We start from the raw sequence: 57,671 nt of genomic DNA, 5'->3' as shown, positions 1-57,671 counted from the left end.
GGTGCCTTTATTGACGCGTTTATCGAGGATTTCGAGGAAGTACGGCGCACTTTTCAGCACGGTGTACTTCTCTTTGACTTCTTCCGGGATACGGGCGATGGCTTTGTCGAGGATCTCTGGCTCATCAATCATCATCACTTTCAGGAACTGCGTGGCCGGGTCCATCTTCTCCGCTTCGCAGAACACCAGCGGGATGGTGGCAACGAAGGATTCATGCACCGTGTAGTAGCTGATGTCGCGGTTGGCGGTGTAGAGCGTGTTGCGATCGAGCGCGTGGAAGTGTGAGCCCACCTCGCGGGAGAGTTGTTCCAGATAGCGGTAATCGTCATAGCTCAGCGCCGTTTGCGCCACGGTGCTACCGTCGGCCGCTTTCTGCACCAGCGCGCCGTTGTAGGTAATGCAGTAATCACCCGGTTCATTCATGTGCAGTTCTTTCAGGTAGTTATGAACACCTGCGTACGGACGACCGGTGCACAGCACCACGTTCACGCCCTTGGTACGGGCTGCGGCAATCGCGCTTTTAACGGCGGGAGAGATGGTGTGGTCCGGCAGCAGCAGGGTGCCGTCCATATCGATTGCAATGAGTTTGATAGCCATGGGATCCCCGGTTGGAATGAGTCTTTCCTCATGCTAACGCGATTCCGCTCAAAAAACAGTAAAGAAAAGGGGGATGGGGTTCAGAGGAGGATTCCTCTTTTGCAGGCAAAGAAAAGCCCGGTGGCGCTGGCGCTTAACGGGCTTATGGCCTTTGTAGCCCCGGTAAGCGTAGCGCCACCGGGGAATTAAGGCTTAGATGTCGATATTCGCCGCTTTCAGGGCGTTCTCTTCAATAAAGGCACGACGTGGTTCAACCGCATCGCCCATCAGGGTGGTGAACAGCTGATCCGCAGCAATGGCGTCTTTCACGGTCACGCGCAGCATGCGGCGGCTTTCCGGATCCATGGTGGTTTCCCACAGCTGATCCGGGTTCATTTCGCCCAGACCTTTATAACGCTGAATGGAGAGGCCACGACGGGACTCTTTCACCAGCCACTCCAGCGCCTGCTCGAAGCTGGCAACCGGCTGACGGCGTTCGCCACGCTCGATGAAGGCATCGTCTTCGATCAGGCCGCGCAGCTTCTCGCCGAGCGTACAGATACGACGGTACTCCGCACCGGTCACAAACTCGTGATCCAGCGGGTAGTCGGTATCCACACCGTGGGTGCGCACGCGGATCACCGGCTCGAACTGCTGCAGCTCGGTGTTCTCGTTGATATCGAACTTCCACTGGCTGCCGTGCTGCTCGTTCTCGTTCAGATCGGTCACCAGGGTGTTCACCCAACGGGTCACGGCCTGCTCGTTACCGAGATCGGCTTCGGACAGCGTCGGCTGATAGACCAGCGCTTTCAGCAGCGTGCGCGGGAAGCGACGCTCCATGCGGCCAATCATCTTCTGGGTCGCGTTGTACTCAGACACCAGACGCTCCAGCGGTTCACCCGCCAGCGCCGGGGCGCTTGAGTTGGCGTGCAGGGTCGCGCCATCCAGGGCGATAGCGATCTGATACTGATCCATCGCTTCGTCGTCTTTGATGTACTGCTCCTGCTTGCCTTTCTTCACTTTGTACAGCGGCGGCTGGGCGATGTAGACGTGGCCACGCTCAACGATTTCCGGCATCTGACGGTAGAAGAAGGTCAACAGCAGCGTACGGATGTGCGAGCCGTCGACGTCCGCATCGGTCATGATGATGATGCTGTGATAGCGCAGCTTGTCCGGGTTGTACTCGTCACGGCCAATGCCGCAGCCCAGAGCGGTGATCAGCGTCGCCACTTCCTGAGAAGAGAGCATCTTGTCGAAGCGCGCTTTCTCAACGTTAAGGATTTTACCCTTCAGCGGCAGGATCGCCTGGTTCTTACGGTTACGGCCCTGCTTCGCAGAACCGCCCGCGGAGTCCCCTTCCACGAGGTACAGTTCGGACAGCGCCGGGTCTCGTTCCTGGCAGTCTGCCAGTTTGCCCGGCAGGCCTGCTAAGTCCAGCGCGCCTTTACGACGGGTCATTTCACGGGCTTTACGCGCCGCTTCACGGGCACGCGCCGCATCGATAATTTTGCCAACGACAATTTTGGCGTCGGACGGGTTTTCCAGCAGGTATTCGCTCAGCAGTTCGTTCATCTGCTGCTCAACCGCCGATTTCACCTCTGAGGAGACCAGCTTGTCTTTGGTCTGAGAGGAGAACTTCGGATCCGGCACTTTTACCGAGACCACAGCGATCAGGCCTTCACGGGCATCGTCACCGGTGGCGCTGACTTTCGCTTTTTTGCTGTAGCCTTCTTTGTCCATGTAGGCGTTCAGGGTACGGGTCATCGCCGTACGGAAGCCCACCAGGTGCGTACCGCCGTCGCGCTGCGGAATGTTGTTGGTGAAGCAGTAGATGTTTTCCTGGAAACCGTCGTTCCACTGCAGCGCCACTTCCACGCCGATACCGTCTTTCTCGGTGGAGAAATAGAAGATGTTCGGGTGAATGGGCGTTTTGTTCTTGTTCAGGTACTCAACGAACGCCTTGATACCACCTTCGTAATGGAAGTGGTCTTCTTTGCCGTCGCGCTTGTCGCGCAGGCGGATAGAGACGCCGGAGTTCAGGAATGACAGCTCGCGCAGACGCTTGGCCAGAATGTCATATTCAAACTCGGTGACGTTGGTGAAGGTTTCGAGGCTTGGCCAGAAACGGACCTGAGTCCCGGTCACGTCGGTTTCACCGGTAACCGCCAGCGGAGCCTGAGGTACGCCGTGGACGTAGGTTTGCTGATGCACTTTGCCTTCGCGGCGGATCAGAAGCTCGAGCTTCTGCGACAGGGCGTTAACCACAGAGACGCCCACGCCGTGCAGGCCGCCGGACACTTTATAGGAGTTATCATCGAACTTACCGCCTGCGTGCAGGACGGTCATGATCACTTCCGCCGCAGAGACGCCCTCTTCCGGGTGAATACCGGTCGGGATGCCACGGCCATCATCGGTAACGGAGACGGAGTTGTCGGCGTGGATGGTCACCACGATATCTTTACAGTGACCCGCGAGCGCTTCGTCGATAGCGTTATCTACCACCTCAAATACCATGTGGTGCAGACCGGTGCCGTCATCCGTGTCGCCGATATACATACCCGGGCGCTTACGCACCGCATCCAGCCCTTTCAGGACTTTGATACTGGAGGAGTCATAAGAATTCGACATCAACGTTTCTCGCTCATTTATTCTTGGGTTAATCCGTTATTTTACCCTTTTCCACGTTAAACATCTTCGAATTTTCGTCCGACATGTCCATTACGTGTTCAGCGCTAATCGCGCTGACGAAAACCTGCGACTGTGTGGCTTTTAAGCGGCTGGCAAGCAGTCCGCGCCGCGCGTCGTCAAGTTCCGAGGCAAAATCATCAATCAGATACAGACAGCGTCGCCCGCTTTCACGGGTTAAGTACTCGCCCTGCGCCAGGCGCAGCGCGCACATCAGGAGCTTGAGCTGCCCGCGTGATAAGGTGTCCTCTACCGGCGCACCGTCGGCACGAATGCGGAAATCCGCCTTGTGCGGGCCGTGCGCGGTGTAGGTCAGCATGCGATCGCGCTCGAAGCTTCGCTCCAGCACCTCGGCATAATCCGTCTCTTTCTCCCAGCCGCGCTGGAAGGAGAAGCTCAGGGAGAACTCGGGCAAAAACTGCTGGCAGGTATCCGCCATGTCTTCCGCGATCCCGGTGCTGTACTCCGCACGCCAGCGGCTGATCTGCTCCGCCAGCGGGATAAGTTCTTTGTCCCACGCCCGCAGTTGGGCGTAGCGGGTCACCTGGCGCAGTGCGGCATTGCGCTGTTTCAGCAGCCGCTTGAGGTTGCTCCAGGCGGTGAAGAAGCCCGCTTCGTTATGGAAGCATCCCCAGTCGAGGAAGGCTCTTCTGTATTTGGGGCCGCCGTTGAGTAAAGTAAACCCCTCGGGAGTGATTAGCTGCATCGGCATCAGCAGCGCCAGCTCCGCCACTTTGTGGCCATCGGTGCCGTCGATGCGCACCTTGCTGTCGCCATGCTTGTCTTTGGTCAGCCCGATGGCCGTCTCGTGCTCTTCGCCGTGCAATCGACCATGAAGCACGAACGCTTCCTGCTCGTGGCGAATAACCCGACCAATCTGCAAACTGCGAAACGCCCGGCCATGGCCGAGCGTATAGATGGCTTCCAGCACGCTGGTCTTGCCGCTGCCGTTGGCGCCAACCAGAAAATTAAAGCCGGGGGATAAAGCAAGATCCGCGCTTTCGATATTGCGAAAGTCGCGGATCAACAGGCGGGTGAGCGACATTACAGTCTCATTGGCATGACAACATAAGCCGCGCTTTGGCTGGCCGCATCTTCAATTTGTACGCTCGACACGGAGTCGGTCAGCAGAATACGCACGTTCTCGCACTTCAGCGCGTTCAGCACATCCAGCACGTAACTGACGTTAAAGCCGATTTCCATTTCGGTGCCCGCAGCGTAGGTGACATCCAGGATCTCTTCGGCCTCTTCCTGCTCCGGGTTGTTCGCCGTGATTTTCAGCTGGTTTTCGCTCACGTACAGACGCACGCCGCGGAACTTCTCGTTAGAGAGGATCGCCGCACGGGCAAACGCCTGCTTGAGGATATCGCAGCCCGCTTCCAGCGTTTTGTCCGGGTTCTTCGGCAATACGCGGCGATAATCCGGGAAGCGGCCGTCCACCAGTTTAGAGGTAAAGATGAAATCACCGACGTGGGCGCGGATGTTGTTGCTGCCAATCTGCACGCGCAGCGGGGTTTCGCCGCCGTCGAGCATACGCATCAGCTCAATCACGCCTTTACGCGGTACGATCACCGAATGGTTCGGCAGCGTCACGCCAACCGGCATGGAGCAGACCGCCAGGCGGTGGCCGTCGGTGGCCACAGTACGCAGCTCTTCCCCTTCGGTTTCGAACAGCATGCCGTTTAAGTAGTAACGAACGTCCTGATGCGCCATGGAGAACTGAGTGGCTTCAATCAGGCGTTTCATGGTGGCCTGCGGCAGGGTGAATTCGACTTCACTCTGCCAGTCGTCCAGGTTCGGGAAATCAGCAGCAGGCAGCGTGGAGAGCGAGAAACGGCTGCGGCCGGAGCGCACCAGCATGCGGTCGCCTTCCAGCTGCACGGCAATTTCTGCCCCTTCAGGCAGGCCACGGCAGATATCAAAGAACTTACGCGCCGGAACGGTGGTTGCGCCCGCTTCGTGAGGCTGGGAAAGCGTCACGCGTGCGACCATCTCCATCTCGAGGTCGGTGCCGGTCAGCGACAGCGTGCCGTCTGCCACCTGCAGCAGCAGGTTACCGAGGATAGGCAGCGTCGGGCGGCCGCCTAAGGGGCCACTCACCTGTTGCAGCGGTTTTAATAAGTGTTCACGTTCAACGGTAAATTTCATAGCATCACGATGATAATGTTCTGATTAAATTGGAGAAGTCTTCTTTTATGTCGTGGCTTTCTTCACGCAGCTGCTCAATCTTACGGCAGGCGTGCAGCACGGTGGTGTGGTCACGGCCACCAAACGCATCGCCGATCTCCGGCAGACTGTGGTTGGTTAATTCCTTTGCCAGCGCCATCGCCATCTGACGCGGTCTCGCTACCGAGCGGGAACGGCGTTTCGACAGCAAATCTGCCACTTTAATTTTGTAGTACTCCGCCACCGTCTTCTGAATATTGTCGATGGTGACCAATTTTTCCTGCAGCGCCAGCAGATCGCGCAGCGCTTCACGCACGAAATCGATGGTGATCGCCCGTCCGGTGAAGTTGGCGTTAGCGATGACGCGGTTCAGCGCGCCTTCCAGCTCACGAACGTTGGAACGCAGACGCTTGGCGATAAAGAACGCCACCTCGCCCGGCAGACGAATGTCGTTCTCGTCCGCTTTTTTCATCAGGATCGCCACGCGGGTTTCCAGCTCCGGCGGCTCGATCGCCACGGTCAGACCCCAGCCGAAGCGGGATTTGAGACGATCTTCAACGCCGTTGATCTCTTTAGGATAACGATCCGAGGTCAAAATGATCTGCTGATTGCCTTCCAGCAGCGCATTGAAGGTGTGGAAAAACTCTTCCTGGGATCGTTCCTTATTAGCAAAGAACTGAATGTCATCGATCAGCAGCGCATCAACGGAACGGTAGTAGCGTTTAAACTCTTCGATCGCGTTGTTTTGCAGGGCTTTTACCATGTCCTGAACGAAGCGCTCGGAGTGCATATACACCACTTTGGCATTAGGCTTGCGCGCCATGATGCCGTTACCCACCGCGTGCAGCAGGTGCGTTTTACCCAGACCGGTACCGCCATAAAGGAACAGCGGGTTATAGGCACCGCCCGGGTTATCCGCTACCTGACGGGCAGCCGCGCGGGCCAGCTGGTTCGATTTACCTTCGACGAAGTTATCAAAGGTGTGTTTGACGTTAACGTTAGAGCGGTAGGTCGGCTCTGCCGGTGCCGGGACGTTATCCCAGCCAGCCCGCGGCGCAGGCGCGACGCGCGGCATATGAACCTGCGCGGTTTGCGCGGGTGCAGCGGCGACGTTAACGGTCTCTTTGAGGGTTTGGGTGACCGGTTTAGTGCCCACTTCAAAACGCAGCTGTGGGGCATCGGCACCGCAAAATTCGTTTAGCAGTCCATTGATGTTATTGAGGTATTTGTCCCTGACCCAATCGAGCACAAAACGGTTTGGCGCATACAAAGCCAGCGTGTTATCGCTCAGTTCCGCCTGCAACGGGCGGATCCACATACTGAATTCTGTGGCTGGTAACTCATCCTGCAATCGGGCAAGACACTGCTGCCAAAGCGAAAGTGACACGGCGGACTCCACTCGAACATAAAAAGAAAGCTATTGAATAGTCGTGATTGTAGACACACGTCGAAAGAACCCGGCGTTAAGGGGGACGTGCGAACCGCTATCTGCGGTTTTTTTACCTGCTCTGGATCCTGGGATCGCGATCAGGACCGCGGATCATAGCCTAAACTGCGCCAGAGATCTTCTGTTTCTCACAGTTTCTTCCCGATTTATCCACAGGAGGATCCGAAACCGGGTAAGTGTAAACGATCCTGGCGAAGCGACCCCGCGATTTAGGCCGCATATTGGAAAAATTAATGAGTAACGACAATTTTTTGCTTAAATGATCTAACGAAGATCCTGGACGATCCTTGCGATTTACCCTGGAGCCCGTATAATTCCCCACCCGGCGCGTGGGACTCGATTTCCTGCGTCTGACGCAGCTCAATTTGCACGCTAAAAACGTGCGGAAAGACGCGGGAAATAAGGAAAGAGAATTGACTCCGGAGTGTACAATTATTACAATCCGGCCTCTTTAATCACCCATGGCTTCGGCGTCCATCGTTCGTTATTCGTTCGGACTCCATAAAAAGTCATTGAATTTATTCAAGTTTAGGTAGAAATCGCCATGAAACGCACTTTTCAACCGTCTGTACTGAAGCGCAACCGTTCTCACGGCTTCCGTGCTCGTATGGCTACTAAAAATGGTCGTCAGGTTCTGGCACGTCGTCGTGCTAAAGGCCGTTCACGTCTGACCGTTTCCAAGTAATTAAGCTAACCCCTGAGTGGTTAAGCTAGCATTTCCCAGGGAGTTACGTTTGTTAACTCCCACTCATTTCACTTTCGTCTTCCAGCAGCCACAACGGGCTGGCACGCCGCAAATCACCATCCTCGGCCGCCAAAATTCGCTGGGGCATCCCCGTATCGGTCTCACTGTCGCCAAGAAAAACGTTAAGCGTGCGCATGAACGCAACCGGATTAAACGTCTGACGCGTGAAAGCTTCCGTTTACGTCAACATGAACTGCCTTCAATGGATTTCGTGGTGGTGGCTAAAAAAGGGGTTGCCGACCTCGATAACCGTGCTCTCTCGGAAGCGTTGGAAAAATTATGGCGCCGCCACTGTCGCCTGGCTCACGGGTCCTGATCGGCCTTATCCGGGTCTATCAACGCCTGATTAGTCCGCTACTCGGGCCACACTGCCGTTTCAGACCGACCTGTTCGCAATACGGAATTGAGGCATTGCGCAGGTTTGGAGTGATAAAAGGCAGTTGGTTGACGGTGAAACGCGTATTAAAATGCCACCCTTTACACCCAGGTGGAGACGATCCCGTCCCTCCAGGACCTTTTGATACCAGAGAACACTAACGATGGATTCGCAACGCAATCTTCTTATCATCGCTTTGTTGTTCGTGTCTTTCATGATCTTCCAGGCTTGGGAGCAGGACAAAAATCCTCAACCTCAGCAGCAGGTCACGCAGACAACGACCACCGCAGCGGGTAGCGCCGCCGACCAGGGCGTACCGGCCAGTGGCCAGGGTAAACTGATTACGGTTAAGACCGATGTGCTTGAGCTGACTATCAACACCCGTGGTGGTGATGTTGAGCAGGCGCAGCTGGTGACTTACCCGAAAGAGCTCGGTTCTAACGAGCCGTTCCAGTTACTGGAAACCACGCCGCAGTTTATCTACCAGGCACAGAGCGGCCTGACCGGTCGTGATGGCCCGGATAACCCGGCTAACGGCGCTCGTCCGCTGTATAACGTCGATAAAGATGCGTTTGTGCTGGCCGATGGCCAGAACGAAATCGCGATCCCGATGACTTACACTGATGCGGCCGGCAACACCTTCACCAAAACCTTCACCCTGAAACGCGGTGAATATGCGGTGAACGTGGGCTATAGCGTGCAGAACACCGGTGCGAAACCGCTGGAGCTCTCCACCTTCGGTCAGCTGAAGCAGTCCATCAATCTGCCGTCTCACCGTGACACCGGAAGCAGCAACTTCGCGCTGCACACCTTCCGTGGCGCGGCGTACTCCACGCCAGATACCAAGTACGAGAAATACAAATTCGACACCATCGCCGATAACGAAAACCTGAACGTCAGCTCGAAAGGCGGCTGGGTGGCGATGCTGCAACAGTATTTCGCGACCGCATGGGTACCGAATAACGCGGGTTCCAATAATTTCTACACTGCGAACCTCGGTAACGGTATTGCCGCGATCGGCTATAAGTCTGAGCCGGTTCTGGTTCAGCCGGGTCAAACCGGTAGCCTGGCCAGCACCCTGTGGGTCGGCCCGGAAATCCAGGACAAGATGGCTGCCGTGGCACCGCACCTGGATCTGACCGTAGACTACGGTTGGTTGTGGTTCATCTCTCAGCCGCTGTTCAAACTGCTGAAGTGGATCCACAGCTTCCTGGGTAACTGGGGCTTCTCCATCATCGTTATCACCTTCATCGTTCGTGGCATCATGTACCCGCTGACCAAAGCGCAGTACACCTCCATGGCGAAGATGCGTATGCTGCAGCCGAAGATTGCGGCGATGCGTGAGCGTCTGGGCGATGACAAACAGCGTCAGAGCCAGGAGATGATGGCCCTGTATAAAGCCGAGAAAGTGAACCCACTGGGTGGCTGCTTCCCGCTGCTGATCCAGATGCCAATCTTCCTTGCGCTGTACTACATGCTGATGGGCTCCGTTGAGCTGCGCCATGCGCCGTTCGCTCTGTGGATCCATGACCTGTCCGCACAGGACCCGTACTACATCCTGCCGATCCTGATGGGCGTGACGATGTTCTTCATCCAGAAGATGTCACCAACCACCGTGACCGACCCGATGCAGCAGAAGATCATGACCTTTATGCCGGTCATCTTCACCGTGTTTTTCCTGTGGTTCCCGTCAGGTCTGGTGCTGTACTATATCGTCAGCAACCTGGTGACCATCCTTCAGCAGCAGCTGATCTACCGTGGTCTGGAAAAACGTGGCCTGCATAGCCGCGAGAAGAAAAATTCCTGATCCTCAGTAGGCCGGGTAAGCGAAGCGCCACCCGGCATAAAGAACAGTGATGACAGGGCGGTCTATTGACCGCCTTTTTTATTGCATTAAGAAGAGACAAACCATGAGCCATAACGACACTATCGTCGCCCAGGCAACCCCACCGGGACGCGGTGGTGTGGGTATTCTGCGTATCTCCGGCCTGAAGGCACGCGAAGTAGCAGAAGTGGTGCTGGGCAAACTGCCAAAGCCACGTTACGCCGACTATCTGCCTTTCAAGGATAACGACGGTACGGCGCTGGATCAGGGTATCGCGCTGTGGTTCCCGGGCCCGAACTCCTTCACCGGTGAAGACGTGCTCGAACTGCAGGGCCACGGCGGGCCGGTGATCCTCGACCTGCTGCTGAAACGCATTCTGACCCTGCCGGGCGTGCGCATCGCCAAACCGGGCGAGTTCTCCGAGCGGGCGTTTCTTAACGACAAGCTGGATCTGGCCCAGGCTGAAGCGATTGCCGATCTGATCGACGCCAGCTCCGAGCAGGCCGCGCGCTCCGCGCTGAACTCGCTGCAAGGGGCGTTCTCCGCTCGCGTAAACCATCTTGTGGAAGCACTCACTCACCTACGGATCTACGTGGAAGCGGCCATTGATTTCCCGGATGAGGAGATCGACTTCCTCTCCGACGGCAAAATCGAAGCCCAGCTTAACGACGTGATGGCCGATCTCGACGCGGTGCGCGCCGAGGCGCGTCAGGGCAGCCTGCTGCGTGAAGGAATGAAGGTGGTGATTGCCGGACGTCCGAACGCCGGGAAATCGAGCCTGCTGAATGCCCTGGCGGGGCGTGAAGCGGCGATTGTGACCGACATAGCCGGCACTACCCGCGACGTGCTGCGGGAACATATTCATATCGACGGTATGCCGCTGCATATCATCGACACCGCGGGACTGCGTGATGCCAGCGACGAAGTGGAGCGTATCGGTATCGAGCGCGCCTGGCAGGAGATCGAGCAGGCCGACCGGGTGCTGTTTATGGTGGACGGTACCACCACCGCCGCTGTCGACCCGGCAGAGATCTGGCCGGACTTTATCGCCCGCCTGCCGGCAAAACTGCCGATCACCGTGGTGCGTAACAAAGCGGACGTGACCGGTGAAACGCTGGGCCTCAGCGATGTGAACGGTCACTCACTCATTCGCCTGTCGGCGCGTACCGGCGAGGGCGTGGATGAGCTGCGCAACCATCTGAAGCAGAGCATGGGCTTCGATACCAGCATGGAGGGCGGCTTCCTCGCCCGTCGTCGCCATCTGCAGGCGCTGGAAGAGGCGGCACAGCATCTGGATCAGGGCAAAGCCCAGCTGCTCGGCGCCTGGGCCGGAGAGCTGCTGGCGGAAGAGCTGCGCCTGGCCCAGCAGGCGTTAAGCGAAATCACCGGGGAGTTTACCTCGGATGATTTGCTGGGGCGGATCTTCTCCAGCTTCTGTATCGGAAAATAAGTCCGTTTCAGCCCTCTGTTAAAAAGCCGCATAACGTTCATGTTATTGCGGCTTTTTTCTTTTCTGTATTACCCGAATAAACACCAAATATATCAGCTATATTCTCTGTGATTACAATCACAATTAATATCTCTGCAGATAGACAAATATTCTCATTCGAATAGTGTAGTAGCGTGTCTAATGAGGATAAATCAATGACGATTATCTTAAATACATACATCACTTCTAAGTGGTTCAATATTGACAATAAAATTGTCAATCACCATCCGTAATCTCCCTTCGCCTCATTTTCTCTATGCAACCTGAATAGACTAACACTCTATTTATCCGGTATGCCTGAAATCATTGCGCTTGTAAAACCGCAATAGCGCCTCTGCACGTCTGTGTTGGTGAGAATTATTCCCGCGACTGCGTGGCGTTATATCGGGCTCAGGCTTGCCGCTATTTATGGTTATTTAAAATAACCACCAGCACCGCTGCGATAAAAACAGGAATTATATAATGGAAAACTTCAAACATTTACCAGAGCCATTTCGCATCAGAGTTATTGAGCCGGTTAAACGTACCACAAGGGAGCATCGCGAAAACGCTATTATTAAATCAGGCATGAACCCGTTCCTGCTGGATAGCGAAGACGTGTTTATTGATTTACTGACCGACAGCGGCACCGGTGCGGTCACCCAAAATATGCAGGCCGCCATGCTGCGCGGTGACGAAGCCTATAGCGGAAGCCGCAGCTACTATGCGCTGTCCAACGCCGTGAATGAGATTTTCGGCTATCAATATACCATCCCAACCCATCAGGGACGCGGCGCGGAGCAGATCTATATTCCTGTCTTAATCAAAAAACGCGAGCAGGAAAAGGGTTTAGACCGCTCGAAGATGGTCGCCTTCTCAAACTACTTCTTTGATACCACCCAGGGCCACAGCCAGATAAACGGCTGCACCGTGCGCAACGTCTATATCAAGGAAGCCTTTGATACCGGCGTCCGTTACGATTTTAAAGGTAACTTTGACCTGCAGGGTCTGGAAAACGGCATCGAGGAAGTGGGTGCGAGCAATGTGCCTTATATTGTCGCGACCATCACCAGCAACTCCGCCGGTGGGCAGCCGGTGTCACTGGCGAACCTGAAGGCAATGTATGCAATTGCCAGAAAATACGATATCCCGGTGGTCATGGATTCCGCACGCTTCGCTGAAAACGCGTACTTCATTCAAAAACGTGAGGCGGAATATAAAGACTGGACCATCGCCGAGATTACCCGCGAAACCTACAAGTATGCGGATATGCTGGCCATGTCGGCGAAAAAAGATGCCATGGTGCCGATGGGTGGGCTGCTGTGCATCAAGAATGACGACTACTTCGACGTCTATACCGAGTGCAGAACCTTATGCGTCGTTCAGGAAGGCTTCCCAACCTACGGCGGTCTTGAAGGGGGCGCCATGGAGCGTCTGGCTGTCGGCCTGCATGACGGTATGGGCCAGGACTGGCTGGCATACCGCATTAATCAGGTGCAATACCTGGTCGACGGTCTGGAAGCCATCGGCGTGGTTTGCCAGCAGGCGGGCGGCCATGCTGCCTTTGTGGATGCGGGCAAGCTGTTGCCGCATATTCCGGCAGAGCAGTTCCCGGCGCAGGCGCTGGCCTGTGAGCTCTATAAAGTCGCAGGTATTCGCGCAGTTGAAATCGGTTCGTTCCTGTTAGGCCGCGATCCGAAAACCGGCAAACAGTTACCCTGCCCGGCAGAGTTGCTGCGTTTAACCATTCCGCGCGCAACCTACACGCAATCCCATATGGATTTCATCGTCGAAGCCTTTAAGCACGTTAAAGAAAATGCGATGAATATTAAGGGATTAACCTTTACCTACGAACCGAAAGTATTACGCCACTTCACTGCAAAACTCAAAGAAGTTTAACGTCTCTCCCCGGGTGGCTAAATAACTTTAGCCACCCGCAAAAAACGATTAACAACGTCAAGCTTGCCACATTGATGGGGGCACCATGGAACAGACTTTAGAGTTAGAGACTAAACACTCCTCGGTGTGGGGTGTCATGGTTATAGCAGGTACGGTTATTGGCGGGGGGATGTTTGCTTTACCCGTGGATTTGGCAGGGGCGTGGTTTTTTTGGGGCGCGTTTATTTTAATTATTGCCTGGTTTTCGATGCTTCACTCCGGGCTGTTATTACTGGAAGCAAATTTAAATTATCCTGTCGGCTCAAGTTTTAATACGGTCACCAAAGATCTGATTGGCAATAAGTGGAATATAGTTAGCGGGTTAACGGTTGCATTTGTTCTTTATATCCTGACGTATGCCTATATCTCCGCCAACGGCGCAATAATCAGCGAAACCATCGCCATGAATCAGGGGACTCACGTCAATCCCCGCATTGTGGGTGTCAGTACAGCGCTGTTTGTCGCCGCCGTATTGTGGTTTAGCTCATTAGCCGCCAGCAGAATTACCTCGCTGTTTTTAGGCATTAAGATCATCGCCTTTATCGTTGTATTTGGCTCTTTTTTCTTCCAGGTTGACTACTCGATATTAAGAGATATCAACGTCACCTCAGCCAGCAACAACTCCTACTTCCCCTATATCTTTATGGCCCTGCCCGTCTGTCTGGCATCCTTTGGTTTTCATGGCAACATTCCCAGTCTCATCATCTGCTATGGCAAGCGGAAAGATAAGCTGATCAAAAGCCTGGTGTTTGGCTCGCTGCTGGCGCTATTTATCTACCTGTTCTGGCTGTACTGCACGATGGGGAATATTACCCGCGACAGCTTCAACGAGATCATCTCGTCAGGGGGCAACGTCGATTCACTGGTGAAATCCTTCCTCGGCACCCGTCAGCACGGGGTTATCGAATTTTGCTTACTGGTTTTCTCCAATTTAGCGGTGGCCAGCTCCTTCTTTGGCGTCACATTGGGGTTATTCGACTATCTTGCCGACCTCTTTAAGCTCGACAATTCCCCGTCAGGTCGTCTGAAAACAGTCATGCTGACCTTCCTGCCCCCTACGATTTTGTACCTGATCTTCCCGAACGGGTTTATCTACGGTATTGGCGGCGCAGGGTTATGTGCGACCATCTGGGCGGTGATTATCCCAGCGGTTCTGGCGTTGAAAGCGCGAAAGAAGTTCCCGAATAAGATGTTTACCGTCTGGGGCGGGATGATGATCCCCTCGCTGGTGATCCTGTTCGGGGTCGCGGTCATTGTTTGCTGGTTCGGCAATGTCTTTAATTTCCTGCCGCGCTTTGGTTGAGCCCGCCCCTTTTCTGAGGTGATTTCCTGCAAGGAAATCACCTTTGTCCAAATGGCAACTCGCTAATAACGCTCTCTCCCCCTATTCTTCTTGCCTGCATTTATGGGGGTTTTATGGCTCGTTTTCTGTTTTGTAGTTTTGCGCTGGTGCTGCTTTATCCATCAGGCATTGATATGTATCTGGTGGGGCTGCCGCACATCGCCCGGGATCTGGGCGCCAGCGAAGCGCAGCTGCATATCGCGTTTTCAGCCTACCTTGCGGGGATGGCGTCATCGATGGTGTTTGCCGGAAAGATTGCCGACAAAGCCGGGCGACAGCCCATCGCCATTACCGGTGCCGTGATTTTCGCCCTCGCCTCGGTGCTCTGTTCAATGGCGCAGGAGAGCACGCTGTTCCTGTCCGGGCGCTTTATCCAGGGCATCGGCGCGGGCGGTTGCTACGTGGTGGCCTTTGCGATTTTGCGCGATACCTTAAGCACCCAGCGCCGCGCCAAAGTGCTCTCCATGATGAACGGCATCACCTGCATTATCCCGGTGCTGGCGCCGGTGGTGGGCTACCTGATCATGCTGCAATTTCCGTGGCAGAGCCTGTTCTGGACGATGGCGGCAATGGGGATGCTGGTCTTTATCCTGTCGATCGCGGTGCTGAAAGAGACCCATCCCGGGGCACAAAACCGGGGCCATGCCGCGTCGGTGCCGCCGGAAGAGAAGCTGCTCAACCGCTTCTTCATCAGCCGGTTGCTGATCACCACCCTGAGCGTGGCGGTGATCCTGACCTATGTAAACGTTTCCCCGGTGTTATTAATGGAAATCATGGGTTTTGATCGCGGGGAATATTCCACGGTGATGGCGTTAACCGCCCTGGTCAGCATGGCCGTATCCTTCTCGACGCCGTTTGCGCTGAATATCTTCAGCCAGCGCACGCTGATGCTCACCTCTCAGGTGCTGTTCCTGGCGGCAGGCATGCTTCTGGCGACCGCCAGCTCATCAGCCCTGATGCTGGCAGGTATCACCCTGATTTGCGCCGGGTTCTCGGTGGGCTTTGGCGTGGCGATGAGCCAGGCGTTAGGCCCGTTTGCGCTGCGCGCGGGCGTGGCCAGTTCGGTGCTGGGCATCACTCAGGTTTGCGGCTCATCGCTGTGGATTTGGCTGGCAGCAATAATTGGGCTGAATGCATTGAATATGCTGATCGGGGTTCTGATTGGCTGTAGCATGCTCTGCATCATCCTACTTATGGTCATTCGGCCCGCAGCGCAACATGAAGAAGCCCCTCAGCAATCTCGATCTTAACCTGTTGTTGTGCCTGCAGCTTTTGCTGCAGGAGCGCAGCGTCACCAAAGCCGCGAAACGGATGAACGTCACGCCGTCCGCGGTGAGTAAATCGCTGGCGAAGCTGCGCGACTGGTTCGACGATCCGCTGTTTGTGAAGACCCCGCTGGGGCTGCTGCCAACCCCGCTGACGGTGAGTCTGGAGCAGGATCTGGCCGACTGGATGCAGATTGGCAATCAGATCCTCGATAAATTCCACCATGACTCCCCCGGCGGCCTGACCTTTGAGCTGGCGGCAGAAACGCCGCTGATGCTGATCCGCTTTAACGCCCTGCTGGAGCAGGTGAATCAGCGTTATCCCCAGGCGACCGTGAAGATGCGCCACTGGGATTACGATTCGCTGGACGCTATTACCCGCGGAGAGGTCGACCTCGGTTTTACCGGGCGTGAAACGCACCCCCGCTCACGCGAATTGCTGAAGCTGATGCCGTGGTTTCTTGATTACGAAATTCTGTTCAGCGACCGTCCGTGCGTCTATCTGCGCGAGGATCACCCGGCCCTCCAGGAAGAGTGGAACCTGGAGACGTTCCTGCGCTATCCGCATATCAGCATTTTCTGGGAGCGTAGCGACACCTGGGCGCTGGATGAGGTGCTGAGAGAGATGGGGCGGACGCGTAATATCGCCATGAGCTTGCCCGGATTCGAGCAGTCGATGTTTATGGCGGCGCAGCCGGGCCATAACTACATTGCGACGGCACCGCACTACTGCCATCACTATAATCAGCTTCACCAGCGTAAGCTGGTTACCCTGCCGATCCCCATTGATGAAGCGCAGGCGCAAAAGCTCACCGTGCCTTTTACCCTGATCTGGCATAAGCGTAACAGCCACAACCCCAAAACCCTCTGGCTGAGAGAAACCATTAAGGCGCTGTATGGTTCGCCGTTGCGCTAAATGTCTGGTTTTTGGCTAAGAAAATGTAAAGTTCCGCCGCAAAACTTCCATTACCCCCATTTAGCCATTAAAACAGTAAGCAAGTTAAGCGATAATCATGTAACCGTTTAACCTGACGACTAACCATTATCATGGAGTGAAAAATGGCTACGCATTTTGCAAGAGGGACGCTGACCGAGGGATGGGTGGTTTCGACCAGGCTCTCGCCATCCTGCCACAACGAAGCGCGAAAGCTTCCTGAACATCGTCGAATACGTTTTTTGGCCTCCCGGGCGCTGCTCGCGGAGCTGATGTTTATGCTGTACGGCACCAGCGAGCTGCCGGAAGTGATTACCGAACCTGAGGGTCGCCCGGTGTTTGCCGATCCAGAGCTTCCCCGTTTTTCCATTGCCTATGCCGGCAATATCGTGGGCCTGGTGCTGACCACCGAGGGCGACTGCGGTCTGGATATGGAGCTGCAGCGAACCATTCGCAGCCTGGATGGTACCCACGCGCATGACACCTACCCGCTGTCCAGCAACGAGAACTTATGGGTGCGTAATCAGAACGACCCCAATGAAGCCAGAGCGCAGCTGATTACCCTGCGCCAGTGCATCCGTAAGCTGTCAGGCGAGGCCAACGACTGCGCCAGCCTGCTGCAACTGTTACCGGGCTCCGGTCGTCTGCGGGCCTCCAGAGCCGCGCAGGTCGAAGCCTTAAGCGACGCCGAAGACGTGCTGATCTGGTCGATTGCCGTCACCCCGGCCATTGAAAGACTAAAAATCTGGGAGTTCGACGGGCGCCTTGGATGGCAAAGCCTGCCGGACGTTCCCGCCCGCGCCAACGAACCGGCGGCTCGCCTGATGCGGCTGACCAGTCTACCGGCGGAAAAAGCGATTATCCTCACCTGACCCTTCAGCAGGGCCATCATGATGAAGAAGGAGTAGTGATGTCTGATACGTTGAATGTTGTTACGTTACTGGGAAGCCTGCGCAAGGGTTCATTTAACGGGATGGTTGCCCGCACCCTACCGAAGCTGGCACCCGAGGGGATGGAAATTACCGCCCTGCCGTCGATCGGTGATATTCCGCTGTACGACGCGGATGTGCAGCAGGAAGAGGGATTCCCGGCTGCGGTAGAAACGCTGGCAGAGCAGATCCGCCAGGCAGACGGCGTGGTGATTGTCACCCCGGAATATAACTATTCCGTGCCGGGAGGCTTAAAGAACGCCATTGACTGGCTCTCTCGCCTGCCGGAACAGCCGCTGGCGGGTAAACCGGTGCTGATCCAGACCAGCTCAATGGGGGCGATCGGCGGCGCGCGTTGCCAGTATCACCTGCGTCAGATCCTGGTGTTCCTGGATGCGATGGTGATGAACAAGCCGGAATTTATGGGGGGCGTGATTCAGAACAAGGTCGACCCACAGACGGGTGAAGTTGTTGACCAGAGCACGCTGGATCATCTGAGCGGCCAGCTGAGCGCATTCGGGAAGTATATTCAGCGGGTTAAAGCGTAAGGCACATTAAAAACGGCAACCCCTCGGGTTGCCGTTTTGCTTTTATCAGGCATCAATAAACGCAATCTTCAGAATGAACAGCAGCGCAACGACCATCACGCACGGGCTGATCTCACGCCAGCGTCCGGTACCCGCTTTCATCACACAGTAAGAGATAAAGCCCAGCGCAATCCCTTCGGTAATGGAGAAGCTGAACGGCATCATTACCGCGGTAATAAAGGCCGGAACCGCTTCGGTCAGGTCATCCCACTTCACGCGCGCCAGGCTGGAGGTCATCAGCACGCCCACGTAGATCAGCGCACCGGCGGCAGCGTATGGCGGCACCATACCGGCCAGCGGAGAGAGGAAGATCACCAGCAGGAACAGCAGACCGACAACCACCGCGGTCAGACCGGTACGGCCACCGACCGAAACCCCGGAAGAAGATTCGATGTAGGCGGTTACAGAGGATGTACCGATAAAGGAGCCGGTCACGGAGGAGATACTGTCCACGAACAGCGCCTGCTTCATGCGCGGGAATTTGCCTTTTTCATCCGCCAGACCGGCTTTGTCGGTCACGCCAATCAGCGTACCGGAGGAGTCAAACAGGTTCACCAGCATGAAGGAGAAGATCACTCCAGCCAGACCCAGGTTCAGCGAGCCCGCCAGATCGACATGGCCAATCACCGTGGTGACGCTCGGCGGCGCGGAGACGATGCCGTTATAGTGCACGTCGCCCAGCATCCAGCCCAGCAGGGTGGTGACGATGATCGACACCAGCACCGCCGCGTGGATATTACGCGAGGCCAGAATAGCGATGATGAAGAAGCCCAGCACCCCCAGCAGCACGCTGTGGGAGGTCAGTTTACCGATGCTGACCAGCGTTTCCGGGTTCGCCACGATCACACCGGCGTTTTTCAGTCCCATCATGCCGATGAACAGGCCGATACCGCTGGTGATGCCCACGCGCAGGCTGACCGGGATATTGGCAATCATCCAGTAACGCACGCGGAAAATGGTCAGGATCAGCAGACCGACGGCGCCCCAGAAGATAGCCCCCATGCCCACCTGCCACGGCAGGCCCATCGCCTGAACCACGACGAAGGCGAAGAAGGCGTTCAGACCCATCGCCGGTGCCAGCGCAACCGGCAGGTTAGCGAAAAGCCCCATCAGGATGCTGCCGAAGGCGGCGATAAGACAGGTAGTCACGAAGACGGCGCTGGTATCCATGCCAGCAACGCCCAGAATTTGTGGGTTCACGAAAACGATATAGACCATCGTCAGGAAGGTAGTGAAACCGGCGATCACTTCGGTGCGTGCCGTCGTGCCGTGTTCGCGCAGTTTAAACACGCGCTCAAGCAAACCCGCGCCAGAAGACTGGGTAGTGTGTTGTTGACTCATCATCTATTTCCGAACAAGGAGGGAAAATCCGTCGCTATCCTATACCAAAATGCGACAATAAGGGCGGTTGAGAGGCACTTTTTTTCATTGAATTTGCTTATACGGCAACGATTGCGTCTCAACGTTATGTGGTACGTAAACGTTAAACTTGTTAAAAAAAGGGAAATGCATGTCTCAGATTGAAGCGGTATTTTTCGACTGCGACGGTACGCTGGTCGACAGTGAGGTCATCTGTTCCCGGGCGTATGTCACCATGTTCCAGGAATTTGGTATCACGCTCGATCTTGAAGAGACGTTCAAACGCTTTAAGGGCGTGAAGCTCTACGAGATCATCGACATCATCAACGCTGAACACGGCGTTAGCCTCGCGAAAGCGGATCTGGAGCCTGTTTACCGCGCCGAGGTCGCACGCCTTTTCGACTCCGAACTGGAAGTCATCGCAGGTGCGAACACCCTGCTGGATGCCATGGCGGTGCCGATGTGCGTGGTCTCTAACGGCCCGGTCAGCAAAATGCAGCACTCCCTTGGCAAACTGCAGATGCTGCACCATTTCCCGGAAAAACTGTTCAGCGGTTACGATATCCAGCGCTGGAAGCCGGATCCGGCGATGATGTTCCATGCGGCGAAAGCGATGAACGTCAACGTGGAGAACTGCATCCTGGTGGATGACTCCAGCGCAGGCGCGCAGGCGGGGATCGCCGCAGGCATGGAGGTATTCTACTTCTGTGCCGATCCGCACAACCCGCCGCTCGACCATCCAAAGGTCACTGTCTTCACCGAGCTGGCGCAGCTGCCGGAACTGTGGAAAGCGCGCGGCTGGAATATCACCCGCTAAAAAAACAAAGCCGGATAGCGTTAGCGCTTATCCGGCCTGTGAATGATGTCAGCCCGGTTAGCGCAGCGCCGCCGGGCATGTTAAAGCAAGTTACTCTTTCGGATCTTTACCCGCGAGCATTTTATCCAGTTCATCCCCGCCGACGTGACGGAAATCCTGCCCCTTCACGAAGTAGAAGATGTATTCGCAGATGTTCTGGCAACGGTCACCGATACGCTCGATAGAGCGAGCGCAGAACAGCGCGGTCAGTACGCTTGGAATGGTACGCGTGTCTTCCATCATGTAGGTCATCAGCTGACGCACAATGCCTTCATATTCCTGGTCGACTTTCTTGTCTTCGCGGTAAATACGCACCGCTTCATCCAGATCCATACGCGCAAAGGCATCCAGCACGTCATGCAGCATCTGCACGGTGTGGCGGCCCAGCGACTCCAGGCTCACCAGCAGCGGCTGGTGCTGCTGGGAGAATTTTTCCAGCGCAGTACGGCAGATTTTGTCCGCCACGTCGCCAATACGTTCCAGCTCGGCGATGGTTTTGATGATCGCCATAACCAGACGCAGGTCGCTCGCCGTTGGCTGACGCTTGGCGATAATGCGCACGCAGGCCTCATCGATAGCGACTTCCATCATGTTGACGTTTTTGTCGCCTTCCACCACGCGCTTCGCCAGCTCGCTGTCCTGGTTGTGCATCGCGGTGATCGCGTCAGAGAGCTGCTGCTCTACCATACCGCCCATGGTCATCACCTGGGTGCGGATACTTTCCAGCTCGGCGTTAAACTGGCCGGAAATGTGTTTATTAAGATTGAGATTATCCATTGCGCACTCCTGAATCAGCCGTAGCGTCCGGTGATGTAGTCTTCTGTTTGTTTCTTCGCAGGCTTGGTGAACAGGTCGTCCGTTTTACTGAACTCAATCAACTCGCCCAGGTACATAAATGCAGTGTGGTCGGAACAACGGGCAGCCTGCTGCATGTTGTGCGTCACGATCACCACGGTGTAATCCGCTTTCAGCTCGGTGATCAGCTCTTCGATACGCCCGGTGGAGATCGGGTCCAGCGCTGAGCACGGCTCATCCAGCAGCAACACTTCAGGACGGATAGCGATACCGCGCGCAATGCACAGACGCTGCTGCTGACCACCGGAGAGAGAGTACCCGCTCTGGTGAAGTTTATCTTTGGTTTCGTTCCATAATGCGGCCTTGGTCAACGCCCACTGCACGCGCTCATCCATATCGGCGCGGGAGAGCTTCTCAAACAGGCGCACACCAAAAGCGATGTTGTCATAAATGGACATCGGGAACGGCGTCGGTTTCTGGAACACCATACCCACTTTCGCGCGCAGTAGGGCGATATCCTGGGTATTGGTAAGAATATTGTCGCCATCCAGCAGGATTTCGCCTTCGGCGCGCTGCTCCGGATAGAGCGAATACATTTTGTTAAAGGTACGCAGCAGCGTGGACTTACCGCAGCCAGACGGACCGATAAACGCCGTTACCTGGTTTTTGGCAATATCCAGATTGATGTTCTTCAGGGCATGGAACTTACCGTAGTAAAAGTTCAGATCACGAACCGAAAGAATACCCGGGGCAGTATCAACCATACTCATTGACTCATTTCCTCATCCGGCGCCGCAGAGTGCCACGCCGTCAATAATTAACCGTGTTTCTTCTTCGCGAAAATAACGCGCGCCAGAATGTTCAGTAACAGTACGCACAGGGTAATAATCAGTACCCCGGCCCAGGCCAGTGACTGCCATTCGGCAAACGGGCTCATCGCAAATTTAAAGATCGTCACCGGCAGGTTGGCGATCGGCTGCATCATGTCCGTGCTCCAGAACTGGTTGGAGAGCGCGGTGAAGAGCAGCGGGGCCGTTTCACCGGCGATACGGGCAACGGCCAGCAGCACGCCTGTCAGGATCCCCGAGACGGAGGCTTTCAGGGTGATGGCAGAAATCATCTTCCACTTTGGCGTGCCCAGCGCGTAGGCCGCTTCACGCAGGCTGTCCGGCACCAGTTTCAGCATGTTCTCGGTGGTACGGATGACGATAGGCACCTGCAGCAGCGCCAGCGCAATCACGCCCGCCCAGCCGGAGAAGTGTTCCATCTGCGCCACTACGATGGTGTAAACGAACAGGCCGACCACAATCGATGGGGCAGAGAGCAGGATGTCGTTGATGAAACGAATCACCTCCGCAATCCAGGATTTACGGCCGTACTCCGCCAGATAAATCCCCGCCATGATGCCAAGCGGCGTGCCGAAGACGGTCGCCCAGAGGATCAGCAGGCCGCTGCCCGCCAGGGCGTTAGCCAGACCGCCACCCGCCGTATTCGGCGGCGGCGTCATCTCGGTGAACAGCGCCAGGGACATACCGTCGATACCGCGCGTCACCGTGGAGAACAAAATCCAGATCAGCCAGAACAGACCAAATGCCATGGTCGCCATGGAGAGCGTCAGGGCGAGGCGGTTTTTCATGCGGCGTTTTGCCTGCATTTTGCGGCGGGATTCCGCCAGCGCCACGGTATTTTGCATTTCGAGCGTAGCCATCAGCGTGCCCCCTCATTTTTCGCCAGGCGCATGATCATCACTTTAGAGATCGCCAGAACGATGAAGGTGATAACAAACAGAATCAAGCCCAGCTCCATCAGCGCAGCAACGTGCAGGCCGGATTCTGCTTCGGCGAATTCGTTAGCCAGCGCCGAGGTGATGCTGTTACCCGGCATATAGAGCGAGGCGCTGTCGAGCTGGTAGGTATTACCGATGATAAAGGTCACCGCCATGGTTTCACCCAGCGCACGACCCAGACCCAGCATAATGCCGCCGATCACCCCATTTTTGGTGAACGGCAGGACGATACGCCAGATAACTTCCCAGGTGGTGCAGCCGATACCGTAGGCCGACTCTTTCATCATCACCGGGGTCTGTTCAAAGACATCGCGCATAACCGCCGCAATGTACGGAATAATCATGATGGCGAGGATCACGCCTGCCGCCAGGATGCCGATACCGAAAGCCGGACCGGAGAACAGGGCGCCCACGAACGGGATAGCGGAAAGGACGTTGCCCACCGGCTCCTGGAAGTAGGTCGCAAACAGCGGGGCAAAAATAAACAGGCCCCACATGCCGTAAACGATACTTGGGATCGCCGCCAGCAGCTCAATGGCGATACCGAGCGGACGCTTCAGCCAGTTCGGCGCCAGTTCGGTCAGGAACAGGGCGATACCGAAGCTCACCGGCACTGCAATCAGCAGGGCGATAAACGAGGTAACCAGCGTGCCGTAGATCGGTACCAGCGCACCGTAGATATCGTTCGGCGCATCCCACTCTTTGGTCCACAGGAAGGAGAAACCAAATTTCTGGATGCTCGGCCAGGAGGAGAAAATCAGGGACACGATAATGCCGCCCAGCAGCAATAGCACAATCAGCGCAGCCAGTTTTACCAGCGCGCTGAAAATCATGTCACCTTTTTTACCCGGAGGGTTAAATGCAGGCTTGGTTGCAGCCATAAATTACTCTTCTGTTTGAGACGTCTTACGAATATGCCCGGTGGCGCTGGCGCTTACCGGGCCTACAGTCGGAACCGTAGGGCGGGTTAGCGTTAGCGCCACCCGCCATCTTCGTCAAAAATATCCTGTTAGTACAGCGCTTTACCGCTGCTGTCTTTCACGTTGGTTTTCCATGCAGCACGAATCTGCTCAACCACGCTGTCCGGCAGGCTGGCGTAGTCCAGGTCATTAGCCTGTTTGCCGCCGTTTTTGTATGCCCAGTCGAAGAACTTCAGCACTTCAGCGCCCTGCTCTGGCTTCTTCTGATCTTTGTGGACCAGGATGAAGGTGGTAGAGGTGATTGGCCATGCGTCTTCGCCTTTCTGGTTCGTCAGATCCTGAGCGAAAGATTTGCTCCAGTCAGCGCCTTTGGCAGCGTTAGCAAAGTTCTCTTCGGTCGGGCTGACAGGTTTGCCGTCGGCAGAAACCAGTTTGGTGTAGGCCAGGTTGTTCTGCTTGGCGTAAGCGTATTCTACGTAGCCGATTGAGCCAGGCAGACGCTGTACGAACGCGGCGATACCGTCGTTACCTTTACCGCCCAGACCGGTCGGCCAGTTAACGGTAGAGCCAGAACCGACTTTGGATTTCCACTCTTCGTTCACTTTCGCCAGGTAGCTGGTGAAGACGAAGGAGGTACCGGAGCCGTCAGCACGACGAACCACAGCGATGTTCTGCGAAGGCAGTTTCACGCCCGGGTTCAGTTTAGTGATGGCTTCGTCATCCCATTTTTTGATTTTGCCGAGGTAGATATCACCCAGGGTTTTGCCATCGAGCACCAGCTCGCCGGACTTCAGGCCAGGGATATTCACCGCCAGCACAACACCACCGATAACGGTCGGGAACTGGAACAGGCCTTCCTGCGTCAGTTTTTCATCAGACAGCGGAGCGTCAGATGCGCCGAAATCAACGGTATTTGCGGTAATTTGTTTAACGCCACCGGAGGAGCCGATACCCTGGTAGTTCACCTTGTTACCAGTCTCTTTCTGGTAGGTATCAGCCCATTTGGCATACACCGGCGCAGGGAAGGTTGCACCAGCGCCAGTCAGGCTTGCCTCTGCAAACACAGAGAACGCGCTCATCGATAAGGTCGCGGCGACAACAGTTGCGACAGTGGTACGCATAACTTTCATAATGTCTCCTGCAAGATTTTCGTAAATCGTTGTTTAGTGGCTACGATGAGCAAAATAGGACAAAGAGGTGACAGATAAATGTACGAATTATGACAGTTTTATGACAGCGAGAATTTCGCTTTGGGAATATTAAAATAACTCTTTAATATCAGCATCTTGAGCATCATTATGACATTAAGATTTCAGAAAAACTTTCTTTCTGTGACACTGAAAAAGTTAGCTGAAGATGACAGTTTGTCATTAAAAAAGGCGGGATAAAGCGGATAAAAAAGCTCCACCCGAAGGTGGAGCCTGAAGGGATTACTCTACGGTCACGGACTTCGCCAGGTTACGCGGCTGGTCGACGTCGGTGCCTTTGATCAGCGCGACGTGGTAGGCCAGCAGCTGCAGCGGAACGGTATAGAAGATTGGCGCAATCACCTCTTCCACATGCGGCATCTCGATGATGTGCATGTTGTCGCTGCTGGTAAAGCCGGCATCGCTATCGGCGAAGACATACAGCACACCGCCACGGGCACGCACTTCTTCGATGTTGGACTTCAGTTTTTCCAGCAGTTCGTTATTCGGTGCCACAACAATAACCGGCATATCCGCGTCGATCAGCGCCAGCGGGCCGTGCTTCAGCTCGCCTGCCGCATAGGCTTCTGCGTGGATATAGGAGATCTCTTTGAGCTTCAGCGCGCCTTCCAGGGCAATCGGATACTGATCGCCACGTCCGAGGAACAGAGCGTGATGCTTGTCGGAGAAATCTTCCGCCAGGGCTTCAATGCGCTTATCCTGGGAGAGCATCTGCTCAATACGGCTTGGCAGCGCCTGCAGACCATGAACGATGTCATGCTCAATCGCCGCATCCTGGCCTTTCAGACGGGCCAGTTTCGCCACCAGCATCAGCAGTACCGTCAGCTGGGTGGTGAACGCTTTGGTGGAGGCCACGCCGATTTCGGTGCCGGCTTTGGTCATCAGCGCCAGGTCGGATTCACGCACCAGCGAGGAGCCCGGCACGTTACAGATTGCCAGCGAGCCCAGATAACCCAGCTCTTTAGACAGACGCAGCGCCGCCAGGGTATCAGCTGTTTCGCCGGACTGAGACAGGGTGATCATCAGGCTGTTACGACGCACGGCCGATTTGCGATAGCGGAATTCAGAGGCGATCTCCACATCACAGGGTACGCCAGCCAGGGCTTCGAACCAGTAGCGGGAAACCATACCGGAGTTGTAGGAGGTGCCGCAGGCCACGATCTGAATGTGCTCAACGTTTGCCAGCATTTCGTTGGCGTTAGCGCCCAGCTCGCTCAGATCCACTTCACCGTGGCTGATGCGCCCGGTCAGGGTGTTTTTGATGGCGTTCGGCTGTTCGTAAATCTCTTTCTGCATGTAGTGACGGTAAGCGCCTTTGTCGCCCGCGTCGTACTGCAGGTTGGATTCGATATCCTGACGTTTTACCGGCGCGCCAGATTTATCAAAGATTTTAACGTCGCGACGGGTCACTTCCGCAATATCGCCCTCTTCCATGAAGATAAAGCGACGGGTCACCGGCAGCAGCGCCAGCTGATCGGAAGCGATAAAGTTCTCACCCATCCCCAGACCAATCACCATAGGGCTGCCAGAGCGGGCTGCCAGCAGGGTGGACGGATCGCGGCTGTCCATGATCACGGTGCCGTAGGCGCCGCGCAGCTGTGGGATGGCGCGCAGTACGGCTTCACGCAGCGTACCGCCCTGCTCCAGCTCCCAGTGAACCAGGTGGGCGATCACTTCGGTGTCGGTTTCAGAGACGAAGGTATAACCACGCTCGGTAAGCGCTTCGCGCAGCGGTTCGTGGTTTTCGATGATGCCGTTATGCACCACCACAATGTGTTCAGAGACGTGCGGGTGCGCGTTGCCTTCCGAAGGTTCACCGTGGGTCGCCCAGCGGGTATGGGCAATGCCTGTACCACCGTGCAGCGGGTTCTCTTCTGCGGCCTGCGCCAGCATGTTTACTTTACCGAGACGACGCAGACGGGTCATATTCCCTTCGGCATCCACCACTGCCAGACCGGCAGAGTCATAGCCACGGTATTCCAGACGACGTAACCCTTCGAGAAGGATTTCAGCAATATCACGCTGCGCGACTGCGCCAACAATTCCACACATAGTTAGATTTCCTGATTTTGGCATTATGCCATGCGTTGTCGCTGACCTGTTTTGCCCGTTTTACGGGCGCCCCGAGCCTTGTAGAGAGTGGGGTTATATTTTTAGTTACTGCCTTTGGGCGGGGGATTATGTTATCCCCTCAACCCTGTCTGCCTGATGCAGCTACGCCTTATCAGGCCTACAAAAATCTTACTTCTTCACCGGACGTTTCCAGCCCTGCTTGTGCACCTGCGGCACACGGCTGATCACCAGTTCGTTATCCGCCACATTGCGGGTGACGGTGGTCCCGGCGGCAATGGTGACCCCTTTACCGATGGTCACTGGCGCCACCAGCTGGGAATCTGAACCCACAAACACGTCGTCACCGATGATGGTTTTAAACTTGTTTGCGCCATCGTAGTTACAGGTGATGGTGCCCGCGCCAATATTAACGTTGTCGCCGATCTCCGCATCGCCCAGATAGGTCAGGTGCCCGGCTTTGGAGCCTTTGCCCAGACGCGCTTTTTTCATTTCAACGAAGTTGCCGACGTGTGCGCCTTCCAGCAGCTCAGCGCCCGGACGCAGACGGGCAAAAGGCCCAATGGTGCAGGCGGCTTCCAGATGGGCATCTTCCACCACGCTGTACGGGCTGATTTCGCAGTCATCGCCAATCACGCTGTTTTTGATCACGCAACCGGTACCGATTTTGACGCGGCTACCCAGCGTTACGTTGCCTTCCAGAATAACGTTAGTATCGATTTCGACGTCGCGCCCGTGGTTAAGCACCCCACGCAGATCGAAACGCGACGGATCGCGCAGCATAACCCCAGCCAGCAGCAGTTTTTCAGCCTGCTCGGACTGGTAAATACGTTCAAGACGGGAAAGCTGGAGGCGGTTATTCACGCCGTCCGTTTCGCTGATGCGCGCCGGATGAACGGCAACGATCTCACGCCCTTCCTGATACGCCATCGCGATGATATCGGTGATGTAGAACTCGCCCTGGGCGTTGTTATTGTTCAACTGCGACAGCCAGCGCTTCATGTCTGCGCCGTTGGCGATCAGAATACCGGTGTTAATTTCCTGGATTTCACGCTGCGCATCGGTGGCATCTTTATGCTCGACAATGCCCGTCACTTTGCCGTTTTCACGCGTGATACGGCCATACCCGGACGGATCGTCCAGCTTGACGGTCAGCAGGCCAATGCCGCCCTGCGGCTTCGCGGCACGCAGGCGAACCAGCGTCTCGACGGAGATCAGCGGCACGTCGCCGTAGAGCATCAGAATGTCTTCGTCGTCGGAGAAGAACGGGGCGGCCTGCTGCATGGCGTGGCCGGTACCCAGCTGTTCAGCCTGCAGCACCCAGTTGAGCTTGTCATCACGCAGCGTCTGCTTCAGCAGATCACCGCCGTGGCCGTAAACCAGATGCACCTGGCTCGCGCCCATTTCATTAGCGGCATCAATAACATGCTGCACCATCGCTTTCCCTGCCAGGGTGTGCAGCACTTTAGGAAGATCGGAATACATGCGGGTGCCTTTGCCTGCGGCAAGAATGACCACGCTCATTGCAGTGTTCAACATACACGTCCTGACTGTAATTTGAGTGAAAAGTAAAACCCTTTGGCGTTGAAAATTCTACATATTTTGCGCCATAAAATGGAGTGGCGGTAAAGCGCGCAATGTCGCCTGCTTCGGGCGTTATAAAGGTTCTTTTTACCGCAAATTAAGGGGCTTTGCCTGTGAAATATAGCCTCCTTTAGCGAAGTCTCCAGCCCTCACAGCATGTTAGTGATTTTTTCGCTGCAGAAATAAAGCCTTCCGTAACCAAAACGCTGTTTTAATTATCTGAATGTGTGACGCGTAAAAAAGAAACACCGTTTTATTCTGTTGATAATAGCGCTCAATTATTACTCAGGAGAATAAGATGAAGTCTACAATACCTCTGGCCCTGATGATGTGTAGCGCCTTTTCCGCGATGGCAACGGAACAACCGCATGTCTGGAAAGCCATTGCCTTTGGGCAATCAACGGATCTGAATTTTTCCTCGAACGTCCTGCCCGAAAAAATCGGCACTAACGATGTCACCATCGACGGGAAAAAGCTTTCCGTGCAGGAGAGCGCCGATCTGGCAAAAGCCATTACCCTGGAAAGTCGGGGCGGCAAAATCGCCAACTCCCACGACGGATTAACCTTTTTCTATACCGAGTTACCTGCGAGCGAGAATTTCGTGTTGCAGGCCAACATTCGGGTCGACCAGTTTGGACCGGAGAACGGCGCAAAACCCGCCGCGCAGGAAGGCGCCGGGCTGCTGGTACGCGATGTCCTCGGCAACCCGCGTCAGGAGCCGCTGAAAACCGGCTATGAAGAGTTCCCGGCGGCATCGAACCAGGTGATGAACGCCATCATGACCCAGGATAAAAAAGATCATCAGCGGGTGAAGCTGCAGGCCATCACCCGGGAGGGGATCAGCCATCCCTGGGGAGATGCCGGGGCCGCGATTAAAAAACAGAGTTACAAGGAAGAGGTGGACCTGAGCCAGACACCAGAGTTTCGTCTCAAACTCCAGCGAACCGACGACGGGTTTATTACCGCCTGGGCTCCGCTGGACAGCGACGCCTGGGTCAGCAAGAGCGTGCCGCGCGCCGACCTGATTTCGGTGCAAAACAAGGATCATTATTACGTCGGCTTCTTTGCGTCCCGCAATGCCAAAATTACGGTGACTAACGCCTCGCTGACCACCACCAGCGCCCATACCGTGCCTTCCGCGCCTTGGCAGGCAGAGCCGCTGCCGGTCGTGGTGCAGCTGGCGTCCGGCACCGTGAGTACTTCGCCAGATTATCTGCTGCAGGCCCGGGCCAATGAGGACGGGGTATTCAGCGTAATACAAAACGAAGTGGTGATCGGTAATGAGAAAGCGGTGAAAGCGGGTGAGATGTATACCCTGCCAGCCCGCGTTGAGCAGACCAGCACCTTTACGCTGACCTTCACCCCTGCTGACGGAAAATCCGTAAATCAGCAACTTACCGTGGAACGCGTTGCGGACAGAGATACGGCGCTGCTGTACGTCGCCCCGGAAGGAAAAGCAGATGCGAAAGGCACAGCCGATGCGCCACTGGATCTCGCCACCGCCATCACGCTGGTGGCACCCGGCGGCAAACTGATGCTAAAAAGCGGCGATTACCCGCGCAGCGAAATCCCGCTCTCTGCCAGCGGCACCCACGACAAGCTCAAAACGCTGGAGGCTGACGGGAAAGTGGTGATCCACGGTCTGCTGCTGGATGCCAGCTACTGGCATATCAAGGGTATCGACGTCACCGGGAAAAGCCTGCGCGTCCAGGGCAGCCATAACCTGATCGAGCGCGTCACGGCATACCGCAATGACGACACCGGGATCCAGATCTCCTCTCCGGAGAAGATCGGCCGGCCACTATGGGCGAGCTACAACCGGGTCGTGGATTCCGAATCTTATGCCAATGAGGATCCCGGCAAGATTAACGCCGATGGCTTTGCGGTGAAGATGCGGGTCGGGGAAGGTAACCGGCTGGAGCGTTGCTATGCCCACGATAATATCGACGACGGTTTTGATCTGTTCAACAAGATTGAAGATGGCGCAAACGGCGTGGTGGTGATCGAGAACTCGGTGGCCAGCAATAACACCAGTAACGGCTTTAAGCTCGGCGGGGAAGGGCAGCCGGTGGCGCACCAGATCCGCAACAGCAAAGCCACGGGCAATCATCTGGACGGTTTCACCGATAACTTTAACCCCGGCAAGCTGGTGGTAGAGAACAACATCGCGGTGGATAACCAGCGTTTCAACTATCTCTTCCGCCCGAGCCCGTACGGAGATGTCTCAACCCAGGGAATCTTTACCGGCAACCTGTCGATTCGAAATAAGCCTGGCGAGTATGACGATGCGGTGATGGGAACCGTTGATAACACGAACTATTTTATTGCGAAGGGTAAAAGCGTGAACAGTGACGGGAAGGAACTGGATAAAACGCAGGTAAAAATGTAATCGCCAGAGAGGCGCTTCGCTTATCACACTACGGTAAGCGTGGCGCCACCCGGCATATCAGCACTTAGTTATTGAACGTACCGAAAGAGACGTTCATGTTGCTGAAAAGGGCGATGATTTTGTTGATGGTTTTCATGATGGCATCCTGATATTTTTGGAGTTCAGTTTTGTGATATTCATCACAAAACTAAGTCTACTCCTGACCATTTCGCCGATCAATCTTTTTGTGACGTAAATCACAAAATAATAAAACATCGTTTTAGTTTCAATTTTAGTGAAACGGAACCATAAAAAAAGCCAGTCTGGAGACCAGACTGGCTTTCGTACTTTCAAGCCGGTGTTACATCGCTTTTTTGGTCAACTCGATAACGCGCAGTTTCGCGATCGCTTTGGCCAGCTCTGCAGACGCCTGAGCGTAATCCACGTCGCCATGAGAGCTCTTAATGTGCTCTTCTGCTTTACGCTTCGATTCCAGAGCTCGCGCTTCGTCGAGATCCTGGCCACGAATTGCGGTATCAGCCAGTACGGTCACGCTGCCAGGCTGCACTTCAATAATGCCGCCAGACAGATAGATAAACTCTTCATGACCGAACTGTTTAACGATGCGGATCATACCAGGCTTAATGGCGGTGAGCAGCGGGGCGTGACCCGGGAAAATACCCAGTTCACCTTCGCTACCCGTTACCTGGATTTTCTCGACCAGACCAGAGAACATTTGTTGCTCTGCGCTGACGACGTCCAGGTGGTAAGTCATTGCCATATCACCCTCCGATTAAGGCGTTAAAGTTTTTTGGCTTTTTCCACGGCTTCGTCGATGGAACCCACCATATAGAACGCCTGCTCCGGCAGGTGATCGTATTCGCCTTCCATGATGCCTTTAAAGCCACGGATGGTGTCTTTCAGCGCAACGTATTTGCCCGGGGAACCGGTAAATACTTCTGCTACGAAGAACGGCTGGGACAGGAAGCGCTGGATCTTACGCGCACGTGCTACCACCAGTTTGTCTTCTTCAGACAGTTCATCCATACCCAGGATGGCGATGATGTCTTTCAGTTCCTGATAACGCTGCAGCAGGGACTGTACGCCACGCGCGGTGTCGTAGTGTTCCTGACCAACGACCAGAGGATCCAGCTGACGGCTGGTGGAGTCCAGCGGGTCAACGGCCGGGTAGATACCCAGAGACGCGATCTGACGGCTCAGTACCACGGTTGCATCTAAGTGAGCAAAGGTGGTTGCTGGAGAGGGGTCAGTCAGGTCATCCGCAGGTACGTATACCGCCTGAACGGAGGTAATAGAACCGGTTTTGGTAGAGGTGATACGTTCCTGAAGAACACCCATCTCTTCCGCCAGCGTTGGCTGATAACCTACCGCAGAAGGCATACGACCCAGCAGTGCGGATACTTCCGTACCGGCCAGGGTATAACGGTAGATGTTGTCAACGAACAGCAGTACGTCACGACCTTCGTCACGGAACTTCTCAGCCATGGTCAGACCGGTCAGCGCAACGCGCAGACGGTTTCCTGGTGGCTCGTTCATCTGGCCGTAAACCAGGGATACTTTGTCCAGAACGTTGGAGTCGGTCATTTCGTGGTAGAAGTCGTTACCCTCACGAGTACGCTCACCCACGCCTGCAAACACGGAGTAACCGGAGTGCTCGATCGCGATGTTACGGATCAGCTCCATCATGTTTACGGTTTTACCTACACCCGCACCACCGAACAGACCAACTTTACCGCCCTTCGCAAACGGACACATCAGGTCGATAACTTTGATGCCGGTTTCCAGCAGTTCCTGAGAGCTTGACAGCTCTTCGTAGGAAGGTGCTGCGCGGTGGATAGCCCAACGCTCTTCTTCGCCGATATCGCCTTTCATGTCGATCGGCTGACCCAGGACGTTCATGATACGACCCAGGGTTGCTTTACCTACTGGTACTTCGATTGGGTGTTCGAGGTCTTTAACTTCCAGACCACGACGCAGACCGTCGGAAGAACCCATGGCGATGGTACGCACGATACCGCCGCCGAGCTGCTGCTGAACTTCCAGCACCAGGCTCTCATTACCATTCTGAACCTCAAGAGCATCGTACACGCGCGGTACGGCATCCTGAGGGAATTCGACGTCAACCACGGCGCCGATTACCTGGACAATTTTTCCAGTAGCCATCTTGAATCCTCTACGAATTAACCTGGTTATACCGCGGATGCACCACCGACGATCTCGGTGAGTTCCTGAGTAATGCTGGCCTGACGAGCTTTGTTGTATACCAACTGCAGCTCTTTAATCAGGCTGCCGCCATTGTCGGTCGCGGCTTTCATCGCCACCATACGTGCGGCCTGCTCGCTGGCCAGGTTTTCTACCACGCCCTGATAAACCTGGGATTCAACATAACGACGCAGCAGGGTATCCAGCAGCGGTTTTGGATCCGGTTCATACAGGTAATCCCAGGATTTATGCTTCAACTCTGGCTCGTCTGACGCCGGTAACGGCAGCAGCTGAGTGAGGGTCGGAGCCTGAGACATGGTGTTAATAAATTTGTTGCTGACAACGTACAGCCTGTCCAGACGGCCTTCATCATAGGCCTGCAACATCACTTTAACCGGGCCGATCAGTTCGGACAGGGACGGGTTATCACCCATACCGGTCACCTGGGCGACAATATTGCCACCTACGGAATTAAAGAAAGAGACGCCCTTAGAGCCGATCATCGCGATATCGCTCTGAACGCCTTTATCGGACCAAGCTTTCATATCCGCCAGCAGCTTTTTGAACAGGTTAATGTTCAAGCCGCCGCACAAACCACGGTCGGTCGACACCACCAGGTAGCCCACGCGCTTAACGTCGCGTTCTTCCAGGTAAGGGTGCTTATATTCCAGATTACCGCTCGCAAGGTGACCAATCACTTTGCGCATGGTATCTGCATAAGGACGGCTGGCCGCCATACGCTCCTGCGATTTACGCATTTTGGAAGCGGCGACCATCTCCATCGCTTTAGTGATCTTTTGCGTGTTCTGGACGCTTGCGATCTTACTACGTATCTCTTTTGCGCCGGCCATGAGCTTCTCCTCAATGCCTTGCGGTCTGCCCTAAGACAGACCGCCAGACGTTACCAGGACTGGGTTGCTTTGAAGGAATCGAGCAGGCTCTTCAGCTTGCCTTCGATTTCGTCGTTATAGCCACCGGACTGGTTAATCTCTTGCATCAGTGAAGCATGGTCACGGTCAGCGTAAGCCAGCAGAGCGGCTTCGAAGCTACCGATTTTCGCCAGTTCTACATCCCCCAGATAACCACGTTCTGCTGCGAACAGTACCAGACCCTGCTGTGCGACTGACATCGGGGCATACTGTTTCTGTTTCAGCAGTTCGGTCACTTTCTGACCGTGGTCAAGCTGTTTACGGGTTGCATCGTCAAGGTCGGATGCAAACTGGGAGAACGCTGCCAGTTCACGATACTGTGCCAGCGCGGTACGGATACCACCGGACAGTTTCTTGATGATCTTGGTCTGCGCTGCACCACCAACACGGGATACGGAGATACCCGGGTTAACCGCCGGACGAATACCGGAGTTAAACAGGTTGGTTTCCAGGAAGATCTGACCATCGGTAATGGAGATTACGTTGGTCGGAACGAACGCAGAAACGTCACCCGCCTGGGTTTCAATGATTGGCAGCGCGGTCAGAGAACCGGTTTGGCCTTTCACTGCACCTTTGGTGAAGTTCTCAACGTATTCCGCGTTAACGCGGGATGCACGCTCCAGCAGACGGGAGTGCAGATAGAATACGTCGCCCGGGAATGCTTCACGTCCTGGTGGACGACGGAGCAGCAGGGAAACCTGACGGTAAGCAACGGCCTGTTTAGACAGGTCATCATAAACGATCAGTGCATCTTCACCGCGGTCACGGAAGTATTCGCCCATTGCGCAACCGGCATACGGTGCCAGGTATTGCAGTGCAGCAGATTCAGAAGCGGTCGCCACAACAACGATGGTGTTGGACAGCGCGCCGTGCTCTTCCAGTTTACGAACCACGTTAGAAATGGTGGACGCTTTCTGGCCGATAGCCACGTACACACATTTGATGCCGGAATCGCGCTGGTTGATGATCGCATCGATTGCCATCGCGGTTTTACCGGTCTGACGGTCACCGATGATCAGCTCACGCTGGCCACGGCCGATTGGGATCATGGCGTCGACGGATTTATAACCGGTCTGAACCGGCTGGTCGACGGACTGACGGTCGATTACGCCTGGTGCGATAACTTCGATTGGCGAGAAGCCATCGTTATCAACCGGGCCTTTACCGTCGATTGGTGCACCCAGGGTGTTCACCACGCGACCCAGCAGGCCACGGCCAACTGGAACTTCAAGAATACGGCCAGTACACTTAACCTTCATGCCTTCGGCGAGGTCAGCATACGGACCCATCACAACTGCACCTACGGAGTCGCGCTCCAGGTTCAGTGCGATAGCGTAACGGTTACCCGGCAGGGAGATCATTTCACCCTGCATACAATCGGCCAGGCCGTGGATGCGGATAACACCGTCGCTTACAGAAACAATAGTACCTTCGTTGTGAGCTTCACTCACAACACTGAACTGAGCAATGCGCTGCTTGATCAGTTCGCTGATTTCGGTGGAATTCAGTTGCATGCTCCAGTCCCCTTAAGACTGCAAGACGTCTGCAAGGCGCTCAAGACGGCCGCGTACGCTGCCATCAATGACCATATCACCCGCTCGGATGATTACGCCCGCCATTACAGACTTATCGATATTGCAATTCAGCTTCACTTTGCGTGACAGACGTTTTTCCATCGCGGCGGTGATTTTCGCAAGCTGTTCGTTACTCAGTTCAGTCGCAGAAGTTACATGAACTTCAACGGTGGCTTCACTGAGGGCACGCAGGTGCTCGAACTGCTCGAGAACATCCGGGAGCGCTTTCAAACGACCATTTTCAGCCATTACCCGAATCAGGTTCTGGCCGTTGGCGTCCAGCTGCTCACCGCAAATGGCGATGAACGAATCGGCGAGGGTTACAGGCGCCAGGGCGCCAGAAAGCATCTCAGCCATGTGTTCGTTTTTCGTTACCTCAGCGGCAAACGCCAGCATGTTCTGCCAGCGATCGACATTTTGGTGTTCGATAGCAAAGTCAAAAGCTGCTTTGGCGTAGGGGCGAGCTACCGTAACAAATTCAGACATCAGCCCCTCCCTCCTTACAGTTCAGCGACAAGTTTGTCCACGATGTCGCTGTTAGCAGCTTCATCCACGGAACGTTCGATGATCTTCTCGGCGCCAGCAACAGCCAGAATCGCGACCTGCTTACGCAGCTCTTCGCGAGCACGTTTACGCTCGGCATCAATTTCTGCCTGCGCTTGTGTCACGATTTTAGTACGTTCCTGTTCTGCTTCAGCTTTCGCTTCGTCCAGGATCTGAGAACGACGTTTGTTCGCCTGCTCGATGATTACCTGGGCTTCCGCTTTCGCTTTTTTCAGCTGGTCGGTCGCGTTGGCCTGTGCAAGGTCCAAATCTTTCTTAGCGCGTTCTGCAGAAGCCAGACCGTCAGAAATTTCTTTCTGACGTTTTTCGATGGCAGCCATTAAAGGCGGCCATACATACTTCATGCAGAACCAGACAAAGATAACAAACGCGATGGCCTGGCCGAGGATTGTTGCGTTCATGTTCACAGCACAATACCTCTTTAAATTTACAACTGTGGCTTAGGGTTTAAACGACTTACTACGCGACAGCAAACATCACGTACAGACCCAGACCTACAGCGATCATCGGGATAGCATCCACCAGACCCATAACGATAAAGAACTGAGTACGCAGCAGAGGAATCAGATCCGGTTGACGCGCTGCGCCTTCCAGGAATTTGCCCCCGAGGATGCCGATACCGATCGCAGCACCGATAGCCGCCAGACCCATCATCACAGCGGCAGCCATGTACAGCAGATCCATATTCAGGTTTTCCATGACAGTCTCCAGTTTGTTTCAGTTAAAACGTAGTAGTGTTGGTAAAGAATCAGTGCTCTTCAGACGCCATCGACAGATAGACGATCGTCAGAACCATGAAGATAAAGGCTTGCAGCGTAATGATCAGGATGTGGAAAATGGCCCATGGCACATTCAGAACCCACTGTGACCACCACGGCAGAAGACCCGCGATCAGAATGAAAATCAGCTCACCCGCATACATGTTGCCGAACAGTCGCAGACCGAGGGAAATCGGTTTGGACAGCAGGCTAACGCCTTCCAGGATCAGGTTGACCGGAATAAACGCCCAGTGGTTGAACGGCTGCAAGGTAAGCTCTTTCACGAAGCCGCCTACGCCTTTCATTTTGATGCTGTAGAAAAGAATCAGGATGAATACGCCCAGTGCCATAGACAGGGTGATGTTCACGTCAGCAGACGGCACCACACGCAGGGCAGGCAGACCGAAGATATGCTCGCCGATAAACGGCAGCAGGTCGATCGGCAGCAGGTCCATCAGGTTCATCAGGAAGACCCAGACAAAGACGGTCAGCGCCAGCGGTGCAATCACCTTGCTCTTGCCGTGGTACATGTCTTTGACGCTACCGTGGACGAAGCCGATGATCATTTCGATGAACGTCTGGAATTTCCCTGGAACGCCGCTGGTCGCACGTTTCGCAACGCCGCGGAAAATGGCCAGGAACAACAGACCCAGTACCACCGAGAAGAACATGGAGTCGATATTGATCGTCCAGAAGGTGGCTGGGGGGTTATGCGGATCCACCAGCGAGAATGTACGCAGGTCGATCTGAAGGTTGTTCAGATGGTGACCTATGTAATCCTGCGGCGTCATATTTTCTGAAGCCATGATGCCTTTTACCCTTTGTTATTGATTACAGCTGGCGCCAGAATTTGTACCACCAGCACCAAAACCCACGTCACTATCAGCGGCAAAAATACCACTTTAAAAACCGCCAGCGCCACCACCAGAAGGGCAAAGGTCAGCAACACCTTACACACTTCGCCGAGGGCGAAGGACCAGGCCATGCGGCCTTTGGCAGGTGTATGCGCCTGATGACGCCAGGCAAAAATCATAAACAACATGTTTGGCACAACCACTGCCAAACCTCCGCTTACCGCAGAGATGCCCCAGAAGGGGTCTTTGAGGCAGAACAGCAATCCGCTTGCTATCACCGCCAGAAACTGAATGAACAGAAGCTTACGAGCAACGTTTCGACTCAAGAGCGACACTGACATCACGTTTTTACTCCTGCTCACTTCGAGGTATGTCGCGTGTCGTATAAAACGTCCTTTAGGGCTCAGAGTCAAGCAGCAAAAAGCGGACAAATTATACGGTGCGTCCCCGTGATTTCAAACAATAAGTAGCGAAAAGGTGAATAAATGTTTAAATATTTTTCCCCGGCGCTATTTCTTAACTTTTCGACAAACGAAGAATGAGACGTGAAAACTGCAAACAACGCGGAAACGTTGACGATAAAGCGTGCACGAGATCACAAAATACACATTTACGATAAGGTCGAATAAATCAAAGCAGTAAATCGTTATATTTCATCTTTTTGATATTAAAGATTAATTTCAGCAACTATTCTCAAAACAGCCCTGTATACAACAAAAACCTTTTATTGACATTTTTAATAAATATTTAACATTGCAATCTGGTTACTCTGACCTACTTTTAGCAAGCTGATATTTTCATGGTTTATTATATTTTGGGTTAACTACAGGCCCTGGTTAACCCAAAGAAAATCCATAGTAAAAAAGCGGTTAAATTAGTGCTGTTTATTTCTTAGCCTGCCGCGTAATTTTTAACATACTAAGAACAGCACAAATTCCACATTTTTTATTATATTTTTAAAAATTGTTTGGCTTAACTATCACCAGATGACGCTCACCTTCCAGCTGCGGAACGTGCAATTTGATCGCGTCCTCAACCACAAAGCCTTCAGGCATCTGCGCAATCTCATCTTCGGGCAGCACCCCTTTCAGGGCATAAAAGCGACCATTTTCCGCAGGCAGGTGCTTACACCAGCTAATCATGTCATCAAGTGAGGCAAAGGCCCGGCTGATCACGCCGTCAAACGGCGGCTCGGCGGGAAACGCCTCTACCCTGCTCTGCACCGGATGAATATTTTCCAGCTTCAGCTCATGCTGAACCTGGCGCAGGAAGCGTACGCGCTTACCCAGGCTGTCCAGCAGCGTGAAATGGCACTCAGGACGCACAATAGAGAGTGGAATGCCAGGCAGACCCGGACCGGTGCCCACATCAATAAAACGCTCCCCTTTGAGATGTGGCGCCACCACGATGCTGTCGAGGATGTGACGAATCAGCATCTCGTTCGGGTCACGAACCGAAGTAAGGTTGTAGGCCTTGTTCCATTTGTTCAGCATGTCGACATACCCCACCAGCTGATTTTTCTGGTGATCGGTGAGCGAAATACCGGCTTGATCCAGCAGACGAGTGAGTTTGTTGAGCACGGTGAATACCTGTTGAGATAGGTGTTGGCGGGTGGCGCTACGCAGACCCGCCCTACGGAGTTCTGTTGGCCCGGTAAGCTCAGCGCCACCGGGCAATTTTACACATTATGCGCTGCGGCGCAGCATACCCTGTTTTTTCAGCCACACCAGCAGAATGGAGATAGCCGCAGGCGTGACGCCTGAAATACGCGATGCCTGACCGATGGACGACGGTTTATGGTCATTCAGCTTGGCGATCACCTCGTTGGAGAGGCCGTTAACCAGACGGTAATCCAGCGTGGCCGGCAGGATCGTGCTCTCGTTACGCTGCTGCTTCTCGATCTCATCCTGCTGACGGGCGATATAGCCTTCGTATTTCACCTGGATTTCGACCTGCTCAGCAGCCTGAACGTCCTCCAGACCTGGCGCAAATGGCGTCATCTGGATCAGCTGGTCGTAGGTCATTTCCGGACGACGGAGCAGATCTTCCCCGCTGGCTTCACGCGACAGCGGCGCAGACAGGTGAGCATTCACTTCGTCTACAGATTCGGCAGTTGGGTTGACCCAGGTCGACTTCAGGCGCTGACGTTCGCGCTCGATGTTCTCCAGCTTCTCGTTGAAACGCGCCCAGCGGGCATCGTCCACCAGACCCAGCTCGCGACCGATTTCGGTCAGGCGCAGGTCGGCGTTATCTTCACGCAGCATCAGACGATATTCCGCGCGAGAGGTAAACATGCGATACGGCTCTTTGGTACCGAGGGTGCAGAGGTCGTCCACCAGCACGCCCAGGTAAGCCTGAGAACGACCCGGCGCCCAGCCCTCTTTCTCGGCAGAGAAGCGCGCAGCGTTCAGACCGGCCAGCAGTCCCTGCGCGGCCGCCTCTTCGTAACCAGTGGTGCCGTTGATCTGGCCCGCGAAGAACAGCCCCTGGATAAATTTGCTCTCCAGAGTCGGCTTCAGGTCGCGCGGATCGAAGAAGTCATACTCAATGGCATAGCCCGGACGGACGATCTTCGCATTTTCCATCCCCTGCATGGAGCGGACGATCTGCATCTGCACGTCGAACGGCAGGCTGGTGGAGATACCGTTCGGGTAGATCTCGTTGGAGGTCAGCCCTTCCGGCTCCAGGAAGATCTGGTGCTGGTTACGATCGGCAAAGCGCATCACTTTGTCTTCGATCGACGGGCAGTAACGTGGGCCGATCCCTTCGATCACACCGGCATACATCGGGCTGCGATCGAGGTTACTGCGGATCACGTCATGGGTTTTCTCGTTGGTGTGCGTGACATAGCACGGCACCTGACGCGGGTGTTGATCCACGTTGCCCATGAACGAGAAGACCGGCATCGGGTTATCACCGTGCTGTTGAGCCAGCACGCTGAAATCGATAGTACGGGCGTCGATACGCGGCGGCGTACCGGTTTTCAGGCGGCTGACGCGCAGCGGCAGCTCGCGCAGACGGCGCGAAAGCGGAATAGACGGCGGATCGCCAGCACGGCCACCGCTGTAGTTGTCCAGTCCAATATGAATTTTGCCATCGAGGAAAGTCCCGACGGTCAGCACGACGGCTTTGGCACGGAACTTCAGACCCATCTGGGTCACGGCGCCGACAACACGATCGTTTTCAACAATCAGATCCTCAACCGCCTGCTGGAAGATCATCAGGTTAGGCTGGTTCTCCAGTGCGGTACGTACGGCCTGGCGATAGAGCACGCGGTCGGCCTGAGCCCGGGTCGCACGAACGGCGGGGCCTTTGCTCGCGTTTAGTATCCTAAACTGGATGCCCGCATGATCGATCGCGGTTGCCATCAGGCCGCCAAGTGCATCCACTTCTTTTACCAGGTGTCCTTTCCCAATGCCGCCAATCGCCGGATTACAGGACATCTGTCCTAGCGTGTCGATATTGTGTGTCAAAAGCAGGGTCTGTTGACCCATTCGCGCCGCGGCCATTGCGGCCTCGGTGCCTGCATGACCCCCGCCAATGATAATGACGTCAAAAGGATCCTGATAAAACATGGTGGTCTGCCTCGCGTAAAGCGGTAAGAAAATGGATTGAAGCCCGGGCCGTGGATTCTACTCAACTTTAGTCGATCGAGAAAGCACTGGGATCCTGGCTATTAAAAAGAAGATCTTTTTATTTAGAGATCTGTTTTATTGTGATCTCTTATTAGGATCGCGGGTTTCTGTGGATAAGCCGGATCTCCCAAAGAAGATCATGTGCTTAGAGAGGATCGTTTGCTGTGAATGATCGGTGATCCTGCAACGTATAAGCTGGGATCAGATCGCGATGTTATACACAGCACAAAAAGTCATCAAGGGTTGTTCTTGGGATAACTACCGGTTGATCCAAGGTTTTAACCAGAGTTATCCACATCTGATCGCACGATCTTTAATCGGTTTTGAGTAAATTTTTCCATTCAGCCAGCCAAAGTTCCGCTGGATCTTCCGGAATATCATGATCGAGGATGTTGATCTTCAGCGTTTCACCGATCTGTTGAGCCCCACAGGACTTCAGTTCGGTCTCAACCTTCTCAACCGCACCGCAGAAGGTATCGTACTCCCGGCTGCCAATGCCGATGGCGCCAAAGCGGACGTTCGCCAGGTCAGGCTGCTGCTCTTTTAACTCTTCATATAAAGGAAGAAGGTTATCCGGAAGATCGCCCGCGCCGTGCGTGGAGGTGATCAACAGCCAGATCCCGTCGAGCGGGAGATCCTCTAATAACGGTCCGTGCAGCGTTTCAGTAGAAAAGCCTGCGTCTTCCAGCTTTTCGGCCAGGTGTTCCGCGACATATTCAGCGCCGCCAAGGGTGCTGCCGCTAATAAGAGTAATGTCCGCCATTGATCGCTCGCTCAGATAAACAGGCGAACATTGTACGCTGTGAGCGAGCTGGGATCTACCTGTGGAAAATGTGGTAATTATTTTGCCCTGTTACGGGCGGATGGTACGCATGATCGGGTTCTGAAGGGAGATCAACGTCTCGGTGGACTGAATTTCATCGATTGTTTGGATCTTGTTGATAAGTACCTGCTGCAGGGCGTCGATCGATCGGCACATCACCTTAATAAAGATGCTGTAGTGGCCGGTGGTGTAGTAAGCCTCGGTCACTTCATCCAGGGCGTTCAGCTTAGCCAGTGCGGAAGGATAGTCTTTGGCGCTCTTAAGGATGATGCCAATAAAGCAGCAGACGTCGTAACCCAGCTGTTTCGGGCTGACGTCGATATGGGCACCGGTGATGATTCCCGCCTGCTTCATCTTCTCTACGCGCACGTGAATGGTTCCTGGGCTGACGCCAAACTGTTTGGCCAGTTCGGCGTAGGCGGTACGGGCATTAGCCATCAGGGCCTCGAGAATGCCGCGGTCCAGATTGTCGATCTGATAATTTTCCATAGCTTTTTCTTATGAAGATTAATGAATCACTCTATTTTAGCGGGTAATTTTATCGATTTAAAAGTGAGGCGGGAGTTTTATTGTTGGATTATTGAAAGAGACTCTTTTTTGTTGCTTAATCAATGCCAACAGGACGCAGGAGTATAAATAATGAAAACCGCTTACATCGCACAACAACGCCAGATCAGTTTCGTAAAATCCCACTTTTCCCGCCAGCTTGAAGAGAAGCTGGGCCTGATTGAAGTCCAGGCTCCTATCTTAAGCCGCGTGGGCGACGGGACGCAGGACAACCTGTCTGGTTGCGAAAAAGCGGTACAGGTGAAAGTGAAAACACTGCCAGACGCCCAGTTCGAAGTGGTTCATTCACTGGCGAAGTGGAAGCGTCAAACCCTGGGACAACACGACTTCAGCGCGGGCGAAGGGCTTTACACGCACATGAAAGCTCTTCGCCCCGATGAAGACCGCCTTACCGCTATTCACTCTGTCTACGTTGACCAGTGGGACTGGGAACGCGTAATGGGTGATGGCGAACGTCATACCGGTACGCTGAAAGCGACGGTAGAAGCCATTTATGCCGGGATCAAAGAAACCGAAGCGGCGGTCAGCAAAGAGTTTGGTCTGACCCCGTTCCTGCCGGAGACGATCCACTTTGTCCACAGCCAGGAGCTGCTGAGCCGCTTCCCGGATCTGGATGCCAAAGGCCGTGAACGTGCGATCGCCAAAGAGCTGGGCGCCGTGTTCCTGATTGGGATCGGCGGCAAGCTGTCTCACGGTCAGCGCCACGACGTTCGTGCGCCGGATTATGATGACTGGAGCAGCGAGGGTGAAAGCGGCCTTGCCGGCCTGAACGGCGATATTCTGGTCTGGAACCCGGTTCTGGAAGATGCGTTTGAACTCTCTTCCATGGGGATCCGCGTGGATGCCGACGCGCTGCAGCGTCAGTTGGGGATCACCGGTGACGAAGATCGTCTCAAGCTGGAGTGGCACCAGGCGCTGCTGCGTGGCGAGATGCCGCAGACCATCGGCGGCGGTATCGGCCAGTCTCGTCTGACCATGTTACTGCTGCAGCTCTCCCATATCGGCCAGGTTCAGTGTGGCGTATGGCCGCAGCAGGTTCGTGACAGCGTCGACGCCCTGCTGTAATTAGCGTTTCCAGCGCCGCAACAGGCGGCTACGCAACCCGGTATCAAAGCGCCAGATATGATCGAAGATGCGCATGATGCCGGGTTTTCCATGTGTGGACATCGCCACGGCATGAAAACGATGCTGATGGACCTGCTGCAGCACCTTTACCTTGCCTACCACCTCATCCGGCAGCCGCTGGGCAATAAAGTCTGAGATCACCACCGCATCGGCGTCATACCACTCTCCGCCCTGCATCCGCTCAATAATGGCGCGAAAACAGCTGGCGAGATCGGTCCCGCCACGAAAGCGCTGGCTCAGAAAGCGGATCGCCTGCTCCAGACCGTGCTGGCCCGAGAGTTCGTAGCCCACCACCTCGCTGGAAAACAGCATGATAAAGCAGCGCCGCCTGTCGGCGAGCGCCACCCGCATCAGCGCCAGACAAAAGGCTTTGGCGCACTGCTCATTGAAACCACCCATCGAACCGGACGTATCCACGCAGACGATAAACGGCCCGCGGGGCTGTTCGTCGAAATCCTGATGCACCGCCGGGCGCTGGCTCACCTTCTCGCGCCAGGCATCGCCGTGCAGACGGTAGGTAAGAAGCTGTTTCTCCACCAGCCGACGGTAAAATTCGTACTCAAGCTCCGTTATGCCGAGGGTGGCCAGCTCGGGCGGCAACAGGCGCAGAATGTCATCGCTCTGCTGCAGGCCGTCAACCTGCTCCGGTACCGTCGCCGGTTCGCGCACCAGGGTGCGGAAGGTTTCAAGCGGGGCATCCTTTTTTGGCACCGACTTTGCCTCCCGCGAACGGCCCAGCTGTTCCGCCAGCTGCATCAGCTCCGGCTGCTGCGCCAGAAAGTCGCCATAGCGGACGATGAGCTGATAATCCCCCCGCTTAAGCTGGCCTGCGCTCATATCCCACAGGCGGCCAGCGGCGTTTTCGTTCTCCACCAGCACCGGCTCCAGCGCCCCGGCCAGGGTCATGCGCTCCTGCACTTCGCTGAGCAGCTGTTCGCGCTCCTCTTCCAGCAGCTGCTGATTAAGGGACGTGGCCTGTACCACCAGACTCAGCCGCCAGCGCTGTAAAAACAGGGTATGCAGGGCCGGAGTAAAGGTGGCGTTATCCACCACCAGCTGCCGCGCCTGGCTGGCGAACGGGGAGTGAACCTTATCCAGCAGGGTTAAAATCTGCGGCAGCTGGACGATCAGCTGGGGCGTGGAGAGCAGCTGGCTCTGCTGATAGCACATCACCTCTTCGGTGAGCTCCGGCGGTACGCGGGTATCTTTCAGCCTTTTGCGTAAATTTTCCCGCCAGCGCGGGAGATCGTCGGTAATAGCGGTTTTAAGCCGGGGGAATTTTTCGAAAAAGATCGCCAGCTGCGGCGAGGCCAGCAGGGTGAGGATGATCTCTTCGATCAACCCCTCCTCGCCGACGGCAAGCATGACGTTGAGGGTATCCAGCGTCAGCATTGACGCGCCTGTTTGATCTGCGCGCTCACATCCTGCAGGCTGGATTCAATTCGCCCCAGCCAGTCGCTGTGGATAAACAGGCATTTTTGCTGCTCGCTGAAGCGCGTGTGCTGCAGATGCCACTGGTTATCCAGCGCTTCCAGCTGCTGTTTGATCTCTTCCGGCACGCTTTCAGAGGCGGTGCCGGGCAGGGCAAGGCGCGATCCCTGCAGGCTGACGTCGCGGATAACCAGATGCAGGCTGCCGTCCACCTCCATATTAAGCTGCTGGGCAAAACCGATGCCGTTGAGTTTGCCGCGGATCTCACCGCCTTTGCTCAGCCACTGCGCCAGGGCTTCACGCTCGATGGTGATGTGAATAACCTGCATATCATGGAGCTTAAGCGGCTGCTGGAGAAGCAGCGTCAGGGTGGTATCGCTCAGTTCGGCCGGTAATTCGTAGTGCGGACGACGGGCGAACATGCCGCTCTGACGATTGACGCGCAGGGCGGTTTTATCGCTTTGCTGCTGCTGGAGCTGAAGACGGCGCTGGGTAATGGCCCCGAGCTGGTTCAGCATCTCCTGCTGCCCCCATGCGTGCCCGGTCATCAATACTTCCAGCTGCTGCTGCATCAGATTCATGCCGCTGGCGTCATGCCAGAGGCAATCTTTCAGCAGAATCAGATCGATAGGGGCAACCGCGTCGCGACCGCTGAACAGGGCGCTGGCCTGCAGCAGGCGAATGGCTTTCTTCCAGCGGCGATCGGAGACGTAAGGCGCACCCGGCAGGGCATCCAGCTGCTGGCGTAGCATGAACACCAGATCGAACACCGCATCCGGCAGTTTGATTTTGCCGATGTCCTGCTGCCACTGCTGATACTCCTCGTCGGTGACCTGCAGCCCGGCAGGCACCGGGTTATCGTTCTCATCCTGCTGGCTTATCAGCAGCGAGCGGAAATTGGCTTTATCCTGCACCTTGTCGAGCCACAGGCGAATCAACATGCGGTCGTAAAGCGCCTCCAGGCTGCTGTCGGCTTCAGGCAGTTCGTTGGAGGCCGCCACCAACAGGCGCATCGGGATTTTCCCCTCATGCGCCCCGTTGCGGAACCGGCGTTCGTTAATGGCGGTGAGCAGGGTATTGAGGATCGCCGGGCCGGCTTTCCAGATCTCATCGAGAAAGACGATTTCCGCCTCCGGCAGATAGCCTGCGGTTAAACGTTCGTACCGCCCTTCATCTTTTAACGCCTGAATAGAGAGCGGGCCAAAGACCTCTTCCGGCGTGGAAAAGCGGGTCATCAGGTATTCAAACGCTCTGGCGTGCTGAAAGGCGAACTTCAGCCTGCGGGCAATCAGACTTTTTGCGATGCCGGGCGGCCCCAGCAGAAATACGCTTTCGCCGCTCAGGGCCGCCAGTAAACAGAGGCGAATGGCGTGGCTACGTTCGTAGAGCCCTTTCTCCAGTGCGCCGCTGAGGCGGGAAATTCTTTCTGCTAATAAATGAGTGTGAGCCATAATTGTTTTGCATCCTTTCGCCGTAACCCCGGCTAATTGAAGCGAGTATAGACGTTTCGTTCCGGGCTGGTAATAGACTGAACTGCGGTGCTATTTTCTTTGCGCTACGTTAATGAGGTTGCATTTAGGGGTACGATTCTAAGATTAATCGTGCATACTGTGCGCTTTTTGTGGGCCAAGGGACTAAGCACACATTTGTTATTCAAACGAAAAGACTAGTCTATGAGCACTGATAATAAGCAATCATTACCCGCAGTTACGCTCGCGGCGATCGGGGTTGTCTACGGTGATATCGGCACCAGCCCGCTTTATACGTTGCGTGAATGTCTGTCCGGCCAGTTTGGTTTTGGCGTTGAACGCGACGCTGTGTTTGGTTTTCTGTCCCTGATTTTCTGGCTGCTGATCCTGGTGGTTTCCGTTAAATATCTCTCCTTCGTCATGCGCGCAGATAACGCCGGTGAAGGTGGGATCCTGACCCTGATGTCGCTTGCCGGACGCAATACGTCCGCCAGGATGACCTCGTTCCTGGTCATTATTGGCCTGGTAGGGGGCAGCTTCTTCTATGGCGAGGTGGTGATCACCCCGGCCATCTCGGTGCTCTCGGCGATAGAGGGGCTTGAGATTATCGCGCCGCAGCTCGATGAATGGGTGGTCCCGCTGGCCATCATCGTTCTGACCCTGCTGTTTGTCATTCAGAAACACGGGACCGGGCTGGTGGGCAAACTCTTCGCCCCGATTATGCTCTCCTGGTTCCTGATCCTGGCGGCGCTGGGATTACGCAGCATTATTGCTAACCCGGACGTGCTGCACGCGCTCAATCCAATGTGGGCGGTGCACTTCTTCCTTGAATATAAAGTCGTGTCGTTTGTGGCGCTGGGCGCGGTCGTGCTCTCTATTACCGGCGTTGAAGCGCTGTATGCGGATATGGGCCACTTCGGCAAGCTGCCTATCCGCGTGGCGTGGTTTATTGTGGTGCTGCCGTCGCTGGTGCTGAACTACTTTGGCCAGGGCGCGCTGCTGCTCAAACACCCTGAAGCGATTAAAAACCCGTTCTTCCTGCTGGCGCCGGACTGGGCGCTGGTACCGATGCTGATCCTCGCCACGCTGGCAACGGTGATCGCCTCCCAGGCGGTCATTTCCGGGGTCTTCTCCCTTACCCGTCAGGCGGTGCGCCTGGGCTATCTGTCGCCGATGCGCATCATCCACACCTCCGAGATGGAGTCGGGCCAGATCTACATACCTTTCGTTAACTGGCTGCTCTACTTCGCGGTAGTGATTGTTATCGTCAGCTTCGAGCACTCCAGCAACCTGGCGGCGGCGTACGGTATTGCCGTCACCGGTACCATGGTGCTGACCTCAATCCTCTCTACCACGGTGGCGTACCGGAACTGGCACTGGAATAAATTCCTCGTGGCGATGATTCTGGTCGGCTTCCTCTGTATTGACGTGCCGTTGTTCTCCGCCAATCTCGACAAGATTGTCTCCGGCGGCTGGCTGCCGCTGACGCTGGGTCTGGTGATGTTCATTGTGATGACCACCTGGAAGAGCGAGCGTTTCCGCCTGCTGCGCCGGATGCACGAGCACGGTAACTCTCTGGAGGCGATGATTGCCTCGCTGGAGAAATCGCCGCCGGTACGCGTGCCGGGCACCGCGGTCTATATGTCCCGCGCGCTGAACGTGATCCCGTTTGCCCTGATGCATAACCTCAAGCACAACAAGGTGCTGCACGAGCGGGTGATCCTGCTGACCCTGCGCACCGAAGATGCGCCTTACGTGCATAACGTCCGTCGCGTGCAGATAGAGCAGCTGTCGCCTACCTTCTGGCGCGTGGTGGCCAGCTACGGCTGGCGTGAGACTCCGAACGTGGAAGAGGTATTCCACCGCTGCGGTCTTGAGGGCTTAAGCTGCCGGATGATGGAGACCTCGTTCTTCATGTCGCACGAGTCGCTGATTGTCGGCAAACGGCCGTGGTATCTGCGCCTGCGCGGTAAGCTCTATCTTATCCTCCAGCGTAACGCCCTGCGTGCGCCCGACCAGTTCGAAATCCCGCCTAACCGCGTGATCGAGTTAGGAACCCAGGTCGAGATTTAATTTCGCCCGGCGGCGCTGCGCTTGCACGGGCCTACAATCCGTAGGCCGGGTAAGCGTAGCGCCACCCGGCATTTCCCCTCCCTATTTGCTCCCGCATTTCACTTAGCGAAACGTTTCGACCACGATCACAAATCTGCAACGCCATGGTGGTTTTCTGCGCATCGGTAAGATTAAACTGACGTCAGCGAAACGTTTCGCTAGTGGAGCAAGAATATGAAGAAAGGCAAGGTACTCAACTCTGAAGTCTCATCGGTCATCTCCCGTCTCGGGCATACCGATACGCTGGTGGTATGTGATGCGGGTTTACCCATTCCCCACAGCACAACGCGTATTGATCTGGCATTAACGCAGGGCGTGCCCACGTTTATGCAGGTGCTGGATGTGGTGACAACCGAGATGCAGGTTGAGGAAGCCATTCTCGCTACGGAAATCCAACAACATAATCCGCAGCTCCACGAAACGTTGCTTGGCCATATCAAGCAACTGCAACAACACCAGGGAAACACCATAAAAATAAGTTACATAACGCACGAGCAGTTCAAGAAAAACACCGCTGACAGCCAGGCGGTTATCCGCAGCGGGGAGTGTTCCCCGTATGCGAATATCATTCTCTGTGCTGGCGTCACCTTCTGAGGCCACCATGGACGCACTACTGCAACTGAAAGGGATCGATAAATCGTTCCCGGGCGTCAAAGCCCTCTCCGGCGCAGCGCTGAATGTCTACCCCGGCCGCGTCATGGCGCTGGTGGGCGAAAACGGCGCAGGCAAATCCACGATGATGAAAGTGCTTACCGGTATCTATCAACGCGATGCCGGTTCGCTGCTGTGGCTGGGAAAAGAGACCACCTTTAACGGCCCGAAATCCTCTCAGGAAGCCGGGATCGGCATCATCCACCAGGAGCTGAACCTGATCCCGCAGCTGTCCATCGCGGAGAACATCTTCCTGGGGCGCGAGTTCGTGAACCGCTTCGGCAAAATCGACTGGAAGCAGATGTATGCCGAAGCCGACAAACTGCTGGCGAAGCTGAACCTGCGCTTTAAGAGCGATCGTCTGGTGGGCGAACTCTCTATCGGCGATCAGCAGATGGTCGAAATCGCCAAGGTCCTGAGTTTTGAATCCCGGGTTATCGTGATGGATGAACCGACCGACGCCCTCACCGATACCGAAACCGACTCCCTGTTCCGCGTCATCCGTGAGCTGAAAGCGCAGGGGCGCGGCATTGTCTATATCTCTCACCGCATGAAAGAGATCTTCGAGATTTGCGATGACGTCACCGTTTTCCGCGACGGGCAGTTTATTGCCGAGCGTGAAGTGGCGACGCTGACCGAAGACACGCTGATTGAGATGATGGTGGGACGTAAGCTGGAAGACCAGTATCCACGCATCGATAAAGCCCCGGGCGATATCCGCCTGAAGGTCGATAACCTGTGTGGTACTGGGGTGAATGATGTCAGCTTTACCCTGCGCCAGGGGGAGATCCTCGGCGTGGCCGGGCTGATGGGGGCCGGACGTACCGAGCTGATGAAGGTGCTGTATGGTGCGTATCCACGCACCAGCGGCTATGTCACCCTCGATGGTCACGAAGTTGTTACCCGCTCTCCGCAGGATGGTCTGGCGAACGGCATCGTCTATATCTCCGAAGACCGTAAGCGCGATGGTCTGGTGCTGGGCATGTCGGTGAAAGAGAACATGTCCTTAACCGCGCTGCGCTACTTCAGCCGCAGCGGCGGAAGCCTGAAGCACAAAGATGAACAGCAGGCCGTCAGCGATTTTATCCGCCTGTTTAACGTCAAAACGCCGTCGATGGAACAGGCCATCGGGCTGCTCTCCGGCGGCAACCAGCAGAAGGTGGCGATTGCCCGCGGTCTGATGACCCGTCCGAAGGTGCTGATCCTCGATGAACCGACGCGCGGCGTGGACGTTGGCGCTAAAAAAGAGATTTATCAGCTCATTAACCAGTTTAAGGCTGACGGGCTGAGCATCATTCTGGTCTCTTCCGAGATGCCAGAAGTATTAGGCATGAGCGATCGCATTATCGTCATGCATGAAGGGCATCTCGGCGGTGAATTCAGTCGCGAGCAGGCCACCCAGGAAATTCTGATGGCTGCCGCTGTGGGCAAGCTTAATCGCGTGGATCAGGAGTAAGAAGATGACTACCCAGGCTGTTTCTGGACGCCGTTATTTCACTAAGGCATGGTTGATGGAACAAAAATCGCTGATTGCCCTGCTGGTGCTGATCGCGATTGTTTCCACCATGAGCCCGAACTTTTTTACCGTTAATAACCTGTTCAACATCCTCCAGCAGACGTCCGTGAACGCCATTATGGCGGTGGGCATGACGCTGGTGATCCTGACCTCGGGTATCGACCTGTCCGTCGGTTCCCTGCTGGCGCTCACCGGCGCGGTGGCCGCTTCGATCGTCGGGATTGAAGTCAACGCGCTGGTGGCCGTTGCAGCTGCGCTGGCGCTGGGCGCGGCGATCGGTGCGGTCACCGGGATGATCGTGGCGAAAGGCCGCGTTCAGGCCTTTATCGCCACCCTGGTGATGATGCTGCTGCTGCGCGGTGTGACGATGGTGTATACCAACGGCAGCCCGGTTAACACCGGCTTTACCGACAACGCCGATCTGTTTGGCTGGTTTGGTATCGGCCGCCCGCTGGGTATCCCGACGCCGGTCTGGATCATGGGTCTGGTCTTCCTGGCGGCGTGGTACATGTTGCATCACACCCGTCTGGGTCGCTATATCTATGCCCTGGGCGGTAACGAAGCGGCAACGCGTCTGTCCGGCATCAGCGTCAATAAAGTCAAAATTATCGTCTACTCCCTGTGCGGCCTGCTGGCTTCGCTGGCGGGGATTATCGAAGTGGCGCGTCTCTCCTCTGCGCAGCCGACGGCGGGTACAGGCTATGAACTGGATGCCATCGCTGCGGTCGTGCTGGGCGGCACCAGCCTGGCAGGCGGTAAAGGTCGTATCGTGGGGACGCTGATCGGTGCGCTGATCCTCGGCTTCCTGAACAATGGTTTGAATTTGTTAGGTGTTTCTTCCTATTACCAGATGATCGTCAAAGCGGTAGTGATTTTGCTGGCGGTACTGGTAGACAACAAAAAACAGTAACTGACGACACTACAGGACATCTTTGATATGAACATGAAAAAACTGGCTACCCTGGTTTCTGCTGTCGCGCTGAGCGCAACGGTGAGTGCAAACGCCATGGCGAAAGACACCATCGCGCTGGTGGTTTCTACCCTGAACAATCCGTTCTTCGTCTCCCTGAAGGATGGCGCGCAGAAAGAAGCCGACAAACTGGGCTACAACCTGGTGATCCTCGACTCCCAGAACAACCCGGCCAAAGAGCTGGCTAACGTGCAGGACTTAACCGTTCGCGGCACCAAAATTCTGCTGATCAACCCGACCGATTCCGACGCGGTAGGTAACGCCGTGAAGATGGCGAACCAGGCGAATATCCCGGTGATCACCCTGGACCGTCAGGCGAACAAAGGCGAAGTGGTCAGCCACATTGCGTCTGACAACGTGCTGGGCGGCAAAATCGCCGGTGACTACATCGCTAAAAAAGCGGGTGAAGGCGCCAAAGTTATCGAACTGCAGGGCATCGCCGGGACTTCCGCAGCGCGTGAGCGTGGCGAAGGCTTCCAGCAGGCCGTTGCGGCTCACAAATTCAACGTACTGGCCAGCCAGCCGGCAGACTTCGACCGTACTAAAGGTCTGAACGTTATGCAGAACCTGCTGACCGCGCATCCGGACGTTAAAGCAGTATTCGCCCAGAACGACGAAATGGCGCTGGGCGCGCTGCGTGCCCTGCAGACTGCGGGTAAATCTGATGTGATGGTGGTTGGATTTGACGGCACGCCTGATGGTGAAAAAGCCGTAAACGATGGCAAACTGGCTGCGACCATTGCTCAGCTGCCGGAGCAGATCGGCGCGACTGGCGTGCAGACTGCTGACAAAGTGCTGAAGGGCGAGAAAGTTCAGGCTAAATACCCTGTTGACCTGAAGCTGGTCATCAAGCAGTAATATGCGATTCAGGCGGTCGTTAGCTGCCTGAAGGACAACATATAAAGAAAAGAGTGGCATACGCCACCGGGGCATCCCGGTGGCACTCTCTGATGGACATCTCCAATATGAAAACCGCAGGCAAGCTCGTCGTCCTTGGCAGTATTAATGCCGATCACATTCTCAACCTTGATACTTTCCCTACCCCGGGCGAAACCGTAACCGGCAATCGCTACCAGGTCGCCTTTGGCGGCAAAGGCGCTAACCAGGCGGTCGCCGCCGGGCGCAGCGGGGCAAACATCGCCTTTATCGCCTGTACGGGTGATGACGATACCGGGGAGCGCGTTCGCAACCAGCTGGCAAGCGACAACATCGACATTGCGCCAGTGAGCGTGGTCGAAGGCGAATCAACCGGCGTGGCGCTGATTTTTGTCAACGCGGAAGGTGAGAATGTCATCGGTATTCATGCGGGAGCAAACGCGGCGCTGACGCCAGATCGTGTGGTGGCGCAAAAGGCGCTTATCGCCGGTGCCGATGCCCTGCTGATGCAGCTGGAATCGCCGGTAGAAAGCGTGCTGGCGGCAGCGAAATTTGCGCATGAAAATCATACCACTGTCGTACTAAATCCTGCGCCGGCCCGTGTATTATCAGACGAGCTTCTGGCGCTGGTGGACATCATCACCCCGAATGAAACCGAAGCCGAAAAGCTGACGGGCATTCGCGTTGAAAACGATGAAGATGCGGCCCGTGCGGCGAAAGCCCTGCACGATAAAGGCATCAACACCGTTATCATCACCCTTGGCAGCCGTGGCGTATGGGCCAGCGTCGAGGGAGAAGGTCGCCGCGTTCCTGGCTTTAAGGTGAAAGCGGTCGATACCATTGCCGCGGGCGATACCTTTAATGGCGCGCTGGTGACGGCGCTGCTGGAAGGTGAGCAGCTGGATACCGCGATTCGCTTTGCCCATGCGGCGGCAGCCATTGCGGTCACCCGTCCAGGCGCGCAGCCTTCTGTTCCATGGCGCAATGAGATCGATGAATTTTTAAGTCAGCAGAGGTAACGCTTGGCCACAATGAAAGATGTCGCCCGCATGGCGGGCGTCTCTACTTCGACGGTCTCCCACGTCATCAATAACGATCGCTTCGTCAGCGACGCGATCCGGGAGAAGGTCGAGGCTGCCGTTAAATCCCTCAATTATGCGCCTTCCGCCCTGGCACGCAGTCTGAAGCTCAACCAGACGCGCACCATTGGCATGCTCATTACCGCCAGTACTAACCCCTTTTACTCCGAGCTGGTGCGCGGCGTGGAGCGCAGCTGTTTTGAGCGCGGCTACAGCCTGGTGTTATGCAATACCGAAGGTGACGAACAGCGTATGAACCGCAATCTGGAGACGCTGATGCAAAAGCGCGTCGACGGATTGCTGTTACTGTGCACCGAAACGCATCAACCCTCCCCCGAGATTATGCAGCGCTACCCTTCTGTTCCCACGGTGATGATGGACTGGGCGCCGTTCGACGGTACCAGCGATCTGATCCAGGATAACTCGCTGCTGGGCGGAGACATGGCGACGCAGCATCTGATTGATAAAGGCCACACCCGCATCGCCTGCATTACCGGTCCGCTGGATAAAACCCCCGCCCGCCTGCGGCTGGAAGGTTTTTTGGTTGCTATGGCGCGTGCCGGTTTGCCGGTGCCTGAAGGGTATCAAATTACCGGTGACTTCGAATTTAGCGGCGGGTATGAGGCGATGCAGGCGCTACTGGCGCAGAAAGAGCGCCCGCAGGCGGTCTTTATTGGTAATGATGCCATGGCAGTGGGCGCTTATAAGGCGCTATATCAGGCGGGACTGCGTATTCCGGACGATATCGCCGTGGTGGGTTATGACGATATCGAACTGGCGCAGTATATGACGCCGCCGCTCACCACCATTCATCAGCCTAAAGATGAACTGGGCGAGCTGGCGATTGATGTGCTGATCCACCGTATCGCCCAGCCCGCCCTGCAACAGCAGCGGCTGCAGCTTACTCCTGTTCTGATGGAACGGGGGTCTGTTTAGTTTTGTGGCGCTCTTTAATGAGGTTGCGACCGTCCTTCGGCTTTAACAGCATAAACACCAGGGCAGAGACAACCGTCAGTACGCCCATGGTGATAAAGGTCGAGTGAAACTGTTCGACGGTATTCGTGCTGTCGAACCCTTCGTAAAAACGCAGGACCGCTGCACTCACCGCCACCCCCAGACTGATCGACAGCTGCTGCGTGACCGCCAGGACGCTGTTACCGCCGCTGGCATTCTCATCGTTGAGATCGGCAAGAGTAATAGTGTTCATCGAGGTGAACTGGATCGACATCGCCATCCCCAGCACAAACAGCGGCAGGATCAGCATCCACACCGGCAGTGCAGCCGACTGCAGTGAGAACTGCGCAATCATCACCCCGATAAATATCGTCACCCCAACCAGCGTCCTGCGGTAGCCCATCCGGCGTAACAGCTGCGTCACGCCGGACTTGGCCAGGATCGAACCCACCGCCGTAGGTGCCATCATACAGCCCGCAATCAGCGCCGGATAACCAAACCCGACCTGCAGCATCAGCGGCATAAGGAAAGGAACGCAGCCGGTGCCCAACCGCGAAGCGATGTTGCCGGCAATACCTACCGAGAAGGTGCGGGTGTTAAACAGCGAGAGGGAAATCAGCGGCGTCGGGTGGCGGCGTGCATGACGTATATAGAGAAGAAAAAGAAGAATGCCGCTGAAGATAATGGAGATGGCCAGCCAGGTGGCCACTACTTTTTCACCGAACAGTTCCATACCGCTGGAGAACAGCACCAGGCTCAGGCCAAACAGGAAGAACCCGCCCATATCGAATTTACGCCGTGGGGTGGTGAAGTTCGGCATAAATTTGCGGGCATAGAAAATCCCGGCGACCCCAATGGGAATATTAATCAGGAATATCCAGTGCCAGCTGGCCCAGGTAACCAGCACCCCGCCCAGCACCGGCCCGAGGATAGGCCCGACCAGGCCCGGCATGGTGACAAAGTTAAGCACCGGCAGCAGTTCGCTACGTGGATAAGCACGTAACAACGCCAGACGCGCGACCGGCATCATCATCGCGCCGCCAATCCCCTGAATCACACGAAAGACAACCAGCTCGCCCAACGAACTGGAAAGGGCGCAGGCCAGTGAACCCAGCGTAAACAGGGATACCGCCAGCATAAAGACACGGCGGGTGCCGAAACGATCGGCCAGCCAGCCGCTTACCGGGATCAGCATCGCCACGGTCAGGGTATAACTGATGATGGCCGACTGCATGGCCAGCGGAGAACGGTTCAGGCTTTGGGCTATTGCCGGAAGTGCGGTGTTAAGGATGGTCGCATCAAGCGCCTGCATAAAGAAGGCCATCGCCGCTATCCACGGCAGGCCCGCCATACTGCGTGCTTTTTTTACTGTCATTCGTATTCCTGTTGTTATTGCTACCGTGCTGGTGGGGCAAGCAGTGCCTGGCTGGCTGCCATGGCGCGTAGCCCATCACTATCCTGAATGGCGTCGACGATTGCCTGGTGTAAATCCAGCTTCACCACCTCATCCTGAGTAATAGAGGTAAAGTAGGTGTGATAAACAGAGTGAAACAGCGAGGCAAAAGAGGTCAGGAACGGATTACCGCTCATCTCATAGATATGTTCGTGCCAGGCCATATCCACATCTATCCAGCGTTCCCGGTTGAAGTTCTTCTTCAGATGAACCATCTCATCCATCAGGGTATTTAAGCGGGCCTTCTGCTCAGCCGTTCCGAGCGTGGCGGCGAGCAGGCAGGCCTGCGGCTCGAGGCTGCTGCGCATGACAAGGAAATGCTCAATGACTTGCTGGAAGTTATCTTCTGTCATCCACCAGGAGAGCAGCTCCTGATCGAGGAAGTTCCAGTTACCCTGGGGCATGACGCGTGTACCGATGCGCGGACGGGGAAGTACCATCCCTTTCGCAGTCAGGGTTTTCACGGCTTCACGGACGGCGGTTCGGCTCACGCCAAACTGTTCACCCAGTTCCAGCTCGCCCGGCAGGATGCTACCTGGTGCGTAAACACCTTCCAGGATCCGCTGGGCCAGCTTTTCTGCCAGCACATAAGAGAGGTTTTTTTGGGCCGCCAGCTGTTGCGCGCTTAAAGGCATAACGCAGATTCCTTAAGTCTTGATGCCAGTAAGTATGCCACCTGCAGGCGGGTTGTGGTTGCTAAAACGACAATTAGGGTGATTTCTGGCTAAAAGATGAGGCTTTTGGTGAAAAAAAGCACGGTCGGTAATTTATTTTAATTTTGCTCTTGTCAGCGCCGGAGAACTCCCTATAATGCGCCTCCACTGACACGGAACAACGGCACGCAAGCCGCCGGGTAAGCGGGGTTCAGCGATGAACGCC

52 protein-coding genes and 1 pseudogene (1 of these 53 running past the window's edge) are annotated in these 57,671 nt (G+C 55.4%); 23 read left to right on the top strand and 30 right to left on the bottom strand.

The window, feature by feature from the left end; translation table 11 throughout:
- The 5 genes from yidA to dnaA form a co-directional block, all read right to left on the bottom strand.
- A protein-coding gene (yidA, locus tag ACOYA6_RS19345) for a sugar-phosphatase (protein ID WP_422655219.1) crosses the window boundary here: on the bottom strand, positions 1–597 show its 5' portion. The gene continues 216 nt to the left of window position 1, outside the view; 597 of the gene's 813 nt are visible here — the first part of the coding sequence; the start codon lies at positions 595–597; the stop codon falls past the left edge of the window.
- A 192-nt stretch (positions 598–789) separates the two neighbouring features.
- Positions 790–3,204: a DNA topoisomerase (ATP-hydrolyzing) subunit B gene (gene gyrB, locus ACOYA6_RS19340; protein WP_039032238.1), complete on the bottom strand. Its 2,415-nt coding sequence runs from the start codon at positions 3,202–3,204 to the stop codon at positions 790–792.
- Between the two features lie 28 nt (positions 3,205–3,232).
- Positions 3,233–4,306, bottom strand: a complete 1,074-nt coding sequence (gene recF, locus ACOYA6_RS19335; RefSeq protein WP_422655218.1) for a DNA replication/repair protein RecF — start codon at positions 4,304–4,306, stop codon at positions 3,233–3,235.
- Positions 4,306–5,409 carry a DNA polymerase III subunit beta gene (dnaN, locus tag ACOYA6_RS19330; RefSeq protein WP_103177630.1) on the bottom strand — a complete coding sequence of 368 codons (1,104 nt, stop codon included), beginning with the start codon at positions 5,407–5,409 and terminating at the stop codon, positions 4,306–4,308. The genes recF and dnaN overlap by 1 nt, the downstream gene beginning before the upstream one ends.
- A gap of 4 nt (positions 5,410–5,413) precedes the next feature.
- Positions 5,414–6,814 (bottom strand): chromosomal replication initiator protein DnaA, encoded by a 1,401-nt coding sequence (gene dnaA / locus ACOYA6_RS19325; RefSeq protein ID WP_039032235.1) that lies wholly within the window; start codon positions 6,812–6,814, stop codon positions 5,414–5,416.
- Between the two features lie 323 nt (positions 6,815–7,137).
- On the opposite strand from dnaA, the pseudogene ACOYA6_RS19320 reads away from it, so the two are divergent.
- From ACOYA6_RS19320 to ACOYA6_RS19260, 13 genes and pseudogenes are all read left to right on the top strand, one after another.
- Positions 7,138–7,188: pseudogene (locus tag ACOYA6_RS19320) on the top strand (hypothetical protein); the annotation flags it as partial.
- Between the two features lie 230 nt (positions 7,189–7,418).
- On the top strand, positions 7,419–7,559 hold the full coding sequence (gene rpmH / locus ACOYA6_RS19315; protein WP_003849659.1) for a 50S ribosomal protein L34: 141 nt from the start codon (positions 7,419–7,421) through the stop codon (positions 7,557–7,559).
- A gap of 16 nt (positions 7,560–7,575) precedes the next feature.
- Positions 7,576–7,935 (top strand): ribonuclease P protein component, encoded by a 360-nt coding sequence (gene rnpA / locus ACOYA6_RS19310; RefSeq protein ID WP_014072458.1) that lies wholly within the window; start codon positions 7,576–7,578, stop codon positions 7,933–7,935.
- Entirely contained in the window at positions 7,899–8,156 is a 258-nt protein-coding gene (yidD, locus tag ACOYA6_RS19305) for a membrane protein insertion efficiency factor YidD (RefSeq protein ID WP_072036746.1), read from the top strand. The genes rnpA and yidD overlap by 37 nt, the downstream gene beginning before the upstream one ends.
- Before the next feature lie 2 nt (positions 8,157–8,158).
- Positions 8,159–9,802: a membrane protein insertase YidC gene (gene yidC, locus ACOYA6_RS19300; protein WP_039032234.1), complete on the top strand. Its 1,644-nt coding sequence runs from the start codon at positions 8,159–8,161 to the stop codon at positions 9,800–9,802.
- A 103-nt stretch (positions 9,803–9,905) separates the two neighbouring features.
- Entirely contained in the window at positions 9,906–11,270 is a 1,365-nt protein-coding gene (gene mnmE / locus ACOYA6_RS19295; RefSeq protein ID WP_422655217.1) for a tRNA uridine-5-carboxymethylaminomethyl(34) synthesis GTPase MnmE, read from the top strand.
- Between the two features lie 194 nt (positions 11,271–11,464).
- On the top strand, positions 11,465–11,542 hold the full coding sequence (gene tnaC, locus ACOYA6_RS19290) for a tryptophanase leader peptide (protein ID WP_138370951.1): 78 nt from the start codon (positions 11,465–11,467) through the stop codon (positions 11,540–11,542).
- Between the two features lie 229 nt (positions 11,543–11,771).
- Positions 11,772–13,187: a tryptophanase gene (gene tnaA, locus ACOYA6_RS19285; protein ID WP_138370940.1), complete on the top strand. Its 1,416-nt coding sequence runs from the start codon at positions 11,772–11,774 to the stop codon at positions 13,185–13,187.
- 85 nt (positions 13,188–13,272) lie between these two features.
- Positions 13,273–14,529 carry a low affinity tryptophan permease TnaB gene (gene tnaB, locus ACOYA6_RS19280; RefSeq protein ID WP_072036744.1) on the top strand — a complete coding sequence of 419 codons (1,257 nt, stop codon included), beginning with the start codon at positions 13,273–13,275 and terminating at the stop codon, positions 14,527–14,529.
- A 113-nt stretch (positions 14,530–14,642) separates the two neighbouring features.
- Positions 14,643–15,818 (top strand): MFS transporter, encoded by a 1,176-nt coding sequence (locus tag ACOYA6_RS19275; protein WP_039032230.1) that lies wholly within the window; start codon positions 14,643–14,645, stop codon positions 15,816–15,818.
- Positions 15,787–16,749, top strand: a complete 963-nt coding sequence (yidZ, locus tag ACOYA6_RS19270; protein ID WP_223075672.1) for an HTH-type transcriptional regulator YidZ — start codon at positions 15,787–15,789, stop codon at positions 16,747–16,749. Before ACOYA6_RS19275 ends, yidZ begins: the two co-directional genes overlap by 32 nt.
- Positions 16,750–16,892: 143 nt before the next feature.
- Positions 16,893–17,639, top strand: coding sequence for a 4'-phosphopantetheinyl transferase family protein (locus ACOYA6_RS19265; RefSeq protein ID WP_039032228.1), 747 nt, complete (start codon positions 16,893–16,895; stop codon positions 17,637–17,639).
- Positions 17,640–17,677: 38 nt separating this feature from the next.
- Positions 17,678–18,244, top strand: coding sequence for an NADPH-dependent FMN reductase (locus ACOYA6_RS19260; RefSeq protein WP_422655216.1), 567 nt, complete (start codon positions 17,678–17,680; stop codon positions 18,242–18,244).
- 45 nt (positions 18,245–18,289) lie between these two features.
- Here ACOYA6_RS19260 and adeP read toward each other — a convergent pair whose 3' ends face one another.
- Positions 18,290–19,624: an adenine permease AdeP gene (adeP, locus tag ACOYA6_RS19255; protein WP_138370942.1), complete on the bottom strand. Its 1,335-nt coding sequence runs from the start codon at positions 19,622–19,624 to the stop codon at positions 18,290–18,292.
- A 169-nt stretch (positions 19,625–19,793) separates the two neighbouring features.
- Here adeP and yieH point away from each other — a divergent pair, with 169 nt between their 5' ends.
- Positions 19,794–20,459: a 6-phosphogluconate phosphatase gene (gene yieH, locus ACOYA6_RS19250; protein WP_039032225.1), complete on the top strand. Its 666-nt coding sequence runs from the start codon at positions 19,794–19,796 to the stop codon at positions 20,457–20,459.
- A gap of 90 nt (positions 20,460–20,549) precedes the next feature.
- Here the strand turns inward: yieH and phoU are convergent, their stop codons facing one another.
- The 7 genes from phoU to glmU all read right to left on the bottom strand — a co-directional run bounded on the left by phoU (position 20,550) and on the right by glmU (position 28,816).
- Positions 20,550–21,275 (bottom strand): phosphate signaling complex protein PhoU, encoded by a 726-nt coding sequence (gene phoU / locus ACOYA6_RS19245; protein WP_039032224.1) that lies wholly within the window; start codon positions 21,273–21,275, stop codon positions 20,550–20,552.
- Positions 21,276–21,289: 14 nt separating this feature from the next.
- Positions 21,290–22,063: a phosphate ABC transporter ATP-binding protein PstB gene (pstB, locus tag ACOYA6_RS19240; protein ID WP_039032223.1), complete on the bottom strand. Its 774-nt coding sequence runs from the start codon at positions 22,061–22,063 to the stop codon at positions 21,290–21,292.
- A 47-nt stretch (positions 22,064–22,110) separates the two neighbouring features.
- Positions 22,111–23,001, bottom strand: a complete 891-nt coding sequence (pstA, locus tag ACOYA6_RS19235; RefSeq protein WP_039032222.1) for a phosphate ABC transporter permease PstA — start codon at positions 22,999–23,001, stop codon at positions 22,111–22,113.
- Positions 23,001–23,960, bottom strand: a complete 960-nt coding sequence (pstC, locus tag ACOYA6_RS19230) for a phosphate ABC transporter permease PstC (RefSeq protein ID WP_032615515.1) — start codon at positions 23,958–23,960, stop codon at positions 23,001–23,003. Before pstC ends, pstA begins: the two co-directional genes overlap by 1 nt.
- A gap of 128 nt (positions 23,961–24,088) precedes the next feature.
- On the bottom strand, positions 24,089–25,129 hold the full coding sequence (gene pstS, locus ACOYA6_RS19225; protein WP_039032221.1) for a phosphate ABC transporter substrate-binding protein PstS: 1,041 nt from the start codon (positions 25,127–25,129) through the stop codon (positions 24,089–24,091).
- 300 nt (positions 25,130–25,429) lie between these two features.
- Positions 25,430–27,259 (bottom strand): glutamine--fructose-6-phosphate transaminase (isomerizing), encoded by a 1,830-nt coding sequence (glmS, locus tag ACOYA6_RS19220; protein WP_039032220.1) that lies wholly within the window; start codon positions 27,257–27,259, stop codon positions 25,430–25,432.
- Between the two features lie 189 nt (positions 27,260–27,448).
- Complete coding sequence (gene glmU, locus ACOYA6_RS19215; protein WP_223075676.1) at positions 27,449–28,816, bottom strand: bifunctional UDP-N-acetylglucosamine diphosphorylase/glucosamine-1-phosphate N-acetyltransferase GlmU; 1,368 nt, start codon at positions 28,814–28,816, stop codon at positions 27,449–27,451.
- 343 nt (positions 28,817–29,159) lie between these two features.
- Here glmU and ACOYA6_RS19210 point away from each other — a divergent pair, with 343 nt between their 5' ends.
- Positions 29,160–31,250, top strand: coding sequence for a right-handed parallel beta-helix repeat-containing protein (locus ACOYA6_RS19210; RefSeq protein ID WP_422655215.1), 2,091 nt, complete (start codon positions 29,160–29,162; stop codon positions 31,248–31,250).
- A gap of 340 nt (positions 31,251–31,590) precedes the next feature.
- On the opposite strand, the gene ACOYA6_RS19205 is transcribed toward ACOYA6_RS19210, so the two are convergent.
- From ACOYA6_RS19205 to asnC, 13 genes are all read right to left on the bottom strand, one after another.
- Complete coding sequence (locus tag ACOYA6_RS19205; protein WP_039032217.1) at positions 31,591–32,010, bottom strand: F0F1 ATP synthase subunit epsilon; 420 nt, start codon at positions 32,008–32,010, stop codon at positions 31,591–31,593.
- A gap of 20 nt (positions 32,011–32,030) precedes the next feature.
- Entirely contained in the window at positions 32,031–33,413 is a 1,383-nt protein-coding gene (gene atpD / locus ACOYA6_RS19200) for a F0F1 ATP synthase subunit beta (protein WP_039032216.1), read from the bottom strand.
- Positions 33,414–33,439: 26 nt separating this feature from the next.
- A complete protein-coding gene (atpG, locus tag ACOYA6_RS19195) occupies positions 33,440–34,303 on the bottom strand; it encodes a F0F1 ATP synthase subunit gamma (protein ID WP_039032215.1) in 864 nt (287 codons plus the stop codon).
- A gap of 50 nt (positions 34,304–34,353) precedes the next feature.
- Entirely contained in the window at positions 34,354–35,895 is a 1,542-nt protein-coding gene (gene atpA / locus ACOYA6_RS19190; protein WP_039032214.1) for a F0F1 ATP synthase subunit alpha, read from the bottom strand.
- 12 nt (positions 35,896–35,907) lie between these two features.
- The gene (gene atpH / locus ACOYA6_RS19185; RefSeq protein WP_422655214.1) at positions 35,908–36,441 is read right to left on the bottom strand and encodes a F0F1 ATP synthase subunit delta; all 534 of its coding nucleotides are present in this window, start codon (positions 36,439–36,441) and stop codon (positions 35,908–35,910) included.
- 14 nt (positions 36,442–36,455) lie between these two features.
- A complete protein-coding gene (gene atpF, locus ACOYA6_RS19180; protein ID WP_032615498.1) occupies positions 36,456–36,926 on the bottom strand; it encodes a F0F1 ATP synthase subunit B in 471 nt (156 codons plus the stop codon).
- A 52-nt stretch (positions 36,927–36,978) separates the two neighbouring features.
- The gene (gene atpE, locus ACOYA6_RS19175) at positions 36,979–37,218 is read right to left on the bottom strand and encodes a F0F1 ATP synthase subunit C (RefSeq protein WP_000429386.1); all 240 of its coding nucleotides are present in this window, start codon (positions 37,216–37,218) and stop codon (positions 36,979–36,981) included.
- A gap of 49 nt (positions 37,219–37,267) precedes the next feature.
- Positions 37,268–38,083: a F0F1 ATP synthase subunit A gene (gene atpB, locus ACOYA6_RS19170; protein WP_142487639.1), complete on the bottom strand. Its 816-nt coding sequence runs from the start codon at positions 38,081–38,083 to the stop codon at positions 37,268–37,270.
- A gap of 8 nt (positions 38,084–38,091) precedes the next feature.
- On the bottom strand, positions 38,092–38,472 hold the full coding sequence (atpI, locus tag ACOYA6_RS19165; RefSeq protein ID WP_103824374.1) for a F0F1 ATP synthase subunit I: 381 nt from the start codon (positions 38,470–38,472) through the stop codon (positions 38,092–38,094).
- A gap of 615 nt (positions 38,473–39,087) precedes the next feature.
- A complete protein-coding gene (gene rsmG, locus ACOYA6_RS19160; protein WP_422655213.1) occupies positions 39,088–39,711 on the bottom strand; it encodes a 16S rRNA (guanine(527)-N(7))-methyltransferase RsmG in 624 nt (207 codons plus the stop codon).
- A 105-nt stretch (positions 39,712–39,816) separates the two neighbouring features.
- Positions 39,817–41,706, bottom strand: a complete 1,890-nt coding sequence (gene mnmG / locus ACOYA6_RS19155; RefSeq protein ID WP_138370945.1) for a tRNA uridine-5-carboxymethylaminomethyl(34) synthesis enzyme MnmG — start codon at positions 41,704–41,706, stop codon at positions 39,817–39,819.
- Between the two features lie 373 nt (positions 41,707–42,079).
- Positions 42,080–42,529 carry an FMN-binding protein MioC gene (mioC, locus tag ACOYA6_RS19150; RefSeq protein WP_422655212.1) on the bottom strand — a complete coding sequence of 150 codons (450 nt, stop codon included), beginning with the start codon at positions 42,527–42,529 and terminating at the stop codon, positions 42,080–42,082.
- A 90-nt stretch (positions 42,530–42,619) separates the two neighbouring features.
- Positions 42,620–43,078, bottom strand: a complete 459-nt coding sequence (asnC, locus tag ACOYA6_RS19145; RefSeq protein WP_032615488.1) for a transcriptional regulator AsnC — start codon at positions 43,076–43,078, stop codon at positions 42,620–42,622.
- 150 nt (positions 43,079–43,228) lie between these two features.
- On the opposite strand from asnC, the gene asnA reads away from it, so the two are divergent.
- On the top strand, positions 43,229–44,221 hold the full coding sequence (gene asnA / locus ACOYA6_RS19140) for an aspartate--ammonia ligase (RefSeq protein WP_039032207.1): 993 nt from the start codon (positions 43,229–43,231) through the stop codon (positions 44,219–44,221).
- Here the strand turns inward: asnA and viaA are convergent, their stop codons facing one another.
- Positions 44,222–45,673: an ATPase RavA stimulator ViaA gene (gene viaA / locus ACOYA6_RS19135; protein ID WP_039032206.1), complete on the bottom strand. Its 1,452-nt coding sequence runs from the start codon at positions 45,671–45,673 to the stop codon at positions 44,222–44,224.
- Positions 45,667–47,163 carry an ATPase RavA gene (ravA, locus tag ACOYA6_RS19130; protein ID WP_139563873.1) on the bottom strand — a complete coding sequence of 499 codons (1,497 nt, stop codon included), beginning with the start codon at positions 47,161–47,163 and terminating at the stop codon, positions 45,667–45,669. The genes viaA and ravA overlap by 7 nt, the downstream gene beginning before the upstream one ends.
- 222 nt (positions 47,164–47,385) lie before the next feature.
- Between ravA and kup the strand changes: the two genes are divergently transcribed.
- The 7 genes from kup (at position 47,386) to rbsR (ending at position 55,321) form a co-directional block, all read left to right on the top strand.
- On the top strand, positions 47,386–49,254 hold the full coding sequence (kup, locus tag ACOYA6_RS19125; RefSeq protein WP_039032204.1) for a low affinity potassium transporter Kup: 1,869 nt from the start codon (positions 47,386–47,388) through the stop codon (positions 49,252–49,254).
- Positions 49,255–49,467: 213 nt separating this feature from the next.
- A complete protein-coding gene (rbsD, locus tag ACOYA6_RS19120; RefSeq protein WP_138370948.1) occupies positions 49,468–49,887 on the top strand; it encodes a D-ribose pyranase in 420 nt (139 codons plus the stop codon).
- A gap of 7 nt (positions 49,888–49,894) precedes the next feature.
- On the top strand, positions 49,895–51,400 hold the full coding sequence (gene rbsA, locus ACOYA6_RS19115) for a ribose ABC transporter ATP-binding protein RbsA (RefSeq protein WP_422655211.1): 1,506 nt from the start codon (positions 49,895–49,897) through the stop codon (positions 51,398–51,400).
- A 4-nt stretch (positions 51,401–51,404) separates the two neighbouring features.
- The gene (gene rbsC / locus ACOYA6_RS19110; protein WP_138370949.1) at positions 51,405–52,370 is read left to right on the top strand and encodes a ribose ABC transporter permease; all 966 of its coding nucleotides are present in this window, start codon (positions 51,405–51,407) and stop codon (positions 52,368–52,370) included.
- Positions 52,371–52,397: 27 nt separating this feature from the next.
- Positions 52,398–53,288 (top strand): ribose ABC transporter substrate-binding protein RbsB, encoded by an 891-nt coding sequence (gene rbsB, locus ACOYA6_RS19105; RefSeq protein ID WP_039032200.1) that lies wholly within the window; start codon positions 52,398–52,400, stop codon positions 53,286–53,288.
- Positions 53,289–53,395: 107 nt separating this feature from the next.
- Positions 53,396–54,325, top strand: coding sequence for a ribokinase (rbsK, locus tag ACOYA6_RS19100; RefSeq protein WP_223075683.1), 930 nt, complete (start codon positions 53,396–53,398; stop codon positions 54,323–54,325).
- A 3-nt stretch (positions 54,326–54,328) separates the two neighbouring features.
- Complete coding sequence (rbsR, locus tag ACOYA6_RS19095) at positions 54,329–55,321, top strand: ribose operon transcriptional repressor RbsR (RefSeq protein WP_138370950.1); 993 nt, start codon at positions 54,329–54,331, stop codon at positions 55,319–55,321.
- Here the strand turns inward: rbsR and mdtD are convergent.
- Both mdtD and ACOYA6_RS19085 read right to left on the bottom strand, forming a co-directional pair.
- Positions 55,287–56,714: a multidrug transporter subunit MdtD gene (gene mdtD / locus ACOYA6_RS19090; RefSeq protein WP_422655210.1), complete on the bottom strand. Its 1,428-nt coding sequence runs from the start codon at positions 56,712–56,714 to the stop codon at positions 55,287–55,289. The genes rbsR and mdtD overlap by 35 nt on opposite strands.
- A 20-nt stretch (positions 56,715–56,734) precedes the next feature.
- Complete coding sequence (locus ACOYA6_RS19085; protein WP_039032197.1) at positions 56,735–57,427, bottom strand: FadR/GntR family transcriptional regulator; 693 nt, start codon at positions 57,425–57,427, stop codon at positions 56,735–56,737.
- Positions 57,428–57,671: the final 244 nt, after the last annotated feature.

It is taken from the genome of Leclercia barmai (assembly GCF_049312895.1).
GTDB lineage: Bacteria > Pseudomonadota > Gammaproteobacteria > Enterobacterales > Enterobacteriaceae > Enterobacter > Enterobacter barmai.
Note: the sequence above shows the minus strand (reverse complement) of the source record. Positions and strands in the feature narration are given on the sequence as shown.

Bases quoted from the DNA above. Each gene is read 5' to 3' on its own strand.
- rbsB (WP_039032200.1), top strand. From the start codon at position 52,398: ATGAACATGAAAAAACTGGCTACCCTGGTTTCTGCTGTCGCGCTGAGC.
- glmS (WP_039032220.1), bottom strand. From the start codon at position 27,259: ATGTGTGGAATTGTTGGCGCAGTCGCGCAGCGTGATATTGCTGAAATC.
- ACOYA6_RS19210 (WP_422655215.1), top strand. From the start codon at position 29,160: ATGAAGTCTACAATACCTCTGGCCCTGATGATGTGTAGCGCCTTTTCC.
- gyrB (WP_039032238.1), bottom strand. From the start codon at position 3,204: ATGTCGAATTCTTATGACTCCTCCAGTATCAAAGTCCTGAAAGGGCTG.
- pstC (WP_032615515.1), bottom strand. From the start codon at position 23,960: ATGGCTGCAACCAAGCCTGCATTTAACCCTCCGGGTAAAAAAGGTGAC.
- adeP (WP_138370942.1), bottom strand. From the start codon at position 19,624: ATGAGTCAACAACACACTACCCAGTCTTCTGGCGCGGGTTTGCTTGAG.
- mnmG (WP_138370945.1), bottom strand. From the start codon at position 41,706: ATGTTTTATCAGGATCCTTTTGACGTCATTATCATTGGCGGGGGTCAT.
- atpG (WP_039032215.1), bottom strand. From the start codon at position 34,303: ATGGCCGGCGCAAAAGAGATACGTAGTAAGATCGCAAGCGTCCAGAAC.
- ACOYA6_RS19260 (WP_422655216.1), top strand. From the start codon at position 17,678: ATGTCTGATACGTTGAATGTTGTTACGTTACTGGGAAGCCTGCGCAAG.
- kup (WP_039032204.1), top strand. From the start codon at position 47,386: ATGAGCACTGATAATAAGCAATCATTACCCGCAGTTACGCTCGCGGCG.
- yidD (WP_072036746.1), top strand. From the start codon at position 7,899: ATGGCGCCGCCACTGTCGCCTGGCTCACGGGTCCTGATCGGCCTTATC.
- rbsK (WP_223075683.1), top strand. From the start codon at position 53,396: ATGAAAACCGCAGGCAAGCTCGTCGTCCTTGGCAGTATTAATGCCGAT.
- tnaB (WP_072036744.1), top strand. From the start codon at position 13,273: ATGGAACAGACTTTAGAGTTAGAGACTAAACACTCCTCGGTGTGGGGT.
- tnaC (WP_138370951.1), top strand. From the start codon at position 11,465: ATGACGATTATCTTAAATACATACATCACTTCTAAGTGGTTCAATATT.
- phoU (WP_039032224.1), bottom strand. From the start codon at position 21,275: ATGGATAATCTCAATCTTAATAAACACATTTCCGGCCAGTTTAACGCC.
- atpB (WP_142487639.1), bottom strand. From the start codon at position 38,083: ATGGCTTCAGAAAATATGACGCCGCAGGATTACATAGGTCACCATCTG.
- atpH (WP_422655214.1), bottom strand. From the start codon at position 36,441: ATGTCTGAATTTGTTACGGTAGCTCGCCCCTACGCCAAAGCAGCTTTT.
- asnC (WP_032615488.1), bottom strand. From the start codon at position 43,078: ATGGAAAATTATCAGATCGACAATCTGGACCGCGGCATTCTCGAGGCC.
- ravA (WP_139563873.1), bottom strand. From the start codon at position 47,163: ATGGCTCACACTCATTTATTAGCAGAAAGAATTTCCCGCCTCAGCGGC.
- asnA (WP_039032207.1), top strand. From the start codon at position 43,229: ATGAAAACCGCTTACATCGCACAACAACGCCAGATCAGTTTCGTAAAA.
- atpE (WP_000429386.1), bottom strand. From the start codon at position 37,218: ATGGAAAACCTGAATATGGATCTGCTGTACATGGCTGCCGCTGTGATG.
- dnaN (WP_103177630.1), bottom strand. From the start codon at position 5,409: ATGAAATTTACCGTTGAACGTGAACACTTATTAAAACCGCTGCAACAG.
- yieH (WP_039032225.1), top strand. From the start codon at position 19,794: ATGTCTCAGATTGAAGCGGTATTTTTCGACTGCGACGGTACGCTGGTC.
- glmU (WP_223075676.1), bottom strand. From the start codon at position 28,816: ATGTTGAACACTGCAATGAGCGTGGTCATTCTTGCCGCAGGCAAAGGC.
- viaA (WP_039032206.1), bottom strand. From the start codon at position 45,673: ATGCTGACGCTGGATACCCTCAACGTCATGCTTGCCGTCGGCGAGGAG.
- rbsC (WP_138370949.1), top strand. From the start codon at position 51,405: ATGACTACCCAGGCTGTTTCTGGACGCCGTTATTTCACTAAGGCATGG.
- recF (WP_422655218.1), bottom strand. From the start codon at position 4,306: ATGTCGCTCACCCGCCTGTTGATCCGCGACTTTCGCAATATCGAAAGC.
- mnmE (WP_422655217.1), top strand. From the start codon at position 9,906: ATGAGCCATAACGACACTATCGTCGCCCAGGCAACCCCACCGGGACGC.
- ACOYA6_RS19205 (WP_039032217.1), bottom strand. From the start codon at position 32,010: ATGGCAATGACTTACCACCTGGACGTCGTCAGCGCAGAGCAACAAATG.
- yidZ (WP_223075672.1), top strand. From the start codon at position 15,787: ATGAAGAAGCCCCTCAGCAATCTCGATCTTAACCTGTTGTTGTGCCTG.
- mioC (WP_422655212.1), bottom strand. From the start codon at position 42,529: ATGGCGGACATTACTCTTATTAGCGGCAGCACCCTTGGCGGCGCTGAA.
- ACOYA6_RS19275 (WP_039032230.1), top strand. From the start codon at position 14,643: ATGGCTCGTTTTCTGTTTTGTAGTTTTGCGCTGGTGCTGCTTTATCCA.
- yidC (WP_039032234.1), top strand. From the start codon at position 8,159: ATGGATTCGCAACGCAATCTTCTTATCATCGCTTTGTTGTTCGTGTCT.
- rpmH (WP_003849659.1), top strand. From the start codon at position 7,419: ATGAAACGCACTTTTCAACCGTCTGTACTGAAGCGCAACCGTTCTCAC.
- atpD (WP_039032216.1), bottom strand. From the start codon at position 33,413: ATGGCTACTGGAAAAATTGTCCAGGTAATCGGCGCCGTGGTTGACGTC.
- atpI (WP_103824374.1), bottom strand. From the start codon at position 38,472: ATGTCAGTGTCGCTCTTGAGTCGAAACGTTGCTCGTAAGCTTCTGTTC.
- pstB (WP_039032223.1), bottom strand. From the start codon at position 22,063: ATGAGTATGGTTGATACTGCCCCGGGTATTCTTTCGGTTCGTGATCTG.
- ACOYA6_RS19085 (WP_039032197.1), bottom strand. From the start codon at position 57,427: ATGCCTTTAAGCGCGCAACAGCTGGCGGCCCAAAAAAACCTCTCTTAT.
- rbsA (WP_422655211.1), top strand. From the start codon at position 49,895: ATGGACGCACTACTGCAACTGAAAGGGATCGATAAATCGTTCCCGGGC.
- pstA (WP_039032222.1), bottom strand. From the start codon at position 23,001: ATGGCTACGCTCGAAATGCAAAATACCGTGGCGCTGGCGGAATCCCGC.
- mdtD (WP_422655210.1), bottom strand. From the start codon at position 56,714: ATGACAGTAAAAAAAGCACGCAGTATGGCGGGCCTGCCGTGGATAGCG.
- atpA (WP_039032214.1), bottom strand. From the start codon at position 35,895: ATGCAACTGAATTCCACCGAAATCAGCGAACTGATCAAGCAGCGCATT.
- rbsD (WP_138370948.1), top strand. From the start codon at position 49,468: ATGAAGAAAGGCAAGGTACTCAACTCTGAAGTCTCATCGGTCATCTCC.
- pstS (WP_039032221.1), bottom strand. From the start codon at position 25,129: ATGAAAGTTATGCGTACCACTGTCGCAACTGTTGTCGCCGCGACCTTA.
- tnaA (WP_138370940.1), top strand. From the start codon at position 11,772: ATGGAAAACTTCAAACATTTACCAGAGCCATTTCGCATCAGAGTTATT.
- ACOYA6_RS19265 (WP_039032228.1), top strand. From the start codon at position 16,893: ATGGCTACGCATTTTGCAAGAGGGACGCTGACCGAGGGATGGGTGGTT.